Source organism: Eggerthella sp. 1_3_56FAA, assembly GCF_000185625.1.
In the GTDB taxonomy this organism is placed as follows: Bacteria; Actinomycetota; Coriobacteriia; order Coriobacteriales; family Eggerthellaceae; genus Eggerthella; species Eggerthella lenta.
On record NZ_GL622580.1, the window covers coordinates 777635 to 833881 of the forward strand.

Consider the following 56247-nt stretch of genomic DNA (forward strand, 5'->3'; position numbering starts at 1 on the left):
TCATGGACATGGGCACCATCGGCGCGCGCTGGCTGAAGGCGAAGGGTGTGCTGACCGGCCTCGATGAGTCCGAGGAGATCAACGCCTGCACCGTGAAGTGCAAGGTGGACGTGGACGGCGAGGAGCAGGACTGGCTGTACCTGTTCAAGAACGAGACGCACAACCATCCTACCGAAATCGAGCCGTTCGGCGGCGCGGCCACCTGCGTGGGCGGCGCCATCCGCGACCCCTTGTCGGGCCGCAGCTACGTGTACCAGGCCATGCGCGTGACGGGCGCGGCCGACCCGCTGGTTCCCGTGAGCGAGACGCTGCCGGGCAAGCTGCCGCAGCGCAAGCTGGTGACCACCGCGGCCGCGGGCTACTCTTCATACGGCAACCAGATCGGCTTGGCGACCGGCCAGGTGAACGAGCTGTACCATCCCGGTTACGCCGCGAAGCGCATGGAGATCGGCGCCGTGGTGGGCGCCACCCCGGCCGATCACGTGCGTCGCGAGACGCCCGCGCCGGGCGACGTGGTGGTGCTGCTGGGCGGCCGCACCGGCCGCGACGGCATCGGCGGCGCCACGGGTTCCTCGAAGGCGCACAAGCTGGAATCGCTCGAAAGCTGCGGCGCCGAGGTGCAGAAGGGCAACGCGCCCGTGGAGCGCAAGATCCAGCGCCTGTTCCGTCGGGGCGACGCTTGCAAGCTGATCAAGCGCTGCAACGACTTCGGCGCGGGCGGCGTGTCCGTGGCCATCGGCGAGTTGGCCGACGGCCTGTTCATCGACCTCAACAAGGTGCCGAAGAAGTACGACGGCCTTGACGGCACCGAGCTGGCCATCTCCGAGAGCCAGGAGCGCATGGCCGTTGCCCTGGCGGCCGAGGACGTGGACGAGTTCATCGGCTACGCGCACGAAGAGAACCTCGAGGCAACCCCTGTCGCCACGGTGACGGAGGAGGCGCGCGTGCGCATGGAGTGGAACGGCTCCACCATCGTGGACGTGAGCCGCGACTTCCTCAACAGCAACGGCGCGGCGAAGCACCAGGACGTGCGCGTGCTGCCGGGTGGGACGTACGAGCGCACCTGGACGGGCGACACGCTGGCCGAGCGCATGAACGCGCTGGTCACCGACTTGAACGTGTGCTCGAACAAGGGCCTGTCCGAGCGCTTCGACTCTACCATCGGCGCGGGCACGGTGCTCATGCCGTTCGGCGGGTCGCGTCAGCTGACGCCGGCCATGGCCATGGTGGCGAAGCTGCCCGTGTTCGGCGAGACCACCACGGTCAGCGGCATGGCCTGGGGCTTCAACCCCTACCTCACTGAGGCGAACCAGTTCACCGGCTCGTACATCGCCGTGGTGGAGAGCGTGGCGCGCCTCGTGGCCGCCGGCTTCTTCCACAAGGACATGTACCTGACGTTCCAGGAGTACTTCGAGAAGCTGCGCGACGAGCCCGAGCGCTGGGGCAAGCCCGCCGCCGCCGTGCTGGGCGCGCTGATGGCGCAGGTGGACCTGGGTATCGGCTCCATCGGCGGCAAGGATTCCATGTCGGGCAGCTTCGAGCAGCTGGATGTGCCGCCCACGCTGGTGTCGTTCGCCACGGCCATCGGCTCGGTGGATCGCGCGACGTCGCCCGAGTTCAAGCAGGCGGGCAGCCGCGTGGTGCGCATCGCGCCCGCGGTCTACGACGGCATCACGCCCAATGCCGCCGGCTTGGTGGAGGCGTTCGAGCTGGTGGAGCGCTTGATCGGCGACGGTGCGGCGCTGGCCGTGTCCACGCCGGGATACGGCGCGACGGCTGAGGCTCTGTTCAAGATGAGCGTGGGCAACGGCATCGGCGTGACGCTGGCCGATTCGGTGACGGCCGACGAGCTGTTCGCGCCGTCGTACGGCAGCTTCCTCGTGGAGCTGGCTCCGTGCGTGGAGCTGCCGCATGCGTCCGACGCCGTGCGCGTGGACGAGGTGGGCGAGACGACCGAGGCCTACGAGTTCGCCGCCTGCGGCGAGGTCATCGACCTGGTCGGGCTGCAGGAAGCGTGGGAGGGCCACCTCGAGTCGGTGTTCCCGTACCGCGCCGAGGGCGATGCCGTGGAAACGGTGTCCTTCGACGGCGTTGCGCCGCTCGTGTACAACGGCACCATCGCGCGCCCGCGCGTCATCATCCCCGTGTTCCCGGGCAACAACTGCGAGTACGATTCGGCGCGCGCCTTCGAGCAGGCGGGAGCTGTGGCCGAGACGCTCATCATCAACAATCTGACCCCCGACAAGGTGGCCGAGAGCACCGAGGCGTTGGTGAAGGCCATCGAGAACAGCCAGATCATCATGATCCCCGGCGGGTTCTCCGGCGGCGACGAGCCCGACGGCTCGGCCAAGTTCATCACCGCGTTCTTCCGCGCTCCGGCCGTCACCGAAGCGGTGCGCGACCTGCTGCAGAACCGCGACGGCCTCATGCTGGGCATCTGTAACGGCTTCCAGGCGCTCGTGAAGTTGGGTCTCGTGCCGTTCGGCGACATCCGCCCCATGGACGAGGAGTGCCCCACGCTCACGTTCAACACCATCGGTCGTCATCAGAGCCGTCTGGTGCGCACGCGCGTGGCATCGAACCTGTCGCCGTGGCTGAGCCGCTGCGAGGTGGGCGACATCCATACGGTGCCCGTGAGCCACGGCGAGGGCCGCTTCGTCGCGTCGCCCGAGCTGGCGGCCCAGTTGGCTGCGAACGGCCAGATCGCCACGCAGTACGTGGACGAGCAGGGCGTGCCGTCGATGAGCCTTGACGTGAACCCGAACGGATCGGTACTGGCCATCGAGGGCATCACCAGCCCCGACGGCCGCATCCTCGGCAAGATGGGCCACAGCGAGCGCCGCGGCTACGGTCTGTACCAGAACGTCCCCGGCGACCGCTACCAGCAGCTGTTCGAGGGCGGCGTGGGTTACTTCACGGACTAGGGGCTTCTCGCATCAAGTTTTCTCGCGCGGCGCATCTTCGGGTGCGCCGCGCTTGCTATACTGGTTGAAAAAGGCCTCGCGGAAAGGCGGCTTCATGAAGATACTGGGTTTGGGTGTTCCGGAAATGCTCATCATGCTGATGTTGCTGGTGCCCGTCGCACTCGTGGTCGCGCTCATCGTGGTGTTGGCGAAGCGCGCCGGCAGCCAACAGCCTTTGCCCGATGAGCGCCAGCGCGCGAGCGCGCTTGCCTACCAGCGTCTTTCGCAGCTTGACGACCTGTATAAACGCGGCGCCATCACCGAAGAAGAGTACGCGTTGAAAAAGCAGGAGTGTATGCGCGATCTGTAAGCCTGATCGGAAAGGCGGCTCTCATGGGGTTCATGGATGGGTTCGAGCGCGGGTTGTCTGGCAATTACCGTTACGAGATCGCGGGGAAGGCGGTGGTCTGCTCGCATTGCGGCGGCGAGGAATTCGATGAGCGCTCGGGGCAATTGAACACAGCCGGCGCGTCGCTTCTCAACCTCGATTGGGCCAACGCGACCGCGCGTGTGCTTGTATGCCAAAGCTGCGGTCATTTGGAATGGTTTCTTTAGGAGGAGCATGGATCCCGAATTCGTCAACCTAACCCCCGAGAACCTTGCCGACGAGCATCTTTCCTGCATCATTCGCGTCAGGAAGCCCCATCCCGGCGTCGAGGCGAAGCGCCAATGGCTCGCCGATCGGCTGCGCGAAGGCCATGTGTTCCGAAAGCTGCAGGTGAAAGACCCGGTTTTCATCGAGTACGCGCCGCTTGAAACGGCGTGGGTTCCCGTGCTGGGCGACAACTACCTGTACGTGTACTGCCTCTGGGCGTACGGTGCCGGCAAGGGCAAAGGCTACGGGCGCGCGCTCATGGAGTACTGCCTGGCCGACGCGCGAGTGCAAGGCAAGTCGGGCGTGTGCCTGCTGGGGGCGAAGAAGCAGAAGGCGTGGCTGACCGATCAGGCGTTCGCGCGGAAGTTCGGCTTCGAAGTGGTCGACGCTACCGACGACGGCTACGAGTTGCTGGCTCTGTCGTTCGACGGGACGGTGCCGCGGTTCGCGCCGCACGCGAAAGCCCAGGCTATCGACAGCGACGAGCTGACGATCTACTACGATTTCCAGTGCCCTTACGTGCCCGAGCGCATCGAGGCGATCCGGCGGTATTGCGAGGCGAACGACGTGCCGCTGACGCTCATCCAAGTGGATTCGCTGCAAAAGGCGAAGGAGCTGCCCGGCGTCTTTAACAACTGGGGCGTGTTCTACAAAGGGAAGTTCGAGACGGTGAACGTTCTGGATACCACGTACCTCAAGAGGATCCTCAAGAAATAGGAGCGTTGCAGACGCGACAACTCACGGTGTCCTGCGCATCATCCAGTCCGTTCCCTCTCCGAAGGCCGAGCCTTTCAAGCTATGGCTCGCCCAGGTTGGCGCCGAGCGCATCGAGGAAACCGTCGATCCCGAACAGGGAATCGATCGCGCGTTCGAGCTGGTGCTCAACATGCTTGCCGATGCGCTGAGCGACGTCGAGGCCCTGGAGGCGGGGATGTCCAGCAGCACCGCCCTGAGCGATGTCAGCACCCAGGAGCTGCTCTCGCGCCTTCGCCGTCGGACATCCCCAGCCCATTGAGCACGTAGGAGTCGCTGGACGTCCAACAGCGGTTCGCATCCTCGCACTCTTCGCTGCAAGCTCCGGGCGCGAATCGCCGGCGAGCGGCATCGCCCGTGTGCGCTCGTCGGCTCTGCGCAGCGCGGGTTCGCCGTATGTTGGCGGCTTCGTTCGGGCGCGATCGGGCTTGCCGCTCGCGTGCTTCTTCGCCGCCGCTTGCGGGTCGCTTTCGTTCTCTGCTGCTCGCTGACCGAGCGAGGCGCTACGCCCGCCATCGGTCGGCTTCGGCGGCATCGGTTCCGTGATTGAATGGCGCATCTTTTAACCGAAAACGCTCGAAGGCCTGGCGGCCCCAGAGCGGAGAAGGGAGTATGCGCATGCGGCAGCACACGACGAACCAAACAGGCGGTGAACGGCGTTCGCGCCGATTGCATCCGGCATGGCTCATCCTCATCGCCTGTTGCTTCCTGCAAGCGGGAGGCATGGGCACCATCAACAACGCGGCGGGCATCATGGTTCCCGCCGTGCTGGGCGATCTGCAGTTCTCGCAGGGCAGCTTCATGCTGTACTTCACGATCCAGGGTTTGTGCATGACGGCGGCGCTTCCCGTGGCGGGGAAGCTGTTGCCGAAGGTGAGCATGCGCGTGCTGGTGAGCGTCGGCATGGTGGCGGCCGCGCTGGCGTTCGCGTCCATGGGGCAGTTCAACGCGGTGTGGCAGTGGTACGTGGCGGGGGCGGTGCTGGGCGTGGCGGCCGCGTTCGCGTTCCTGCTGCCGGCACCCGTCATGATAGGCAACTGGTTCAAGAAGAAGGCGGGCCTTGCGATGGGCGTCGCCATGGCCTGCTCGGGCATCGGCGGGGCGGTGATGAACCCGTTGGGCGGCGCGCTCATCCAATCGTTGGGATGGCGGCCCACCTATGCGGTGCTCGCCCTGATCGCAGCCGTGCTGGTGCTGCCGTTCTCGCTGCTGGTGATGAAGTTCAAGCCGGCCGACCCGCGCGATGCCTATGGAGCCGACGAGGTGGAAGACACCCCGGCGAGCAGCGGAGCCGAAACGGCGTCCGGCGTCTCGGCGGCTCGCGCCGTGCGTTCGCTGGCGTTCGCGTGCGTGTTCCTGGTTGCGGGATTCCTGTCGCTCGAGAGCGCGTTTTTGCAGCTGATGCCCACGTACGCCGGCACCGTCGGGCTCGCCGCCGTCGCAGCGTTCCTTCCTTCCATCGCCATGATCAGCAACATCGTGGGCAAGCTGGTGCTGGGGTGGCTGGCCGACGCCGTGGGGCCGCGCAACGCGACGCTGTGCGGCTTCGGCGTGGGCGTGACCGCGTTCGCGCTGTTCCTAGCCTCGAACGGCAACGTGGGGATGGTCATGGTGGCGGCCGCCTTGTTCGGCGTGCTTACGGCGATGGTGACGGTGAACGTGCCGCTGCTGGTGCGCAGCGCGTTCGGATCGAAGGATTACGGCACGCTGTTCTCGTACGTGAGCATCGGCACATCGCTGGTAGGCTCGCTGGGCATTTCGGTGTATGGGTTCCTGTTCGACCGCTTCGGCTCGTACGATCCCGGCCTGATGCTGGGCATTGGCACGGGCGTTGCGAGCGCCGCGCTGCTGCTGGTGGGTATGGCTGCGGCAAAGCGCCTGATGGGCGCCGCGCACGTGCGAAGCGGCGCGGTGCAGGCGGAGGAGCCCGCGTTCTAAGAGCGCGCTTTTTTCTTCGGGACGATGCGTTCGACGATGCCCTGGGTGACGCGGTGGCCTGCCAGCTCGGCAAGCGAGCCGAGGGCGCCGACCAGGGTTTCGCGAGCGGTCCCGTCGATGTTCTTGGCCGCCTCGCTCAGCAGGGCCACCGTTTTCGCCCCGCCGAAGAAGACCTCGGTGGCGTTCTGGGCGCCCGAGGCCTCGACGGCTTTGAACAGCGCGTCGACGATGGCCGCCGCTTCCTCGTCGGAGTAGCGCGCCAGCCATTCGGTGAGCAGCGCGTCGGTGAACCGGGCGTTTTCGGTGAGGTTGTCGAGGTAGACGAAATCGTCGCCGTCGACCTCCCACGAGAACGGGCTGTGCTGCAAAAGGCCGCGCTCGGTGCTGTGCACCACGAGCGGCGGGGTGTGCGACTCCATGAGCATACCGATGACGGAGTCCTGCGGGACGGTGCGGTGGATGCGGCCGTCCAGCTTTCTCCAATCATCGGGCGAGAACGCGCCCGCTTTGAAACCGGGGCCGTCGTGCGTGTACACGCGCTCGATGCGGTCCTGCACAGCGGCGGACGCGTTCAGCGCGACGTACAGCGCGAGGTTGGCGCCCTTCGAGTGGCCGCCCACGAACAGCCGGCGAGGCAGGTGCGGCGCTACGGCCTCCAGGTAGCGCGCGGCTTGCTCCTGGGCGGGCACGGGCGCGGTGTAGCACATGTTGAAGTTCTCGCGCCAGCCGGTGATGGACGTGTCGGTTCCGCGGAAGCCCACGTAGGCGAATTCCTTCTTGTAGACGAACGTCATGGCGGCGAACTGCGTCTGCCGCTCGGTATCGAACAGGCTGAGGTAATCGCGGATGACCATGTCGCGAAACCGCGGGCTGGCGGCGAGTGCCAGCATATTTTCCTTCACGCGGCCAGGGATGAGGCCCGAGAACATATGCTCATAGTGTTCGGCACGCAATGTATCGAGGAAGTGGGCGGGGCGTCCCGAAGGGGATAGCAGGTTCTTCACGATGGTGCCGAGCCTGCCGAACGCCTTGCGCTCGCGCAGCGGCGGCACGATCCCTTCGGCGCGCACCATGCAGAACTGGGAAAGCGCCGCCGAATCGACCGGGTTGAACGGCTTTTCCTCGAATGAGGCGAACTCCGTGCCGAGATAGTCGAGAATGTTCATGCAGCAGCGCTCCTAGCATCCGATACCGCCTGCGTCGCCTCTCATCATACCGCGTCTCGGGCGCTGCCGGCCTTCAATCTGCCGACCTTCAACCTCTCGGCGTTTCGTCGTCGATCATGGCGAGTAGCTCCTCGCGCGAGTTGATGGCGAGCTTCGCGTAGATGTGGCGCACGTGGGTGCGCACGGTGTTCTCGGAGATGTAGAGCTTCTCGGCCACATAGCCGTGATTGTAGCCTCGTCCCAGGTAGTACAGCACCTCGCGCTCGCGCGGCGACAGCCCCCGTTCGGCTGCCAGCGTGTCGCAGCGGCGGTGGATGTACGTGCGCGAGTCGTCCGCGCCGTGAGGCTCGGTGCGCCGGCCTTCGCGCTGCCGCGAGCCTTGCGCGAACGATATGGCGATGAGCGCCAGGTACACGGTGAGCATGATGAGACAGATCGTGCGGCCGTCGGTGCCGATGACGGCGATGCCGCACAGGCCGGCCACGAACGCGAGCGCTAGCAGCGCGAGACAGGCCGGGAATACGAACGTGGCGGCAAAGGGCACGCTGCGGACGGCGCTGGCCATGCTGCACCAGATGGCCAGCGCGATCACCGCGAAGCTGGCCTGGGTGAGCACGTCGATGATACCCGCTGCGACATCGCTGTCGGAGCTGATGACGGGCAGCGCGAGCAGAAGCGCCACGGCGATGGGATACACGGCCTGGTTGAGCAATCTGAGCGGCGACGAGTTTGCCTTGCGCAGCACGAACAGCGCGACGACGATGGCCAGCAGCGACGGCCCGATGAGCGATTTCCACGCTCCCAGCGGATCGGGCAGGCGCATCTGCTCGCTCGAGATGACGGGATCCCAGGTGAGCCCGAAGATGAAGCAGGTGATGCACGCCCCTACGAGGGGCATCCACAATATGGCGGCTGCCTTGCGCAGCCGGATGCGATGGTCATCCTCGCTTGCGCTTTCGGCGCCGGCGGGGTGCGGTGCCGCAGTCTCGTCGTTGAACGTGCGGGCGACGAACAGCAGCGCCACCGATGTGACAAGCGAGCATGCGATCAGCGCCAACCCGATGGGAGAGGGGGAAAGCGGCTCGGCCGCGAAATGGACGACTGCTGCCGCCACGATGCCCCATGCGCTGTTGAACAGCAAATTCTCCGGTTCGAGCCGCGCGAACACCGAGCCCCACGCCGTGGCGAGCATGGCAAGTCCCGCTCCGAACGCCAGGCCGAACATGGCGGGCTCGGCGAACGGCAGCGTCAGCTGCGTGTACAGCGGCAGCATGAACTGCACTCCGATGGCGACCAGGCAGGCGCCTGTCACCAGAGGCGCCGTGCGGGTGAGGTCGGGCGTGCGTCGATCTGCGCGCTTGGCCAACATGGCCAGCGCGGCGAGCACGATGCCCGCGCCCGTCAGCCCCCAGCCGGCGTACACCGCGAAGGGGTGCAGCGAGGGCGTCGCGCCCGTTCCGTGCTCAGAAAAGAAGCGGATCGCATTGAGGAAGACGGAGAACAGCAGTCCCGCGCCCAGCAGCGCGGGCTTGAACGAGACGGGCGCCGGAGACGCCTGCTTCGAGTCGTGTTGTTGCGCGCTTTCCATGCCCTCCCTGCAACGCCTCGGCGTTTTCCCTCGTAGATAGCGCAAATCACCAAATTCAGCTATAGGGTGGGCGCGTGCGGCGCACCCTGCGGATTCCGAAATCATCGCTTTCAGTGATGGCGAAACCCCGGCCTGCACCGTAGTGTAGCCGAACGTCCGGCGCCGCACAACAGAAGCGGGCGACGCCGGGATCGGAACATGGGCACATGATTGAAGGGAGCGGGAACATGGGAACCACCTCGAAGCACAGCTGGTCGCGTCGCGACTTCTTGAAGGGGGCGGCCGCCGGCACGATGAGCGTCGCCGCGCTGGGAGCGCTGGGCGGATGCTCGCCGCAGCAGTCGGCCTCCACCGCCTCGGCGGCGGCCGCCGATTCCGGCGAAGCGGGCACGTACGACGTGATGCAGGAGCTGTCGACGTTCAACCGCGGCCAGAATGCCAGCGCGAAGGCGCCTACCACGCCCGAAGAGTACATCGCCCTCAAGGGCGACGGCGTGCTGTCCGCGGGCGGCGGCTGCGAGCAGCTGGGCATCAAGCCGGCCGACTTCATGCTGAACAAGCCGGCGTGGTTGGGCGACGCGCCCGTGGTCAGCGACATCGCCGATACCGAGGACTGCGACGTGCTGGTCATCGGCGCGGGCAACGCGGGCACCGTGGCGGCGCTGCGCTGCCAGGAGGAAGGCGCGAACGTCTTCTTGGCCGATATGCAGACCTACGACGAGTACGACGAATACGCCTGCGACATGGCCTGCTACAACTCGAAGCTGTTCCTGGACAAAGGCACGCCCGAGATCGACACCACCGAGGTGTTCAACGAGTACATGCGCCTCTCGCGCGGCCATGCGCACCAGAAGATCGTGCGCGACTACGCCATGCGCTCGGGCGAGATGCTCGACTGGATGGTGGGGCACATTCCCGCCGAGTACGTGGAGAAGTATGCGAAGACCTCGAACTACAAGGGCAACGACAACTTCAACGGCGAGTGCTGCGGGCAGAGGTCGTGGCCGGCCATGACTCAGTGGCGCGACGAGGAATCCAACATCAACATGTGGCCGTTCGTCATCCGCTCGGTGCACGCGGCGTTCGAGGAAGCCGGCGGCACCATCAAGTGGGGTTACCAGGGCGTGGTGCTGGTGCAGGACGGCGACGCGGTGACCGGGGCCGTCTTCCAGGATGTCGACGGCGCGTACCACCAGATCAACGCGAAGGCCGTGGTCGTGGCGGCGGGCGACTTCGGCGGCAACCCCGACATGCGCCTCGACCTGTCCGACCAGATGCGCAACCTGGCCTGGTCGTACGGCAACGACCGCACCGACGCCACCAGCATCGGGGGCATGGGCCGCGACGGCTCGGGCATCCGCATGTGCATGTGGGCCGGCGGCACGATGGAGGGCGGCCCCCGCGCCGGCCAGGCCGCGGGCATCAACGGTGTGCCGGGCTTCGCGTTCGGCGGCGCATGGCCGTGCTTCGGCAACGACGGCAAGCGCTTCATGAACGAGACCATGGTGAAGCACGGCTCCAACGGCTACCTGGACATGCTTCCCGAGGGCCAGCTGCTGGTGAACGTGACCGACGCGAACTGGGAAGAGTACCTGTCGCACCAAGGGTACGGCCACGAGACGATGGACCGCAGCTCGGACTACATGGTGGAAGAAGTGCGCGAGAACATGGCGAACTACAAAACCGGCAAGGACGGCTTCGACGTGCGCGCCTTCTCCCGCTTCGGCAAAGAGTACTCCACGGTGTACGCTGCCGACACGCTTGAGGAGCTGGCCGAGATCGTGGGCTACACCGGCGAGGCCAAGACGAACTTTCTGGCCGAGGTGGAGCGCTACAACGAGCTGTGCGCGAAGGGCCACGACGACGACTGGGGCTGCGACCCGCAGAACCTGCTGCCCATCAAGGACGCTCCCTTCTTCGCCTCGTTCGGCACCACGGGCGGCAATCCTTCCGGCGGCCTGTGCCAGCATGCGGCCATCTGCACCGACGGCCGCTACCAGGTGCTCACCGGCGAGAAGCAGCCCATTGCGGGCCTGTACGCCGCCGGCAACACCTGTGGCCAGCGCTACGGCATCCAGTACGCCACGCCCACGGCTGGCAATAGCTGCGGTTCGGCGCTGACCTCCGGCTACTGCGCTGCCGAAAGCGTCATCGAGGACCTGAAGGCGTAAAGCGGCCCGCAACCGATTCGGGGCCGGTTGGCGTATCCCTCCTCTCCCTCCCCGATGCCAGTCGGCCCATAGCGCGCGGCGGCTGCTTTCAAGTGGCCGCCGCTCCGCGCGAGCAGAAGAAGGAGCAACGATCATGACAGAGAAACGCGATGCGATCGTTCAGGTGTCCGTCCCGTTTTGCGTGGACGATCGCGCGCTTCGCCGCGAGGGCATGATCCTCGGGTGGGATAGCGCGCGCATGGCGCGCTACGCCGACGCGCTGGTGGCCGAGATCGAGGCGAACGCGGGGCAGTTCGACGATTGCCTGGTGCGCGCCGTGCAGCTGGGCGGCGGCGTGGCATCGAACGCGGGCGCGGACATCGCGCGCATCGTGCGCGCCGTGCGGCAGGTTTGCGACGTGGCCGAGGACGCGCCCGTCGCCATGCGTTCGTCCATTGCGAACGTGAGCGGGGCGACCATGCCGTTTTTCCGACGCGCCGGGGTGACGCGCTTCGACTTCGAGATGCTGTCGCTCAACCCCGTCGACTTCGTGCGGCTCAATCGGGTGGACAACCTGAACGATCTGCCCATTATCTGCGACCATTTCCTGCATTCGTACGCGAACGACACGTTGGGGCTGGTGCTGGCGTTCGGCCATGATGCTTCCGAGGGCGGGGACGGTGCGCTCAACGTGCGGCGCACGGCGCTGGCGGCCGCGCGCTCGCATGCGACCCACGCGGAGCTTGTGCGGGTGGCCGATGAGCTGGCGGCGGGTTGCGACGAGGTCGCGCGCCAGCTGGACGAGATGCGCGGCGCGTTGACCGAGCATGGCTTCATGGAGTACCTGCCTCTTCGCTTTGCGCGCGCAGGCAAGGAGGACCGTTTCGCGCAGATGGCGGCCGCTGGCGTGCCGCAGATCGGTTTCGGCTTGGGTGCGATTACGCGTATCGACGGAGCCGAGAGCGTGAACACGCGCGACTTGGCGCGCTACTGCGCCGCGGAAGGCGACTTCGCGAAGATCACCGAAGAAGTGCGGAAAACGCGTTAGGCACCGTTGCGGAGGAGCGGTTGCTTCCTTATAATAGCAGGCGAGCCGCAGGGAGCGGCTAACTCCCCACGGCTCTCGAACTCGCTACGGCGGTTCGGATGTTATTGTGCGCCCGGTTCGTCCCTCTGGGACGACCGGGGTTCGTCTTTCGACCACGCTTGAAGCGCGAGCGAGGCCGCCCCGACCGCCAAGCTGCCGAAAGCAGCTACGAGGCCGAGAACCTGCAAGATAACTCCGGTAAGGCTGAGTACAATACCATCCATGGAGGACACCCCCTTCCGTATATCTAGAATTCGGAAATGGATGTAAAGAGGGTGTGTCATCCTCCCCGCCTGGCGGGTTCGTGCTTCTTAGTATAACAACCCCATCTCACGTTTTCATGGCGCACATCCAGCGCAGATCTTCCTCGATCTTACTGAAATCCCACGCGTTTACAGTGCGGATTCCACGTTTCTTGCCGCTGTTTCTCGCGCGGATTGCACGCGCTTTGCCCTTCGTTCCCGCGTGGATCTTGTCGAAGCCGTCGCGGCGTTGCTCGGCTTCGAATATTTCACGTGAAACATTCGCTCTGGCTGTCCGTTTGACGCGCAAGCTCCGGCCGCGCGGCGTGTCGCCTAGGCGCCGCGTCTCTCAAAGCGCCGTGCCTCGTGCATCCGGCGAGGCCACCGATGGCGAAAAAGCATTGAATTCGGAAATTGCGTAGCGAACCGCAGACGTGCTGGTAATCCCAATCTATCATAGTCCCAGGTCATGAGATCGCTTGCTTCCGGCGCTGCTCGGCGGACCCATCCCGGATGACGCGATCGCTTCCGAATTCGATGTCTTTTTGCCATTCGCTGCCCTATCGGCTGCTAAACCAGGATCGACATGCACCGCCGCGCGCCGCTTCCCCTGTCGGGCGGCTGGCGATCGGGCGGGACGGGCTCCTGGCCGATGGCCGAAGAGGGCTTCCGAGCCGCCGGCGAGCTTTCGCGGGGCGGGCCGACCCGGGCTATGTCAATTCTGGTTTGACAGCGGAGGGCAGGTGGGCTGACCGAAATGGCCCGCAGAAGGGCACGCACGCCGCGCGCTGCGCGGGGAGCGGGATGTCGGACGCGGTAGGATGTCGGATAGGGGAAGCGAAAGGGTCAGGATGATATTTGAGGGCAGGCGAGCAATCCGGCCCCGCTCGTTAAAAAGCCCGCCGCGCGGGAGGCGCGACGGGCTTGCAACACGGGGTGCGGAGCGCGGACGGGACGGCTCCGCAACACGACGCTGAGGGCGAACCCGGTCTAGTTGGCCGAGTCGTCCTGCTGCCCGTCGTCGCTGTTGGACCCGTTTTTCTGGGCGTACTCTTCCGGAGTCATGACGTCCACCACGTTCACGGTCATCTCGACCACGTTGAGGCCGGTCATGTCCTTGAGGTCGCCGCCGACAACCTTTTTGATGTCGTCGAAGATCTCAGGGGCGGACTTGCCGTACTCCATGATCACGTCGAGGTTGATCTTCGCGTTCGTGTCGTCGACGATATCGGCGTCCACGCCCTTTGTCTTGTCTGCGCCGCCCAGGCCTTCCTGGATGCGGGAGAGAACGTTGCCCTTCATGTCGATGATGCCGTCGATCTTCTGAGCGGCCATGGAGGAGATCTTCTCCACGACGTTCTCGTCGATGACCAGTTTGTACACCGGCTCGGCGGAGACGGAGTCGGCCGTGGCGGCATCGCTCTTTTTCTTATCGGCGTCCATATCGGAGTAGGGGTTGTAGGTGGAAGAGGTTGCTGGCTTGGTCATAGTGCTCTGGGTCATGGTAGTTCCTTTCTGTAGCATGATGGATCGGGGGGGCGAACGCCTCGTGCTGCGCGAATCTCGCAGGGGGATGGGCGCGGCACGCGAGGCGTTTCGCTAGTTGAAACGTTCGAGGACCTGTTTCATCTGCTGGCGCGTCTTGCGGTCGCCGTCGCGGTACTTGCCGATGACCACGCCGATGGCGGCGAACACGGCCAGCAGCACGGTGGGCCAGAATCCCACGATGAGGATGAGGGCTGCCGCGACGAAGCCGATGATGCCGTACAGCACCGCATGGCTGTGGTTCTCCACGTACGGCGAGAACGCGCGCTTCATGCTGGCGTACACGCCCTTGTCGCGCTTCGTCTCGGCCGCTGCATTCGCCAGCACGTCGGACGGTGTGTCGGCCGTACGCTGCGGAGCCTTCTGCTCGTCGTGCTTCTGGTTCGAAGACGCGTAAGCGTTCGTCGTTTTCGGCTTCTGCTTCGCCGCCTGCGACTGCTTGGGCGCCGACTTCGGAGCCGGGGTGGCCGCAGGGTGGATGCGCATGGTGGACTGAGTCATCGTCGCATCACCTACTCGACCACGTGGGCGGGCACCGGTTTGGTCTGGTGCTGACGGCGCGTGTCGTCGGTATACTTCGTGGCCTGCTGCGTGAACGCGGGTGTAACCACGTCGGCGTCGCCTGCGAACGTGATGCGCACGGAGTCGACGGGGTAGCCGGTGAAGGCTTCAAGCGTCGCGGCGATCTCGTCCTGCAGCTTCGCGCCCAGCTGTCCCAGCTCGGCGTTTCGACCCGGATCGATCTTCGCGTGGATGCTCATGCGCGGGTCGTGCTTGTTCGTGATGTGAACCTTGACGTTGTCCGTGGACAGGCCGTGATGGCTCTCGACGACGTGCTTGACCGTGGACTGGATGGCGTTCTGCGTGATGGCGATGCTGCCGTTGTCGCGCTCAAGCTCCAGCTGCGAGTTCTTGCCCGGAGCAGTGATGGCGCGAATCAACACGACCAGCAGGCCCAGCGCCGTGATGCCTAGCAGAACGGCCTCGACGACGAAGAACCACGGCATGCTCATGAGCCAGGCGATTGCCGGGAACAGCGGTTCCCAGGCGAACCAAAGGGCTGCGAGCACGCCGATGCCCAGCACGGCAGCAACGACGAACACGATCATGCAAAAGCGTTTGAACTTTCCCATAGATGCCGCCTTTCTTCTAGAATGCGCACGCCCGATGGCGGTGCGCTGCCGGATAGAGTGGGACTACTCTAGAAGAAAGCCGCAACGGGCGCGCCTGGCCGCGCAAAAGTGCCGCCAGCCGTTTGCCGTGTTGTTGAGCACCCGTACCCCTTTGCATGTCCGACGGCTCGGTAAAGGGGTTCGGGTCAGTCTATTTGCGTGAACCTGAACAGCTGCGGACGGGCTATGGGCTCGGTCGGGCCGGGGTTCGCCTCCTCTTCCGCGGCTTGCGCGCGCAGGGCTTCGCCGTAGGCGCGCAGCGTTTCCTCGAGGTTGTCGACCGGGGTTATGACGTAGGTTTTCGTTTCGGTCGTTCCATCGTCGTACGTGGCCGTCACCTTGAGACGCGCCTGCGCGATCATGTCGGCGTATTTGCGGATGAGCAGCGCATTGAGGTTTTCGTGCATATTGACGTCCCATTTTCGACGATCGCCGTAGAACTCTCCCGTCGTGGCATCGTACAGCTCCGCCACCTCTCCCTCCAACGGGAACGAAACGCGCAGGGCGTGCCATATCTCGGTCTTGTTCGCGTTCTGCTCGTCGTAGTTCACGGTGAAGCTCGTGGTGCGATCTTCCGTATAGGGGTCGTCGCCCTCCTGGTAGGAGAATTCGGGCATGCGGGCGTTCGTGTAGAACAGCACGCGGTCGCCTTCCACCGTGTAGGTGAGCGAAGCGACGTTCGTTCCCGTGCAGGAGAGGTCGAACAGATGGGCCACTGAGAGGTAGCGCTGCCCCGAGTCGGGCGCGTTGTCGGCGTTGTTCGGATCTATCTCCGGGTCGCTGCGCCACACTTTCGTGAAGCCGCCGTATCCGAAGTCGTCTGTGCCCGCATCGAGGGCGAAGGAGTTTTTCGCCGTCGCATTGTCGAGTTGCTGCGAGATGGCGAACGCGACGCCGCTCGCAAGGGCAAGCACGCAAGCGGCTGCGATGACGGCCGTGACGAAGCGGCGCGTACGATAGCCGCTTTGGTTGCAGGTGCGCGGTCGGCGGGTAGGCTTCGCGTGCACCGCCTCCGCTGTGCGCAGGCGGTGCGCCTCGCGCATCACGCGATCGTGCACGCGGCCTGGCATCTCTATGTCGTCCATCAGCGCGCGGTACTGGTCCTGCTCGGGTGATTGTCCTGTCCGTTTCAAAGGATGCCCCCTTTCCCCAGCATCTTCCCGAGTTGCGTTCGAGCCCGGCTCAGGCGCGAGCGAACCGTAGCGGGCGCGCAGTGCACGAGGCGGGCGATTTCCTCGGTCGAGAATCCCTCGTAGTAGTGCAGATGCACGATCAGGCGCATCTTGTCGGGCAGGCGTCCTAGCGCTCGTCCGAGCTCGCTGTCCTGCAGGGCGCGTGCCGCATCGTCGCTGCGAGGATCTTCGCGGCCCGCATCGGGAACCGCGTCGGTGAGTTCGGCGCGTCGTTTCCAGGCCGAACGGTGCAGGTCGCGGCAGCGGTTGATGGCGACGCAGAGCAACCATGCCTTGAGATGCTCGTCGTCTTTGAAAGCGGTTGCGTCTTTCAGCAGGCGCAGGAACACGTCTTGGCAGATGTCTTCCGCGTCGTGCGGGGACTGCGTTTGGTTGAGGGCCAGGCGGTAGACGGTGCTTCCCCAGGTGCGCATGGCGCGCTCCATGAAGTCGTCCTGCCTGAGCGTTGGTTGCATACGGGGTATCGCCTCCTTGCCACCAACACGAAACCGGCTTCGGAAATGTGCCCGGAATGAGAAAAAAGCGGCGAAGCGGGATTTCTCGCCGCTTCGCCGCCTGTGAGCGCCGCCGAAGGGCGGCCTTATGTCGCGGGATCGCCTTTTCTGGCGGTTCCGCGCGACGAGACCTTTTCGCCGAGCTGCCCTGTTGCGTCCGCCGCCTTCGCTTTACGCGTAGATCTCTTTCTCCTCCACGAGGTCGTTCTTGATCTTGCCCACCAGCTTCTGCAGCGCGTCGATGCAGTTCGGTCGGATGTCGGCGCCGATGAGCACGTACATGATGGAGTCGCCCACGTTGAGCACGCCCTCGTTCAGCCACGTGCGCACGTAGTATACGCCCGGCCAGGTGAGGGCCTCTTGCACCGCTGCCTCCACGCCGGCCGCGTCGTAGGAGAATTCCACCTGGGCGACCTCGCCCAGGCCCTCGACGCCTTCGCGCACCTGCTTCTTCGGCGTGATGCGCACGATGCCGTTGTGGGTGAGGTACATGCCGCACTGCGCGGCGTTCGGATCCTGCTTCGCTTCCGCGAGCCATTGATCGATGGACGGTTCCTGCTGAGCCATGCCGCTCCCTTCCTCGAGGATGATCGCCCCATTATACGCCATTGAGAATCGTGGGAGACGTTGCCATGAAGGGGCCTTGCCGCCGTCGGCCATCGCGTACGGCTCGTGCGGGCTCGCTTCGTCATCGACCTGACGGCGGATTGGGAAGCGAGGCGGCAGAGATCGCGCGCTATGCACGATTATCGGGGCTCGTCTTCGAAGGCGAAGAAGGAAAGCCCAGGTCGGAAGAAACGACGATGGCGGAGAATCGTACATAGCGCGCGATCTCTGCCATGCGGAGACGATCCATCGCGGGACCCTGCCGGCACGGGCACCATCCTGCATCCCGCTTCGACGCGCACAGATGTTTCACGTGAAACATCTGTGCGCGGGCGGGAGCGAAGGGACGCGCGGGCGGGAGCGAAGGGACGCGCGGGCGGGAGCGGGACGCGAGGCGCGGGGAGCATAGACGCGCACATGGGGCGCGAAACGCGGGGAGCGGGCGGATCCGAAGATGTTTCACGTGAAACATCTGTGCGCGTTGGTTAGAAAGCAACCGTCGACCTTCCATAACGTTCCCCCTGCATGGAGCGGCGCTTCGGCCGGCTTCCAAAAGCCGTTTAGCGCCTGCCGCAGGGTGGATGATTGCGACATTTTCGATCAGGGTGTCGCCGTGCGCGAGCGGGGATGATAGACTAGGCGAATCCCCAGGACGCACGAAAGGAATCGCATGTCTCTTCCCGCAGCCGACTTGAGCAAACAACCGGACAACCGCACCACCATGGAGCTGGGCGCGGTGCTTCCCTTGACCGCCGAGGTGAAGGACGACCACCTGTATGTGGGCGGCGTCGATATGGTGGAGCTGGCGCGCGAGCAGGGCACGGCGCTGTACGTCATGGACGAGGCGGACATGCGCACGCGCATGGAAACCTACCTCGCGGCGTTCCGCAGCCGCTATCAGAACTCCGATGTCGTGTACGCCAGCAAGGCGTTCCTCAACAAGGAGGCCGCGCGCATCGTAGCCGACGAGGGGCTGTGCCTCGACGTGTCAGGCGGCGGCGAGCTGGCCATCGCGTTGGCCGCGGGCTTCCCGACCGAGCGCATCTTCATGCACGGCAACAATAAAACGCCGCGCGAGCTGCGCGAAGCCATCCAGGCGGGCGTTGGCCGCATCATCATCGACAGCCGCATCGAGCTCAAGCGCATCTCCGAGATCGCGGGCGAGCTGGGCGTCGTGCAGCCTATTTACATGCGCATCACGCCGGGTGTCGAGGCCGACACCCATCAGTACATCCGCACGGGTTGCGAGGACTCGAAGTTCGGCTTCACCATGCGCGACGACTTCGCCTACGGGTGCGTGAAGGACGTGCTGGCGGCCCCGAACGTGAGGCTGGCGGGTCTGCACTGCCACATCGGCTCGCAGATATTCGCGCTGCATTCCTACCCTGAGGCCGTCGAGGTCATGGTGGAGCTTATGGCGCGCATCGAGGAAGGGTACGGCTATCGTATAGAGGAGCTGGACGTGGGCGGCGGCCTGGGCATCGCCTACACGGCCGACGACAAGCCGGCTTCCATCGACGAGTTCGCCGAAACGGTCACGTCGGCGGTGCACGCGGCGTGCGAGAAGTTCGGCGTGCCCGAGCCGCGCCTGCTCACCGAGCCGGGCCGCAGCCTGGTGGCCACGGCGGGCGTGACGCTGTACACGGTGGGCATTCTGAAAACGCTGCCGGGCATCCGCAAGTACGTGGCGGTGGACGGCGGCATGTCCGACAACATCCGCACGGCGCTGTACCACGCCGATTACGAGCCGGTCATCGCGAACAAGGCGGGTCAGCCGCGCACCGAGATCGTCACCATCGCGGGCAAGCACTGCGAAAGCGGCGACGCCGTGGTCATCGACATGCCGATGCAGCACCCCGACCTGGGCGACATCGTCGCCGTCTTCGGCACGGGCGCGTACTGCTACACTATGGCCAGCAACTACAACGGCCAGCCGCGGCCGGCCATCGTGTTCGTGAAGGACGGCCAGGCCCGCGTGACCACGCGACGCGAAACGTACGAAGACCTGATGAGCCGAGACATTTAGGAAAAGGGAGCGCAGCATGACGGTAAAACTGGGACTGGTGGGCACGGGCACGGTCGGCGGCGGGTGCATCGACATCCTGAAGAACCACCGCGAGGATTTCAAGCGCCACTACGGCATCGACGTGGAGCTCGTGCGCGTGTGCTCGCGCAACCCCGAGCAGGCTATCGCGCACGGCGTGGAGGACATCTTCACGCAGGATTACCAGGACATCCTGAACGATCCGGACATCGACATCGTGGTGGAGCTGATCGGCGGCACCACCGTGGCGCGCGACATCGTGGTGGGCGCTCTCAAGGCGGGCAAGAACGTGGTCACGGCCAACAAGGCGCTCATGGCAACGTACGGCGAAGAGGTCATGGGCGCGGCCGACGAGGCCGGCAAGGAGATCGCGTTCGAAGCCAGCGTGGGCGGCGGCATCCCCATCATCGACCCGATGAAGCACTCGCTCATCGCCAACGAGATCAGCTCGGTCATGGGTATCGTGAACGGCACGACGAACTACATGCTCACGCGTATGGTGGAGGACGGGCTCAGCTACGACGCCGCGCTCAAGGAGGCACAGGAGAAGGGCTTCGCGGAGGCCGACCCCACCGCCGACGTGGACGGGTTCGACGCCGCCGCGAAAATCGCCATCCTCGCGTCCATCGCGTTCAACTCGCGCGTGACCATCGACGACGTGCACACCGAGGGCATCCGCAACGTCACCACGATGGACTTGGACGCAGCGCGCGACATGGGCTACTGCGTGAAGCTGCTGGCGCTGGCGCACCGCACCGACGAGGGCGTGGACGTGCGCGTGCATCCCACGATGCTGCCGCTGTCGCACCAGCTGGCCACCGTTGACGGCGTGTACAACGCCATCTACGTCACAGGCGACGCCGTGGGCGAGACGATGTTCTTCGGCGAGGGCGCGGGCGCGGGCCCGGCCGCCAGCGCCGTGATGGGCGACGTGGTGGAAGTGGCGCGCCATGTCACGCTGGGCGTGGGGCCGCTGGTGGGCTGCACCTGCACCGACGAGCTTCCCATCGTGCCGATGGACGACCTCAAGACGAAGTACTACATCCGCTTCAAGGTGGCCGACCGCTCAGGCGTGCTGGCCGCGATGGCCGGCGTGTTCGCCAAGCACAACGTCAGCGTGTACTCGGTGGTGCAGCGCGGCAAGAAGGAAAGCGGCCAGGTGGATCTCGTGTACGTCACCCACACCGCGCGCGAGAAGAGCGTGCGCGACGTGCTGGCCGAGATCGCCGAGCTCGACGACGTGCTGCGCGATGAGCCCAGCGTCATCCGCGTGGAGGAGTGATCCTGCGCGCACATCGACGCCCCTCGAACGGCCTCGCCTCGTGCGGGGCCGTTCGTTTTACACTACCCCCTTAGCAGCGACCTGGGCTTCCTCTATAATCATGCCTTATCAGAGGGCATATTGGCACATCGGGGACAGAGAGGGGCGCTCGTGCAATTCGCAGTAGATTCGCTCCTCGACGGACTGTCCGAGCTCGTGTACATCAGCGACCCCGACACCTATCAGCTGCTGTTCGTCAACAAGGCCGGCAAAGAGGCTTACGGCCAGGACATCGCCGACGGAACGCACCTGTGCTACGCCGCGCTGCAGAACCGCACGTCCCCCTGCCCGTTCTGCACGAACAACCGCCCGAGCGGCGGCGCGTTCCTCGAATGGGAGCACACGAGCCCCATCACGAAGCATCACTACCTGTTGCGCGACAAGCTGATCGACTGGAACGGCAAGCAAGCGCGCCTCGAGATCGCGTTCGACATAACCGATCACGACCGCGAGAAGGAATCGTTCAAGTTCCTCGCAAGCGCGAACGGTTTGAACGTCGAATGCATCCGGGTTCTGGAGAACGACGATCTCGATGCGGCGCTCAACGCGGTGTTGGGCATGGTGGGCGAGTTCTTGCAGGCCGATCGCACCTACATCTTCAACATCGTGAGCCATCGCATGTGGAACGCCTACGAGTGGTGCGCGCAGGGCGTGTCTCCCGAGATCCAGAACCTGTCCGATTTGCCGTTGTCGCTGATCGATCACTGGATCGAGCGGTTCACCCGCGGGGAAGCGGTCATCATCAACTCGGTGGACGACCTGCAGGACGGCGAGCGCGCCGACGAGTACGAGGCGCTGTCCGTCCAGGGCATCCAGTCGCTCGTGGTCGTTCCGCTCGAAGTGGACGGCAGGCTCGTAGGCTATATGGGAGCAGACGATCCGAAGAAAGGCCGCCTGGAAATCATTGAGAAGCCGCTGGTCAGCCTGGCGTCGTTCATCTCCGCCAGCATGAAGCGCGCGATGGCGGAGCGCCAGGTTGACGAGCTGACCTGGAAAGACGGATTGACCGGTGCGTACTCGCGCAGCGCGTTCCATCGCGATTACGACTGCGGGACGTTCGAGAGCATCGGGTTCGTGCTGGTGGATGCCGACCGTCTTGCGGTGGTGAACCGGGAGCGCAGCCGCGACGAGGGCGACGAGGTCCTGCGGCGCATCTGCTCTTCCATGCGCGAGGTGTTCGGCGAGGGCGTGTACCGCATCGGCGACGACGAGTTCTGCGCGGTGGCCCTGCCGCTTGAATACGAGGAGTTCGACCGCATGACGCGCAGCCTGACGGCCCGCTTCGCCGAGGCCGGGCTGCCCGCTTCGGTGGGGCTTGCCTGGAGCGAGCGCTGCGAAGACGCGACCGTGCTGCTGAACACGGCGGGCGACCGCATGCGCCGCGTCAAGATCGGGCGGCATCGGGCAACCGATCTGGGCATCGACTTGGCGCAGGACGGAGCGGTGAACGACCTCATCCGCCCCGGCGGCGCGCGGGACGCGGTGGAGGCCGGGCTGCTCGACATCTTCCTCATGCCTCAGGTGGCAACGCAAACCGGTGCGCTGGTAGGGGCCGAAGCGCTCATCCGCTACCTCGACCCCGAGCGGGGGATCGAGGTGCAGCCGGCATCCTTCGTTCCCGCGTTGGAGGACATGGGCGAGATCGCCGATGTGGACTTCTTCGCCCTGACGCGCGCGTGCGAGACGGTTGCGCGCTGGCAGCGCGAAGGCCGTGCGGCAGTGCCCATCGCGGTGAACTTCTCGCGCATGACGGTGGGGGAAGAGGGATTTGTCGATCGGGTGGCGGAAACGGTCGCGCGCTTCGGCGTGGACCCGTCGCTCATCGAGATCGAAGTGACCGAGTCGGCGCGCGGGCGCGGAGGCGACCTGCTGCGCTGCGTGGCGGACGATCTGCGGGGCCGCGGTTTCAGCGTGGCCGTCGACGACTTCGGGGTGGACAACGCGAACGTGTCGCTGTTCGTGCAGCTGGAATTCGACGTGCTGAAGATGGACCGGTCGTTGATCTGGGGCATCGATGCCACGGATCGCACCATGCGCGTGGTGAGCGGCCTCGCGTCTTTGTGCGACGACCTGAGCATCGAGTCGGTGGCCGAAGGCATCGAGACCGAGCAGCAACTGGAGGCGCTGAAGACGACGGGATGCACGAGGGCGCAGGGGTATCTCATCGGGAGGCCGTCCGCTATCGACGAGTTCGAGCGGCGGTTCATGGCGTAAGGACGCGATGCGCCGCGAATGCGGAGCGCCTTTTCCTGTGGGCGCTTTATGGCAGCAACATGTCAGTTCGATGACATCGGCTCGTCTTGGTCGAAAAATAATCTTACTTTAATACTATATTTCTTCAGAGATCGAAAGCGGCCGTGCGACGGTCGGCGTCGTGCGCGGAAGCGCGTTTGCGCTGCGTGCGGCCAGGCAGGCATGAAGGAGAAGAGGTTCGCGTGAAGGGTTTTCTGGAGCGGTTGCAGTGGAAGCTGTCGGGCATGATGCAGGGGCGCCGCGGCGCCGACACATTCTCCAACTTCTTGGTGGTTGCGGGTATCGTGCTACTGTTCGCCTCGCTGATTCCTGGGCTTGACCTGCTGTCTTGGGTGGCGCTGATCGTGCTGGCGTATTCGCTGTTCCGCAGCTACTCGAAGAACATCGCCGCCCGCGACCGCGAGAACGCGACGTTCGAGCGCATCGTGGAGAAGCCGCGCAAGCAGCTGTCGCTGATGCGCAAGAAGTGGACGAACCGCAAGACCACGCGCTACTTCAAGTGCAAGGGTTGCGGCCAGGTGCTGTCGGTGCCGCGCGGCAAGGGCACGCTGCGCGTGGTGTGCCCGAAGTGCAAGACCGAGACGAAGCAGAAGTCGTAAAGGTCCGCCGTGGATATCGCAGCTTTCAAGCGCGAGCTGTTCGCCATCACCTACGACTTGCAGAAGATACTGCACGATACGATGACGCCGATCTGCCAGGAGCACGGCCTGACGTTGCAGCAGATGCACGTGCTGGTGGAGCTGATGCGCACGCCGGGTTTGACCGCGGGCCAGCTGAGCGACCGCGCCGGCATCCTGCGCACGAACTTCTCGCCCGTGTGCCGCAAGCTGGAGAATCGAGGGCTCATCGAGCGCCAGCGCAGCCAGACCGACCGCCGGTCGCTGCGGCTGCATGTCACCGACGAAGGCCGCGCGCTGTTGGCCAGCGTCGACGGCGAGGTGCAGCGTCGTTACGGCAGGGCGTTCTCGGCCGAGCCGCAAGAGACGTTCGATGCGATCCTCGAAGGTTTCCAGGCGCTCAGCGCCTTTTCGGGAAAGCTGGTGCGCTGAGGATGTTCGGATACGTGGTGCCCCGTTTGGAGGGCTTGGACGAAGCCGAGCGCGAACGCTACCATCGAGCGTACTGCGGGTTGTGTCGCGCGATCGGCGAGCGATGCGGGCAGCACTGTCGCTTGGCGCTGACGTACGACCTGGTGTTTTTGGCGCTGTTGCTGGGCTCGCTGTACGAGCCGGAGGAGCGCGAGGGCGAGGGACGCTGCGCGCCCCATCCGGTGAAGGCGCACGGGTTCGTGCGTTCGGCATGTATCGACTATGCGGCCGACGTGACGGTGGCGCTTGCGTACTACAAGGGCCTCGACGACTGGAACGACGATCGCAGCGTGCGGGCTCGGGCGTTTGCGGGCATGCTGGCCGGATCCTACCGTGCCATCCGCGAAAGGAACCCTCGCATCTGCGAGGCCGTCGAGACGGGCATGGCCGACATCGGAGCCATCGAGGCCGCTGCGCGCGAAGCGGGCGCCGCTCCGGGCGGCGAGGTGCCCGCTCCCGATGCGGCGGCCAACCGCTTCGGCGTGCTGATGGGCGAGCTGTTCGTGTACCGTCCCGACGATTACTGGGCGGACGACCTGCGGACGGTGGGCGCCCGTCTGGGCAAGTTCGTGTACGTGATGGACGCCGTGATGGACTACGAGGACGACCGGGCATCGGGCAGCTATAACCCGCTGGTTGCTATGGATATGAGCGCGGAGGATATGCGCGAGGATCTGCACCTGCTGGCGGCGGGCGTGGCCGAGGCGTTCGAGCGCTTGCCGCTGGAGCGCGACCTGCGCCTGCTGCGCAGCGTGGTGTACGCGGGCGTGTGGCAGAAGTACTACGCGTTGGAAAACGATAAGGAGAAGCGCCGTGGTTGAGAATCCCTACGACGTGCTGGGCGTGAGCCGTGATGCGTCCGCCGACGAGGTGAAGAAGGCGTACCGCAAGAAGGCTCGCGAGAACCATCCCGATCTGAACCCGAACGATCCTGCGGCGGCGGATCGCATGAACAAGATCAACGAGGCGTACGACCGCATCGTCAACCCCGAGAAGTACGCGGCGCGCGACCGTCGCGCCGGGGCGGCATCCGGGCCGCAGGGTAGCGCGGGCTACGGAGGCGGCGCGGGATACGGCGGAGCAGGCGGCGGAGCAGGCCAGGGGCAGGGCGCGGGCGGTTCGGGTTACGGGACCGAGGGGCCGTACGGCTGGTCGGGCGGCTTCGGGTTCGACTTCGACGACCTGTTCGGCTTTGGCGGCGCAGGTTACGGCAGCCGCGAGCCCATCCATCCCGAGGCGGCCGCGGGCGACAACGTACAGATGCGCAACGCCATCGACGCCATCAACGCCGGGCGCGGTCAGCAGGCGGTGGACATCCTGAACACGGTGACCAGCGACGGCCGCTCGGCCCGCTGGTACTACCTCAGCGCGCTGGCCAACGACGCGGCGGGCAACACGCTGATGGCGCTCGAGCAGATCAGGCGCGCGGTGCGCATGGATCCGAACAACCCGGACTACCAGCGCGCGCAGCGGCAGTTCCAGCAGACTGGCCAAACCTACCAGCAGGAAAGCCAATCGCAAGGCTTCAGCATGGGCATCGACCCCAGCATCCTCTGCTGCGGCATCTGGTGCCTGGGCCCCTCGTTGTGCCGGCTGTGCGGGATGCCGTTTTAGGTTCCGGCGGCCTGCCGGCCGTCGGAACCGCTCGACGCTGCGGCTTCCCATGGTGCCCGATCTCGCGGCGAGTCCGAGGGCTTGCGTACCGAAGTACGCCACGCCCTCGCCCTCCCCACGATCTCGGGCACCACGGAAACCCTCGCTGACGCTACGAACTACCGGTGATTCGAGTTTTCGCACTTGCACCTATGCAATCTCAACCCGAAAGGACGCACTCATGGCAACGATCGGCATCGACTTAGGAACGACGAACAGCTGCGCGGCTACGGTGGAGGGCGGCCGGCCCGTTATCGTGCCGAACGCGGAAGGGGAGCGCACCACGCCCAGCGTGATCGCGTTTTCGAAGGAAGGCGAGCGCCTGGTGGGAACCATCGCGTGCCGCCAGGCGGCGGTGAACCCCGACCGCACCATCGAGTCGGTCAAGCGCCGCATGGGCAGCGATTGGCGCGCCAACATCGACGGCAAGCCCTACTCGCCGCAGGAGCTGTCGGCCATGATCCTGCGCAAACTGCGCCGCGATGCCGAGGCGTTTCTTGGCCAGGATGTCACGCAGGCGGTTATCACGGTGCCCGCGTACTTCGACGATGCGCAGCGCCAGGCCACGAAGGACGCCGGGCGCATTGCAGGCCTCGACGTGCTGCGCATCATCAACGAGCCCACGGCTGCAGCTCTCGCCTACGGCTTGGACAACGGCACGCCGCAGAAGGTGATGGTGTACGACCTGGGCGGCGGCACGTTCGACGTGTCGGTCATCGAGATCGGCGACGACGTCATTGAGGTGCTGGCCACGTCGGGCGACAACCATCTGGGCGGCGACGACTTCGACGAGCGCGTGGCTGCGCACCTGCTGGACGCCTTCAAGCGCGAGCATGGGGTTGACCTGCGGGGCAACCAGGCGGCCATGCAGCGCGTCACCGAGGCGGCCCGCGAGTCGAAGAAGGAGCTTTCGTCGCTCGATACCGCGCATGTCAACCTCCCGTTCTTGGCGCAGGGCCCGTCGGGCCCGCTGCACCTCGAGGCCACGCTCACGCGCGCCGCGTTCAACGACATGACGCGCGATCTGGTGGAGCGCACGTCGGGTCCCGTGCAGACCGCGCTCAACGACGCCGGCATCGCCGCGTCCGAGCTGGGCTGCGTGCTGCTGGTGGGCGGCTCCACGCGCATTCCGGCCGTTCAGGACCATGTGCGCAAGCTCACGGGCAAGGAGCCGTCCGCGTCCATCAACCCCGACGAGTGCGTAGCCATGGGCGCCGCTATCCAGGGTGCCACGCTGTCCGGCACGTCGACGGGCCTGGTGAAGGCCGATAACAGCATCCTGCTTTTAGACGTGACGCCGCTCAGCCTGTCCATCGAGACGGTGGGCGGCGTGGCGACGCGCCTCGTGGAGCGCAACACCACGCTGCCGGTGCACTACTCGCAGGTGTTCAGCACCGCCGCCGCGTTCCAGACCAGCGTGGAGATCCACGTGCTGCAGGGCGAGCGCCCCATGGCGAAGGACAACAAGTCCATCGGCATGTTCAAGCTGAAGGGCATCAAGCGCGCGCCGGCCGGCGTGCCGCAGATCGAGGTGACGTTCGACATCGACGCGAACGGCATCCTCACCGTGTCGGCGAAGGATCTGGACACGGGCAAGGCGCAGTCCATCACCATCGACGACTCCGGCCGCATGTCCGACGACGACATCGAGCGCGCCATTCGCGATGCCGAGCAGTACGCCGCGCAGGACAGCGAGCGACGCGAGGCCATGCTGGCGCGCGAGGAGGCGCAGGGTCTGCTGAACGAGGTGGACCGGGCGCTCGGCCAGGTTGGAAAGCAGTTGGAGAAAGACGAGAAGAAGCAGGTCAAGGCCGACGCCGAAACGCTGCGCAAGGCGCTGTCGAAGCGCCCCGCCGGTTTCGGCAAGAAGGCGCGCGAGGCCGAGGCGGCGTCGGTTGACAACGTGTCCGACATCAAGGCGGCCGCCGAGCGCTTGAGGACATCGAGCGCCCATGTGCGCGAGCTGCTGGGGAAGCAAGGGTAGGGGGCGCGGGATCTGACATGTCGACGGCGGCGGGCGAGATGCTCGCCGCCTTGGGCGCAAAACGGCGCCCATGACAATGTTTCCCATGGAGAACTCGGAGTCAGGGCGCCTCGAGAAGCTTGCGAGCTGGGCATATGCCGATCCGCTTCTCGACGATCCGGCGCAAGGGGGCTGAAAGGCCGCCCAAAATTGTCATGGGTTGCATTTTGCGCCCACGTCCCGGCGGTCGGCGCTTTCTAGTATCATGGTTCGCAGCGGGCGCGCGGCTGCGCGGTGAAAGAGAAGGAAGGGACCCCTCATGGAGCAGTACAAGCAAGAGTTCATCGAGTTCATGGTTGAAAGCGAAGTGCTCAAGTTCGGCGAGTTCACGCTGAAAAGCGGCAGGAAGTCCCCCTTCTTCATGAATGCGGGCGCCTACGTGACGGGCGAGCAGCTGCACCGCTTGGGCTTGTATTACGCGCGCGCCATCCATGATACTTTTGGGCTGGACTTCGACGTGGTGTTCGGGCCGGCGTACAAGGGCATTCCGCTGTCGGTGATCACGGTCATCGGCTTGCAGGAGCTGTACGGCAAGGAAGCGCGCTACTGCTCCAACCGCAAGGAAGTCAAAGACCACGGCGCCGATGCGGGCAACCTGCTGGGAAGCGAGCTGCACGACGGCGACCGCGTGATCATGGTGGAGGACGTCACCACGTCCGGCAAGTCCATAGATGAGACGTATCCCGTGCTCAAGGGCGCGGCCGATGTGGACGTCAAGGGCCTCATTGTGTCGCTCAACCGCATGGAAGTGGGCAAAGGCGGCGTAGTGACTGCGCAGCAGGAAGTGCAGGAGAAGTACGGTTTCCCCGTCGCGTCCATCGTGAGCATGGCCGAGGTGACCGAATGCCTGTACAACCGCGAAGTGCAGGGGCGCGTGGTCATTGACGACGACGTGAAGGCGGCGCTGGATGCCTACTACGAGCAGTACGGCGTGAAGTAAGGCTGAGCCGACCCCCTGGTTTCTTCAGCTGTTCCCGTCCAAGCGAATGCGAAGGCCCGATCGACGCCATCATGCGCGTCGATCGGGCCTTTCAGGAGGGGAGGGGATTTTGGGGGTCGGCTACTTCGCCAGGTTCTTCGCGATCATGCGGCCGAACGTGACGGTGCGGCCGCAGGCGTTGCCGGTCGAGAGGTTCGGATACGTCATGGAGTAGTATCCGCCCGAGTCGTTGCCGGTCACGTACAGACCCTCGATCACGCTGCCGTCTGCGCGCAGCGCCTGGCCTTGGGTGTTGATGTTGATCCCGTCCATGGTGCACAACAGCATGCCGGTGTTGCGGATGCCGTAGAACGGCGGGTTTCGCACGGGTGAGAGACGGAACGGCTCTTTCCCGAAATCGGGGTCGACCTGATTATCGTAGTTCTCGTTATTGCGCTCCACCGTGGCGATGAGCGCGTCGGCGGGCAACCCGAGCTTCCCGGCCAGCTCTTCCAAGGTGTCGGCTTTTTGGATGTAGCCCTTGGCCGCCAGCTCTTCGTTCATGCCCATAACCGCCTGGATGGGGATGTTCGGCGCGGCGCCGTTGTCGAAGGGGAAGAGGCGCGAGCATCCGTGCATGTCGAATTGCTCGGCGTAGGTGGCGAAATCGGCATCCCAGAGCGTGACGTGGATGGAACCCGGCTGCTGGGCGTCGGAGTGCAGCACGAAGTCGTACGTGCCGGATTCGTTGCAGAAGCGCTCGCCGTTCAGGTTCACCTTGAGCCAGGGCTGGCTTCCCATCCAGAAGAGCGTGCCTACGCCGCAATCGGCTCCGCCAAGCGAGTCGGCCGGCAGGCCGCCGCGATCGAACAGCATGCTGGAATGCGTATCGTCCATCTTCGCACCCGCCCACAGGCAGGCCTTGATGCCGTCGCCTTCGCAACCCGGCTGCGCGGAGTTGAACCCATACAGGCTGGTGGTATGCGGCTGCAGCGCCTTCTGCATGTCGACGTTGATGCCGTAGCCGCCGGTGGATACCAGCACGCCCTTGCTGGCGTTGACCTGGATGTATCCGTTCTCGCCTTTGCCGATGGCGCCGACCACCTTGTCGCCTTCCACAACCAACTTGACCATGGGCGTGTTGTAGCGGAACGTCACATGGCCGGTCTTCTCGGCGTAATCGGACAGCACGGTGAATCCGTTAAGCGAGCCATCTTCCGGCCAGGCGGGCGAATGACCGGTTGCCCAGTGCTTGTAGTTCGTCTCGTGCTTTTCTTCGGCGGCTTCATGCCAGAGCTTCACGCCGTACTGGTCGAGCACGGTCTCGTACCAGTCGATGGTTTCGCCCGATTTTTCGTACCACGTCTTATGAAGGTTGAGATTGCATTGGCCTGCGGCGTAGTGGTTCATGTCGAGCAGGTACTCCTGCAGATCCATCGTGTATCCGCTTTCCTGCTGAAGGCGAGAGTTCACGCCTCCGACGTCGTCGCGCACGACGCCGCCGTTGTACTTCTCCAGAACGAACGTCTCGATGCCCTCTTCTCCGGCTGCGCATGCGGCGAACAGGCCGCCTGTGCCAGCGCCGACGATCAGGAATTCGGTGTCGATGGTTTCGACGATGTCGCTTTCCTGAACGGTCGGCTCCGAGCCCAGCCAATCGGACGATGTGCTGCCCGTTTCAGCGTTCGCTTCTTCGGCGCCCTTGTTCTCCTTCGGCGCGCATCCGGCCAGTCCCAAAACGGCTCCGGTGCTTGCCAAGGCTGTTCCTGCGAGGAAGCTTCGACGAGATATGCCCTGTGCATGTTTGGTGCTCATAGGTCCCTCCCTTGTTCGCGAGTTGTGCAGGCGGTGCTCCGCGCTGCGGCGGTTCGAGGGTGCATCCTAGGGTCGCCGTGGGCAAACTTCATCACCCTCAGTGGGTAATTTTTGGGTAACCCCAGGTAGAAAGCTTCTTACGCCGGTTAACCAGATGGAGTGTTTCGGCTACAATACGGGCATGTTGAGATCACGGGAGCAGAACGGCGAGGGGGTCGCGCCGCCGAAGGCGGGCTTGTTCTCGTTTGCGCAGGGCCTTGCGTTGGCGTTGCTGACGTTGAGCAGTTGGTCGCTGAACGTGCATCTGTTTCCTCTGTACGACACGCAGCTTTCCTTCATTCGAGAGCTGTGTACGTTAGCGAACGGCGCCGCGCTGGTGGCTGTCGCCGTCGTGTCGGTGCGTCGTCCGCGTGCGTTGCGCAGGCAGGTGCTCATGGGCATTGCGATCTTCGGAGCTGCGGGAGGGTCGCTGCTCGTGTGGGCGGGTGATCGGCTGGGATCGATGGGCGTCATGCTGGCAGGCGCCTGCCTGGTATCCGTTGCCGAGGGTGCGTGCGCGATCCTGGTGGGCATAGCCCTGTGCTCTGTTCCGACGAAGCTCGCGTCCATCTGCATCGTGACGGGATTGCTGGCATGCGCCGGCGCGAAACAGGCGATTGCGGTGGGCTATTCGGAGTTTGCGCTTGCCGTCCATGCAGCCCTCTTGCTAGGAGCTGCGTTGTTGGCGAATCCGACTGCTTCGGAAACAATGGCACGGCTTTCTCGCGACGAATCGCCGCACGATATGGCCATCACGCAGCCTTCGTCGTTCTTGCCGTTCGGCCATCAACTATTCGTCTGCCTCCTTCTGTTCAGCGCGGTCCAGGGCTTCATGCTCACGTTCGGAGAAACCGGGGGCATTCCTGCCACGTCGATCTGGAGCCTCGCGATTTTGGCGGTGGTCCTTGTTGTCGCATGCCTTGCTCCCCGCCGGTTGACGACCGATGCGCTTTTGAAGCTGGCCGCGCTGCTTGCGATCGCGGGGCTTCTGCTCGTTCCCGCTTCGGACTTGATTCGGTTCTCCATCTCGAACGGTTTGATCAGCTGCGGGATCGCTGCGTTCGACGTGTTCCAGTGGATCGTGCTCACGGCGTTGGCCCGGCGCAACATGCATGGTGCCGTTTCGGTTTTCGCTTGGGGCTCCGCGATGCATGCCATTGGCGTCATCCTAGGAGCCAATGCCGGCCGTTTCGTGAACCACTATTGGACGAGCGATGTGCAGGTGGTGGTTCTGGCGGTGGCTGGTATCGTGTTTTGCCTTGTCGTTGCCATGTCGGTTTTTCTGCAGCACTTCAGTTTCGAGAAAACCATCAACGGCGTGCGCGAGAGCGTTCCGCCTGTTTTGGTCGACAGCGCAGATGAAGACGATGCTTCCGAGGAGAGGGCTCTGACCGTTGACGAGCGGTGCGAGGTCCTCTCGCAGCAGAAGGGGCTCACGAAGCGAGAGACCGAGGTGCTGCACTTGCTGGCGCGCGGTAGGACGGGCGTGTTCATCCAGCACGAGCTATGCGTGTCGTACAACACCATCAAAGCGCACGTGAAGCATATCTACCAGAAGCTGGACGTCCATACCCATCAGGAGCTGATCGATCTGGTGGAGGATCTTGGGTAGCTGTCTCGCACTCGGATGCGTTAACTCTGGGCAAAATCAAGACCCTGGTCAAACTCGGATGCGAAGTTTCTGATACTCTTTCGTGGAACAAGAAGACGATTCGCCGGGCGCCGGTTTAGCGGCGTTCGGCATGCCTTGAGGGGGTATCGTATGGACGCATTCCGCATCGGCGTGATCTTCGATTGCGACGGGACGCTGATCGACTCGATGATGGTGTGGCGCGAGACGGAAGCCGGTTTGGCGCGGCGTGCGAACGTGACGTTGACGGCGGCCGAAATCGATGCGCTCACCGCGATGACCATTCCCGAGTGCGGCGCGTTCTTCCACGAGCGCTTCGGCTTGGGTTCGTCGGGTGACGAGGTGGTCGCCATGATGGACGAGCTCATGTTGGAGTTCTACCGCGAGCGCGCTCTGGCGCGGCCGGGAGCGCTCGAGTTCGTGCAGGCGTTGGCCGAGCGCGGGGTGCGCATGAGTGTGGCGTCGTCCAGCCCGCAGCCGTACTTGCAGGCCGGGCTTGAGCGCTGCGGGTTCGCGCCGTACCTCGACGCCATCGTGTCGGTTGACGACGTGGGCGCCTCGAAGCGCGAGCCCGCTGTGTACGATCACGCTCGCGAGGCGATGGGCACGCCGCTTGCCGCCACCTGGGGCGTCGAGGACTCGGTGTACGCCGTGCGCACGCTGAAAGCCGCGAACTACCGCACGCTCGGCATCTACGACTGCGATATCTCGGGCACGTGCGAGCAGCTGGCAGCCGAGGCCGAGCGGTTCATCACGACCTTCGAGGATTTGGACGTCGACACGTTCCTCGGTTGGAACTAAAAGAGGCGAGGGGTGCTTCGACTTGAAGCGCCCCCCGTTTTGTTCCCGCTAGATCTGCTTCTCGATCCAGGCGACAAGCTCGTCGTAACTCATAGTACCGTTCGCGACGGCGATGACGGTGTCGAAGAAGTCCTGCGTACGAGGCTTGAACTTTACTCCGTTACCGTGTAGGAAGGCGATGATGAGAGCCGTTCCCGTTCGCTTGTTTCCGTCGTCGAAGGGGTGGTTCTTGATGACCCCGTAGCCGTATCGAGCCGCTTTCTCATGCACGGAAGGATAAAGATCTTGTCCTCCGAAAGAGGCGAAAGGCTGAGCTAGAGCCGAATCAAGAAGCCCTTCGTCGCGAACTCCTGGCATTCCTCCGTTACGTTTCAGTTGGTCTTCATGAATGGCGAGCACGATATGCTTGGGTATGGGAGAAGGATCGCGCCCGCTCATTTCGACAGAGCCTCAAACAAATCGCGGTACTCGTCCGCAGCTTCCAAGTATGCATCTAAATACATGGTTCCATTCTCGCCGTCCGAGGCATTGTCGTCGATGGGAACGATTTTTACATAGGGTTTGCTTCCCTTGATGACCGTTACCTCGATATTGTCCTCATACACGCGCTTTGCAATGGTCGGAAATTGCGCGCGGGCTTCCGATGCCTTGACTGTGAGGGGCATGGCGATTCCTCCTTTCGGTTTTCTCCGGTTGCTATCTATGCCGATATTATAGCATAAAAAACAGCTGAAAAAAGAGCATAATCGAGGATCAAATGAAAGAGGAAGTTCTCTTATCGCCAAGGGTCTTCCTGGAAGGTCGGCTCGGGGGTTGGCGGGCGGTCGCTGAACGGGTCGTAGCCGTCGTCGTCTTCCTGGGCGGGGCGCAGGAACGGGTCGGATGACGCTTCGGACTTCGAAGCCGCGCTCTTAGTCGGCTGCGCGCCTGCGACCGGCGTCACCACCGGTCGCAGGATGTAGCGCGGTTTGCGCTGGGAGTCACTCATGGACGCTGTCCTCTTCGGTGCCTACTTTCGCCAAATCGTAGGGCGTGGTCTGGTACACATAATAGTTCAACCAGTTCGTATACAACAGCTGCGCGTGCGCGCGCCAGGTGACGCGAGGGGCTTGCGTCGGATCGTCGTTCGGGAAGTAGTGGCGAGGCAGCGGCATGTCCAGGCCTTTCGCGATATCGCGCTCGTACTCGGCCATGAGCGTGTCGGCGTCGTACTCGGGGTGGCCGAACACGAAGAAATGCCGGCTGTCGGTGCTCTTCGCGATGTAGACGCCGGCCTCGTCGGAGACGGCGATCAGCTCGAGGTCGGGGTGCGCCTCGATGTCGGCAGCGTGCACCTCGGTGTAACGCGAGTGCGGCGCTCGGAACGAGTCGTTGAACCCGCGCACCAGCGGCGACGACGGCTTCACCACTTCGTGGTCGAACACGCCGAACAGCTTGTTCTCCAGCTCGTACTTGGGGATGCCGTAATGGTGGTAGACGCCGGCCTGCGCGCCCCAGCAGATGTGGAAGGTGGAGTGCACGTTCGTGGCGGACCAGTCCATGATGCGCGCGAGCTCGTCCCAATAATCCACGTCCTCAAAGTCGAGCAGCTCAACCGGCGCTCCGGTGATGATCATGCCGTCGAAGCGCTGGTCCTTGATCTCGTCGAAGGTGGTGTAGAACGTGTCGAGGTGCTGCTCGGACACGTTCTTCGCCTCGTGGCTGGCCGTTTGCAGCAGGCTCACCTCGATTTGCAGCGGGGTGTTCGACAGTTTGCGCATGATCTGCGTCTCGGTGACGATCTTCGTGGGCATGAGGTTGAGCAGCAGCACCTTCAGCGGGCGAATGTCCTGGTGCATGGCGCGGTACTCGGTCATCACGAAGATATTCTCGCCCTCGAGCACCTCGGTCGCGGGCAGGGAGTCGGGGATTCTGATGGGCATGGGAAACCTCGCATTTCGTAGATCGTCGCGGTATCGCGCGGGCACGCTGGTGCCGGTCGTAACGGTCTGTATCATGATACCTTCTAATCAGATGACCGGTTTATCTGAATTATCGATAACATGCTATCGGAAGATAGAACTACCGTCGCGTAAACCATGATGGCATAATGAGCCGGATCGCAAGAGCGCAATCCGCAATCCCGCAACAAGGAGCATCCATGAGCGAATCCATCAGCACCACCTGCGTACAGGGCGGCTACCGTCCCGGCGACGGCGAGCCGCGCCAGATTCCCATCTACCAGTCCACCACCTGGAAGTACGACACGAGCGAGCACATGGGCCGCCTGTTCGACCTCGAGGAGGCCGGGTACTTCTACACGCGTCTGGCGAACCCCACGAACGACTTCGTGGCGGCCAAAATCGCCGAGCTCGAGGGCGGCACGGCGGCCATGCTCACGTCGTCGGGCCAGGCTGCGAACTTCTTCGCCGTGTTCAACATCGCCGGCGCGGGCGATCATGTCGTAGCCAGCTCGGCCATCTACGGCGGCACGTACAACCTGCTGGCCGTGACCATGAAGCGCATGGGCCTGGAATGCACGTTCGTTTCGCCCGACTGCACCGACGAGGAGCTGGAGGCCGCGTTCCGGCCGAACACGAAGGCCGTGTTCGGCGAGGCCATCGCGAATCCGGCGCTGGCGGTGCTCGACATCGAGCGCTTCGCCGCCGCCGCGCACGCGCACGGGGTGCCGCTGATCGTGGACAACACGTTCCCCACGCCGGTGAACTGCCGTCCCATCGAGTGGGGCGCCGACATCGTGACGCACTCCACCACGAAGTACATGGACGGCCATGGCGCCAGCGTGGGCGGGGCCATCGTGGACTCCGGGAAGTTCGATTGGACGGCGCATGCCGACAAGTTCCCCGGCCTGTGCGAGCCCGACGAGAGCTACCACGGAGTGACGTACACCGAGCGCTTCGGCTTGGGCGGCGCGTTCATCACGAAGGCGACGGCCCAGCTCATGCGCGACTTCGGCGCCATCCAGTCGCCGCAGAACGCCTACCTCGTCAACCTGGGGCTGGAAAGCCTGCACCTGCGCATGGCGCAGCACAGCAAGAACGGCCTGGCGTTGGCGCAGCATCTGGCCGCGCATCCGAAGATCGCCTGGGTGCGCTACCCCGGCTTGCCGGGCGACGACCAATACGAGCTGGCGCAGAAGTACCTGCCGAACGGCGCCAGCGGCGTGGTGAGCTTCGGCGTGGCCGGCGGGCGCGCCGCGGCCGAGACGTTCATGGCGAACCTCAAGCTGGCGCAGATAGCCACGCACGTGGCCGATGCGCGCACCTGCGTGCTGCATCCGGCCAACGCGACGCATCGCCAGATGAACGACGAGGAGCTGGCGGCTGCCGGCATCACGCCGGATCTCATCCGCCTGTCGTGCGGCATCGAAGCCACCGAGGACCTCATCGCCGACATAGACCAGGCGCTGGCGGCCGTGTAGCGAAGCATGGTAAACTGACCCGCAGAGAAGCCCCAGCGGAAAAGCCGGTTTGGAATTCGGTCGCGGAGGTGCCCCATGGAACGCAAGAAGCTTTTCGTGCGCGTTGGCATAGGCGTGGCGGGAGCGTTGCTGCTGGTCGGCATCTTCGCGGTTGCGAATGCCGTGGGCGATTCAAACGCCATGCGACGAGGCATCGACGAAGGGTTCGAGCTGAGAGGCACCTATCAGGGGGATCCCGGCCGGGACGGCATCGGCACCATCGCATTTCAGACGCTCGACGGCGAGCCCTCGTGGGAAGCGTCGAAGGCTCCGGGCGCGCATGTCAAAGGCGCGTTCAAGGAAACCGTCGATCCGAACATCTACGTGCTGGAAGACGAGAGCGGCAACGGGGTCGGCTGGGTCCATCTTGCGTACTCCGATGCCCAGGGGGCGGGAGCGCTGTACGTCCGCTACGGCGCGGGCGACCTGGTGGAGATGCGCAAGGTGGATAGGGTGCCCGGTTATATGCGCTACGATAACGAACGAAATACCTGACCAAATGCGGTTCGCTCTCGCGGCCGCGGACATTCGAGCCCGCTCGCTTCCCAGCGCGCGGGCTTTTCGCTTTTCCACGAAACGCAAGCCCTTTCACGTCCGGTGGTAAATAGTTTCTAGTCGCGTCTCGATGCCTTGAAGTGCATGCGCCGCATCTGCGAACATGCACGTGAGGGCCGGGAGGGGTGCTCATGATGAAGAAGCTCATAATGGACGATTTCTCGCTGTTGGGCAACGCTTTGGCGCTGGCTGCGAAGAAGGCGCCGACGCTCGAGTCGTTGGCGGCCGAGCTCAACGTGCGTCAGGAGGACCTGTCGCTGTGTTGGTTCGCGCTCAACAACCTGCGCCGATGCCAAGGCCGCGTGCTGCCCGTCCCCTTCGAGGCGGTTGCGGAGGGGCCGGCCGACGTTCGATCCGTTTCGGGCAACTGGTACGCCCCCACTTGGCGTTTGAACAAGCTGCTTGAAGAGTTCCAAGTTAACGAGGGATTGGCCGTGCATTACGGGAGCATTTTGAGCCATCCCGAGGGTGGTCACTTCGAGTTGAACCTTGCGGCCGACGAAGTGGTGCGCGCGGTTCGTCTGGAGAACGCCGAGCTCGACGCGGTGAGGCTCAGGCGCGTGTGCGTGCAGGCGCGCGAGCCCGCCAACGGCATCGAGCTGCTGGTATCGAATGCCGGCAAGATACTGATAAGCATCGAGGACTACCGGGAGGGGCCGTTCACCGTAGCGTTCATCGAGCGTCTGCACGAACGGCTCGTCGAAGGCATTTCCATCAAGGAGGTGCGCGAGATCGAGGGCTGTGGCGAGAGCGCGGCGGATGAGCTGCGCGCGAAGGCGCTGGAGTCGTTCTGCGCTCACGTGTGCGCGCCCGACGGTGGCCATACTTTAGTGGATGCTTTGATAGCGCTTTGCTATTTCAAGGCGTTCCACCTGTTCTCTGCCGGGAACGATGTTCTTGCCTATTTGCTGTACTTCATCGTGCTGCATCGTGCCGGCTATCATTTCTCGGCGCATGTTCCCGTCGTCAAGCTATTGTTCCCGCTTGATGACGACGATCGCGTCTGCGATTCGCCCCTTGTGCCCGAAGAGCTGGTGGTGCCGTGCGATGGCTTCTGCGATTGGACGCTCTTCTTCGAGCGGGCGGTGCAGATGCTCGTCGAGGGGCAGCGATGGTTCATGACCAAACTGGACGGCATGGCGCGCCGTCGAGAACGTTTTCGCATCATCATCGATTCCGACGAGAGCATGAACTTCCGTCAGAAGGAGGTGCTGCTGGAGGCCGTGTTACACAGCAATGCGGAATTCACCTACGGCATCCACGCGCAGCGTTACGACGTGTCGTATCCGTGTGCGCGCAGCGATTTCGCCCGTCTGCTCGATCAGGGTTTCCTTCGCCAGCACGATGACGGGATCCGCCATTTCTTCGTGGCCTCGGACGAGTTCGAGGATGTGTTCGCAACCTATGTGAGGGAGCGCTGCGCCGAAGCCCTTCACCGATACTACCGTGAGGACGGGGCGCTGCGCGACGAATGCAAAAGCCCGGACGACATTGCTGCTGAGTATAACCGGGGCGTGGGATTCTATGAAAAGTCCCTGCTGGACAAGACCTATATCGAGCATTACGACTTCCGGCGCACGCCTATCGCCGACTGTGACGGTCCGCGGAGGCGTCGCCGCTCGAACGACGAGTGACGGAGGGCGAAGGGGAAGGAGGATTTCGGAAGGGCACGGCCGATTCCATTGTCAAAGGAGGGTCAATGAAACGCATCATGAGCGGGCAATCGTGCTCGCACGGTCCAAGCAAGACGAAAGTACTGGTTGTGCTGCTGGCGATTGCGCTAGTGGCTTCGTTCGCAGCATGGGGCTGCAGCCCGAAGGCCGCGAACGACGACGCGAAAGCGCCTGAGAAAAAGGCGGAAAGCGCCGCAAGCGAGAAGGCCGGCGACGGCGTGGACGAGTTGGCGGCGTACAGCGGGTTCCCCACGGAAGGCCGCTTCATCGACAACGTGGCCGCGCTCCCCGGCTTCTACAAGAACACCGAGAAGAACGAGGCCAACGCGAAGGCGAAGGCGCCGCGTCGCTATACCGACCGCAACGGCAACCTCGTGCAACCGGTCCCTGCCGATGAGCTGGGATGGAACAATACGTACCTCGATGCCGACAAACGCGGGTGCACATCGTGCCACACGTTGGAGAACGCGCTGATGAGCCTGCCTACGTACCATCGCCTGATCTTCTTCGGGTATCCCACCGAGCAGGGCTATCAGAACTGCATCGCGTGCCACTCCGACTCGTATTCGGGGCATAAGCTGGCCGATGCCATTCACACGCTGCATATGAACAGCACGATGTTCCTGAACGACGACGACGGCAACTGCCAGTCGTGCCACTACATCAACCCCGACACCGGCGTGTTCGATCGCTGGGACGAGGTCAAGTACGACCTGTACAAGGGCATCACCGACGTGAAGGCCGACGAGCTGAAGGCTTCGGTCTCCTACGATCAGACCACGGTCACGCCGGCTGAAAACCGCATCTTCAAGACCGTGAAAGACGAGCCCAGCCAGTGGTTGACCGACGATTCCAAGCAGGATAAGTCCATCTACGAGAACTGGGTCATCTCCATCGACGGCGATTGCGAGAACCCCGTCGAGATGACGCTTCCCGAGATGGAGCAGCAGTTCGGCACCGTGAAGCAGGTCATGAAGATGGACTGCACCATCAACGGCGTGGGCCAGGCTGTTGTCGGGCGTGTCCACCACGGTCCACGTCTCGCCGTGATCGAAGGAGAATTCCATCTTCTTGATGGGCTCGTCCCATGCGTCGGCGAAACCCTCCAGATGCACGGTCTTCGCCTCCTCGCCGGACAGCACGATGCCGGTGGGATAGTTCAGCACGCCGCTGTTGGGCTTGGAGTAGATCTCGCCCGTGCGGTCGTCGGTGAACTGGCCCACGTACAGCTCGGCGTCGATCTTGTCGTCGGGCACCGTCATGAACGTGAGGTTGGAGATGCGCTTCGTGAAGTTGCCGCCGGACGTCTTGTTCACCCAGATCATGCAGGGATAGCCCTGCGAGTTGGGCAGCAGCTCGCCGTCCATCTTCGTGACGATGACCGCGTCGCGTGGTGAGCCCCATCGGCAGCGACGGGTACGCGACTACGCGAAGATGGGCATCGACTGGCTGCTTGAGAACGGCCGACAACTGGACGTACTGGCGCATGGACTTCACGCCGCCCGCGGCCGGCGCCTACCTGTTGGACATCCGCACGACCAGCATCACGCCCGACGGCGCCGATCGCGTCTGCCAGTACGACACCCAGTTCATGTTCACGGTAGAGTAGGGGGTACGATAATGAAAACAACGACGCAACGCGGTCGTGCCACGATCTCTGCCCTCGCGGGGTTCACCATGGTCGCCTCCATGGCGGCCGCGCCGGCGGTGGCGCTGGCCGGCGAACCCGCTACCGACGAGCCCGTGGCCGCCGGCGGCACCGAGGCCGCGACGAACGGCACGGCTGTCGAGAGCGCACAGGTCACGCCCGCCCAGGTGGAGGGCGAGTTCTCGTTCGACCAGACCACCATCACGTCCAACGAGGTGATCAAGACCTTCTTCCAGCGCGTGTCGCAGGCCATCTGCGGCGCGACGGTGCCCCTCGTGGCGGACAACCCGCTGGGCTGGAAGCTGTCCGTGTCGGGCGACGTGGAAACGGCGTTCACCGCTTCGGTGGGCGACCTCGCCAACGAGGAGTCGACCAGCAACGTGATGACCTGCACCTGCGGCGGCAACCCCGCCGGCGGGCGCGCCATCGTCACCGCGGACGTGACGGGCATCCCGGTGGAGCATCTGCTGGCGAAGGCCGGCGCGGCTCCGGGTGCGAACGCCGTGACGTTCGTGTCGGCCGACGGCACGCAGCAGACGTTCCCGCTGGGCTACGTGGTGGGGCGCCATGCGGTGCTGTCCTACGAGATCAACGACGAGGACCTGTCGGCCTCCGTGGGCGGCAGCAACCAGCTGTGGATGACGAAGACGCCGGCGAACTACTTCGTGCGCGACGTCGTGGAAATCGTGGTGTCCACCGAGGACGTCGCGCCCGCGACTCCGGGTGCGGCCGACGAGCATCCCAACAGCCCCAACGCGGGCGTGCTCGCGGGAACGCAGGGCTAGGGGGCGCACGATGATCGCTCCGATGCAGGTATCCGTGGGCAAGCCGGTGACGTTCAGCGGGTACGCCGAGGACTACGGCAAGCAGATCGTGTCGGTGCAGTTCTCGCTCGACAACGGCGCGAACTGGACCACGTACGACGTGTCGGATTCCACCGACGATCTGTGGGTGCACTGGACGTTCTCGTACACGCCCGAGCGGCCCGGGTTCTACCGGCTGCTCGTGCGCTCGGTGAACGACGCCGGCGCGGCCAGCCCGCTCGCGGACGTGGCCGAGTTCACGGCCGCCTAAGGTGGGGGAGGGGCCGGGTGCAGAGCGCCCCGGCTCCTCCTCAGCGCCGTTCCGTCCGATACTCGCGGGGAGTGGCGTTGTAGCGCCGTTTGAACGCGGCGCTGAATTTACTGGGGTTCGCGTAGCCCACCCGTGCGGCGATGGTGGCGACGCTTTCGTCGGTGACCTCGAGCAGCTTCGCGGCCTCCTGCAAGCGCCTTTCGCGCAGGTACGTGGGAACGGGCACGCCGTACACTCCCTGAAAGTAGTTGTTGAGGCTGGTCACGCTGATGCCGAACGAGTCGGCGATGTCGCGCAGCCGGTAGTCGCACCCCAGATCGGCGCACAGCCGATCATGCGTCGTCCGCGCGATGCGCATGTGCGATTTCGTGTAATACGAATGTCGGCGCCCCGTCGGCAACCCCCGCGCCTTGACGTGCAGCAGCACCTCCATGAACCGCAGCTTGCTGCGCGGCGCATCGAACGGGTCCACCAGCGCCTCGAACGACGCCATGAGCGCGTTCAGCTGGTCGTCTCCCTCGAACAGCACCGCAGGGTCGAGCTGTTCGATCCAGGAGCCGAAAGAGAAACCCGCCTCGCGCATCACTCCGTACGCCGGCTCGTTCGTCACCCCGTCGCTGAAGCACAGTTTGATGCCGCGGTATCGGCCGAGCGGGTACCGGTATTCGCTCGGCAGGCGCCGCGACGCGCTCAGGCAGCAGTCGCCCGGTTTCACGATGATCGCGCTTTCGCCCGGCATGGCCACCTCGCACCGTCCCTCCTGGCAGTAGTCCAGGGTGATCCAGCACCCGCGAACCTCTTGGGCGTTCACGAGGATGGGGCATATCTCCAAGTTGAAATCGACCGTTGCGATGAAGAGACGCGGCGAGGCGAAGAGCGTTGTCATGTGGCCGCGCCCCTGCTCGTTCTCGACGAGCAGCGTGTGGGCGCCGCCGGGCTCGACAACCACGCGCATGCCGCGGTCGAGCTGCAAGGTGCCGAATGGTTCGAGTACGTTCGTGGTGGCCTCCTGTCGGTCGGTCCTTCGTTCCTATTGTATCCCGCCGGTAGTTAGAAATGGCTAACTCGTTTGCGTTTGGAGCAGAAGAAGACGCATGGAGTTGAGTGGAGCGATCGCAAACCCTTACCCTTGTCGCGCGACCTCTAGGTACGACAAGGAGAAATCATGAGCAAATTGAGCGATGCGGCCACGGGAGACGTGGCTGTGATATCCGGAGTGGAAGGGGATGCGCGGTTCGTCGGACGCGTCACGTCCATCGGGCTGACCGTGGGCTGCGAAGTGCAGGTGCTGCAGAACGTGCGCAAGCGACCGGTGCTGGTGTACGGGCGCGACAGCGTGATAGCCGTCGATGCCGAAGACTGCGCCCGCATCGACGTGCAGGTGCGCTCGTGAGCGCGCGGGAGGCGGTGCTCGAAGAGCTGGACGCCGCGGTGTCCGCGCCATCGGGCGCAGCGGTGGTCTCCGGGGCGCCCACCTGCTCCGTCGCCTTGCTCGGTCAGCCCAACTCGGGCAAATCAACCCTGTTCAACGCGCTGACCGGTTCGCGGCAGCGCGTGGGGAACTGGCCGGGCAAGACGGTGGAGAAGAAGGAGGGCGGTTTTTCGCGCGGCGGCGTCGATTACGCGGTGTGCGATCTTCCCGGCACCTACAGCCTCTCGGCGAATTCGGAGGAGGAAGTGGTCACGCGCGACTACATCGCCTCGGGCAGGGCCGACGTCGTATGCGTGCTCGCGGACGCCTCGCAGCTGGAACGAAGCCTGTACATGCTCGCCGACTTCGCGGGCGTCGATTGCGCCTGCATGCTCGTGCTGAACCTCATGGACGTCGCCGAGGCCCAGGGCAAGCGCATCGACGCGAAGGTGCTGGAGCGCAGGCTCGGGATACCGGTCGTGCCGTTCGTCGCGGCCGATCGCGCGCACTGCGACCTGTTCTATCAGGCGCTCGATCGTGCCATCGCCGACCCTCATGCGCTTGATGCGACCGCGCTGGCCGAGGCGTGCCGCGTCGAGTTCGGAGCCGTCTACGACGACGTGCGCGCCCTCGTGCCGGAGCGGAGCGTCGGCGCGCTGACGCCGGCTTGGCTGACGGGCAAGCTGCTCGAGGGCGACGTTCCGGTCCGCGCGCTGGTCGACGAAGCGCTCGACGAACGCGATCGAGCGCGCTTGGCGGCCGCGCTCGAGCCGATCGAGCACGGCGTGCAGCGTGGAGGGACGTGCAAGTTCTCATGGATCGACGGGGTGCTCGACGGCGCCGTTCGGGGTTCCCGCACCCGCTCGACGCTCTCGAGATTCGACCGCATCGCCACGGGATCGCGCTGGGGCAAGCCCCTCGCCATCGGCATCATCCTGGTGGGGCTCCTGGCGACGTTCGTCCCCGCCATGCCCATCATGGCGGTGGGCGGCCTGTTCTCGCTCATCGGCGAGTACGCGGCCGCAGGGCTCGTCGCCCTGGGAGCGCCCGCTGTGCTGGGCAGCTTCGTGAGCGGCGTCCTGTTCGACAGCCTGCGATTCGCCACGATGATGGTGGGCTTCGTGTTCGGCATCAACCTCGTGTTCGGCGCGCTCGAGGAAGTGGGCTACATGGCCCGTATCTCGTACGTGTTCGACTCCACGATGGCGCGCTTCGGCCTGCAAGGCAAGTCCATCATGCCGTTCGTCGTGTGCCTGGGGTGCACCATCGGCGGCGCGTCGGGCACCCGCGTCATCGACTCATGGGGTCAGCGCGTGCTGACCGTCGCCATGGCATGGGCGGTGCCCTGCGCTTCCACCTGGGGCGTCGTGCCGGTGCTGGCGGTGGCGTTCTTCGGGCCGTGGTCGCCTGTCGTTGTGGTGGCCATCTTCCTGACCTCGTTGCTGCTCATGTACCTCGTGGGAAAGCTGTTCGGGCCGCACCTCGTGAGCGGCGACGAGCGCGCCGGTTTGGTCATGGAGCTGCCCCCGTACCATGCACCGCGCTGGAAGAACGTGTTCTCGACGGCGATCGCCCGCTCGAAGCACGTGTTCAAGCGAGCGGTGCGCGTGGTGTTCATCGTGACCGCGGTGGTGTGGCTGCTCGTCTACAGCCCGGACGGCAACCCGCAGAACACGGCCCTGTACGCGATCGGCGAGGCTATCGAGCCGGTGACCAGCTTCTTCGGCCTGGGGTGGCAGACGTTCATGGCGTACCTATGCGCGATGGCCATCAAGGAGTCGGCGTTGGGCGTGCTGTCGGGGCTGTTTCTGGGCACGGGGACGCTCACCACGGCCGTTGGCGGCATGGGGCCGGTGGCCGCCGACATCGGCCAGGTGATGGCGTCGGCCATCTCGCAGCCCGAGGCGCTCGCGTTCATGTTCGCGTTCACCTTCAATGTGCCATGCATGGCCTCGGTGGCGGCTACCTACGGCGAGACGCATTCGGGGAAGTGGACGGCGCTCATGATCGCGTTCTACTTCTGCGCATCGCTCGCGCTCGCGTTCGTCGTGTTCCACGTATCGTCGCTGTTCCTGGGGTAACGTCCTCCCGCGCCTCCCCGGAGCGCCTAGCGCATGGCGGCGCGGTAGGCGCTGGGGGTGGTGTGGTGGGTGCGGGCGAACAGCTCGGCCAGGCGCTCGGGGCGGTAGCCGACGGCTGCGGCAACCTGCGCCACGGGCGCGTCGCCGGCGGCCAGCAGCTCGGCGGCCTTCGCGCAGCGCAAGCGCTGGCGGTACTCCACGATGGTGCAGCCGCACGCCTGCTTGAAGGTGCGCCGCAGCTTGGTCTGGCCCATGCAGGCGATGCGGGCCAGCTCGTCGGCGTCCACGGGCGCGGCCAGCTGCTGCTCCAGGCGCCGCCGCACGCGCTCGATGGCGTGCATGTCCTCGCTGGCCAGTTCGCTGGCGCGCTCGCCGGCCATCGCGCGCGACTTGTCCACGACGAGCGCCACCGCTTCCTCAACCTTGCTGCGGTAGAACAGCCGCGCCGACGCGCCGCGTCCGCGGTAGGCTTCCACCTGCTTGAGCAGCACCACCATCTCGGGGAAGTCGGAAAGCCCGTCGATGCTGGCGAACGCCTCCTCGGCGCTGAAGGCCTCATCCCGGTACACCTCGCGCAAATACTGCTCGTAAAACGGCGGGGCGAGCATGATCTCGACGTTGCGGATGGGCGTGCCGGCCCGGCACAGGCAGTCCCAATGCGGCGTGTCCAGAACGTGCCCCTCCAGGTAAGGTGCCTCCACCGTGCGGTTCGTGACGCTCTCGACGCAGCTTCCCGACAGGTAGTAGCGCACCGAGACGAAGCGCGGATGCCGGCATTGCTCGCGGAAGTCGCGGGGGAACAGCATGTCGGTCGCCGAGATGGCGAAATCGCGCTCGGCGTACAGCCAGAAGTATCCCGAGGCCACGTCGCGCGGCATGCGGAACATGCGCCCCTCGCGTTCGGGCGCGCCCACGTCCGCCGCGCACGTTTCCTCCATCTGCATGTCGGCGAGGCAGGGGAGGAACACCTCGCGCATGATGTCGTAGTCGGCGCATGCGGCAGCCGTGCCGTCCCGATTTCCGTCTGCGCGAATCAACGCGCCCTCCTTCCGTTCCAACGCGTTTGCGCGCCCGCCCTTGCGCCCGGACGCGCTCGTCTCTAAGTTAGACCAGGATAACATGATAGAGCGATAGGAGCATATATGGCATCATCAGAAAACAAACGCGAGCTCATACTCACCCGATCGCCCGGCAGGCTCATGGTGTCGTTGAGCCTGCCGGCTATCGTGGGCATGGTGGTCATCGGCCTGTACACGTTCGTCGACGCGATCTACGCAGGTCAGCTGATCGGCGTTGACGCGATGGGTGCGGTGTCCATCGCATACCCGTTCACGTTCATCAACTCGGGGCTGGCGGCCATGATCGGCATGGGCTCGGCCTCCGTGCTGTCGCGGGCCATCGGCGCGCGCGATCAGAAGAGCATCGACCAGGTGATGGGCAACCTCGTCGTCATGAACCTCGTGCTGTCCCTCGCCGTGACGGTGGTGGGCGTCGCGTTCGCCCGCCCGCTGCTCGCGCTCACGGGCGCGGAAGGCGCCATGCTCGACCTGGGGGAGTGCTACCTGCGCATCATATTCCTCGGCAGCCTGTTCGTGAACTTCGCCCAAAGCTCGAACATGATCATGCGCGGCGAGGGGGAGCTGGCCCGCGCCATGGGCATCATGGCCGGCGGCGCCATCCTCAACATGGTCCTCGCGCCGGTGTTCATCCTCGCGCTGCGCGATCAGGGGCTGGGCCTGGAAGGAGCCGCGTGCGCCACCGTGCTGTCGCAGGCTGTGCTGGCGGGCGTGATGCTATGGTGGTTCGTCAAGCGCGAGAAGACGGCGCGCATCGTGCGCGTGGCGGCGTCGCGCGCGGTGCTGGCCGAGGTGGCGAAGGTGGGCGTGTCGGCCATGCTCATGCAGGTGCTCACGCTCGTCCAGCAGGCGATCATCTACCGCGCGGCGGCCGAGTGGGGCGGCGCGGAGTGGCAGGTGCTGTTCGGCGCGGCGCTGCGCATCCAGTCGTTCGCGTTCATCCCGCTGTGGGGCATGAGCAACGGCTTCCAGCCCGCGGCGGGCACGAACTACGGCGCCGGGCTGTACGACCGCGTGAGAAGGTGCACCGTGGCGTTCTCGCTGGGGGCGACGGGGCTTGCGCTGCTGTTCTGGATACCCGCCATGCTGTTCCCCGAGGCCGCGTTGTCGCTGTTCATCACCGATCCGGCGCTCGTGGCGCAAGGCGTTGACGACTTCCGCGTGTTCTTCGTCGCCTATCTGGCGATGGGCGTCATGGTGATGGGCATCACGCTGTTCCAGTCGTTGGGGAAGGGCGGTTTGGCGGCGCTGCTCGCGCTTGCGCGGCCGTTGCTGCTGTTCGTGCCGCTCGTGCTGATCGTGCCGAACCTGGGCGGTCTCGGCATCCACGGCGTGTGGCTGGCCTGCGCGATCACCGACGGCTTGCTGGCGCTGATCGCCGTCGCCCTCATGGTGCGCACGTGCCGCGGGATGGGGAAGGGCCGCGCGCGGACGGCCGCGATCGAGGAGGGGGAAGCCGCGCGGGCGTAACGCGCAGGCGGCCCGGGTCGCGCGGCAGGCGCGCGTCCCGGGCCGTTCGCGTGTCTGCTAGCCGGCCAGCAGGTTTCCGACGCGCAGGCATTCGGCGCTGGCCTCGTCGTCGGGGTAGTCGTAGGCGATCACGGAATCGGCCACGTCGACGCCGGCTTCTTCGGCGCGCTTCTCCCACAGCTCCATCCACTCGCCGTCGTTCCACTCGTACGAGCCGAACAGCACCACCTTGTGACCGGCTAAATGGGGCTCTACCTGGTCGTACATCGGGAGGAACTCCATATCCTCCAGCTCTTCGTCGCCCATGGCGGGGCAGCCGAAGGCGAGGGCGTCGTAGTCCTCCACGCGCTCGGCGGTGAAGTCCGCGGCATGCACGAGGTCGGCCGTGCCGCCGGCCGCGCGCACGCCTTGCGCGATGAGGTCGGCCATGGCCTCGGTGTTGCCCGTGCCGCTCCAGTAGACGATTGCAACCTTGCTCATAGGGTATCTCCTTCGTGTCGAGGGATGTCGCATGCGCTCTCTGTTGAGCGAGGTGCGCGACGAAGCCGCGCCGCGCACCTCGCTCAACAGAGCCGCATCCCGCGTCTCACGTGCCGTCCGCTCGCGCGCTAGCCGGCCGCGCGGAACGCCTCGGCGGCGGGGAAGTCCTCGTCCACCGCGGCGAGGCATTCGATGGAAACGCCCTCGTCGAACAGCTGCTGGTACATGGTGGTGCAGTTTTTGTAGCAGCAGAAGCACGTTTGGGCGTCGCGCTCTTTCGCGTATACCTTCCAGCATCCGCTGCACAGGAAGTTCTCGCCTTCGTTGTCGATGAAGCCGATGACGTCCTCGTAGGGATAGCCCAGGAAGAAGCCGATCTCGTGCGGGAACGAGCAGCGTCCCGTCATCTGGCTTTGCAGGTCGGTGCCGCAGATGCGCTTGTGCAGCTTCTCGATGCAGGCCGACAGCGACGAGGGGTCGTAGCCCTCGGCGGTCAGGAACGCGGCCACCTGCTCCTGCTGGATGGCGCGCGTGAGCAGCCGGGGCCGGTACACGTACACGAGCGCCCCGCTCGTGCGGCGGGCCAGCACCTCGATGCGCACGCCGTGCGGCGCCAGCTTGGCGCGGCAGGCGCGCAGCGCGTCGGACAGCTGGTCGTCGCGCAGGGCCGCCGCGGTCGGGCGCCGTCCGTGCTGGACGGCCGTGGGGGAGAGGGTGCTGCGGCAGGTGAACAGGTTCGCGGGTTTGAGCGCCGCGAGCGTGGGGGTGCAGTGGTGCACCAGCTTGCGTTCGAACGCTTCGCAAGGCGATAATTCCTGCTCGATTGCTTCCATGCGGCCTCCCTCGGGCAGCGCCTCCGCGGGTGTCGGATGCGCCTATAAGTTAGCTTTGGATAACATATACCCGAGTGTCGGAGGTTCGTCAAGCACGGATCCGAAAAAGCGCCAGACGCGCAACGTATGCGGCAGCGCAGGACCCGCGGACGTTGCGCTCCTCGCCTTGCGTCGTTCTCCCCGAGCTGCGCAAGGGGTCGGCATCCGGGCGTCCGAATGTTTCACGTGAAACATTCGTTCTGGTTTCATTCGAGGCGCGACCCTCGACGATCCCTCGATCGCCTCCGCTCAGGCGCTGCGGCGGCGGTAGGCGCTGGGGGGCACGCCGGTGCGGCGGCGGAAGGCTTCGGCGAACGCGCCGGGCTTGCGGTAGCCCACGGCGCGCGCGATGTGGGCGATGGGCTCGTCGGTGGAGTTGAGCAGCTCGATGGCGCGCTCGATGCGCGCGTCCGCGACGAACGCCGCGGGCGAGGTGCCGTACGCCGCCTTGAACGCGGCCTTCAGCTTCGTCCGCCCCATGCAGGCGCGGCGCGCGAGCTCCTCGCAGGACAGGGCGCCCGCAAGATTTCCGCTGATGTAGGCGCTCAGGTCGTCGAGGGCTGCACGGTCCTCCTTTGAAAGCGTCAACACGCTGCCCTCGGCGCGCTCCGCCTCGATGATCGCCGCGCGCTCGATGACCAGCGCAAGCGCCTCGGCCACCGCCCCTTCGTAGAACAGGGTGGCCGCCATGCCCGTGCCCTGGTAGGCGCGCACCTGCTTGAACAGGGCTACCAGCTCGGGGAAGTCGGTGCGCCCGTCTACCAGCGCGAAGGCGCGGCGCACGTCGGGGATGTTCCCGAAGCGGGCCTGCAGATAGTCGCGATAGTAGTCGGGCGAGATGGTGATGGAGGTCGCTCGGGTGGCCGATCCTGGCTGGTAGAGCGCCACGTACTCGGCGCCCTCCTCGGCGAGGTAGGTGGATATGGCCCCGGCGCGCAGCGTGCTGCCGCCGCTCTGCACGATGAGGTCGGCGGCTTCGTAGTATCCGATGGACAGGTGCTCGGCGTGGCGGTAGCGCATGACGCCGGCGTGCTCGAACGTCATGTCGAAGGCGTTGACGGCGAAGAGGTTGTCGTGGAAGTAGGCCCAGTATTCGCCGTGCCCGCAGCCGTTCGCGAACCGGTAGACGCTGCCCGCCGAACCGTATCCCGGCACCGTGCCGGCGGGCACCATGTCCCAGAGGCGGAACGCCTCGTCGTACATGTCGTCTTTGATGCTGCGCATTCGCTTCCTCCTCCGTCTGCCCCCGGGCTGCCGATCGCGTGCGTTCCGCACTGCCCGAAACGGTCGTTTCGCTGCCGTGAATCGTCGCGCGCGCCCGTCGTCGCTGCTGCCGTCCGGCTGATTCGCTCATTATACCAAAAAGTTACCGAGGGTTAACAACGCGCTGCCGGTTGGCGGCGTTCGACGGGAAAGGAGCGTGCGCAATGGCATCGAACGTGGCAAACACGCAGGGGGAGAGGGCGGCTTCCGCGACGGCGAACCGGTGGACGACGCGGGATGTGCTCACGTTCGTCATCTTCAACATCGTCATCATCGTGGCGACGATGGTCGTGAAGCTGGCGGAGGACGCGGTGCTCTCGCCGCAGAACACCTTCTTCGTGGGATCGTGGCTGTTCCCGCTGGTATCCACTCCGTTCTACCTGGTCATGGCCGATCGCATCGGCAAACGCGGCGTGCTGGGCGGCTCCATCCTGCTGTTCGGCGTCCTGTACACGTTCATGGGCGGCCTGTACTGCGCGCCCGTGGCCGTGGTGGGCGCCGTGATCGGCGAGCTGGTGATGTGGGGGAAGGGGTCGTACCGCAGCATCGTGCGTTCGGCCGTGGGCTTCTTCGTGTACTGGGCGACGTTCGCCTGTTACGGCATTATCCCGTATCTCCTGTTCAAGGATGCGTACATGGAGCAGCTGGGCGCGTATTACAGCGCGAGCGACGTGGCCGCCATGGTGTCGCAGTACACGGAGCTGCCGTGGATCCTGCTCATGCTGGCGATGTTCGCCGCCGGTACGGCGCTCGGCGCGGTCATCGGCGCGAAGTTCCTGAAGAAGCACGTCCGCAAAGCGAAGATCGCGTAAGCGCCCGATGGAGACGAGCTCGCAAGCGCGCCCCTTCGCGCGCCCCGACCTGCGCGCGGGCCTGTTCGGCCTCGACCCGCGCACGCATCTGCTGGCCGTCGTGGCGTTCGGCGTTGCGTCCATCGTGCTCACCGGCTTGCTGGAGACGGCGTTGTTGCAGGTGGCTGCCGCGTTGTACCTGGCGGGCAACGGGCGCGCTCGCTTGGCGCTGCGCTCGTGCGCAAGCTTCGCCGTCGTCGCGGGCCTCAGCTTCCTGCCGCTGCCGGGGCTGTACGGGGTGCTGTTCGTGAGCCTGCTGCACATGGTGCCGCCGTTCACGGCGGGCTGCGCGTTGTTCTCGCTGTCTCCTTCGGCTATCATGTGCGCGCTCGCGCGGTGGCGCGTGCCGCAGCGCGTGCTCGTGGGCGTGTGCATGCTGTTCCGCTTCGCGTCGGTGCTCTCGTTCGAGGCGCGCTCCATCGTGCGCGGCATCCGGCTGCGCGGGGTGTTCCCGCGCGCGATCGACGTGGCGCTGCATCCCGCCCTCGCCTACGAGTGCTGCTACACGCCGCTTGTCATGCGCTGTTTGCGCCTGTCGGCCGAGCTGGCCGCGTCGGCGGAGCTGCGGGGCATCGAGGCCGACGGCGTGCGCACGTCGGTGCATCATGTGGGATTCGAGGCGCGCGACGCCCTTGCCGCCGTGGCGGTGCTGGCCGTGTGCGCGGGGCTGTGCGTGTGGGGGAAGGTGGCGTGATGGCGCAAGCGCAGGACAGCGAGCGGGCGGCGGCCGTGCTGCTCGACCGGGCTTCGTTTCGCTACGTGGACGAATCCGAGCGGGGGTTGGAAGCGGAAGCGGGTTCTGCCGCGCCCGCATCGGGCAGCCGCGTGGACGACGTGTCGCTGTCGGTGGCTCCCGGCCGCTGCCTCGTGCTGTGCGGGCGCTCGGGCGACGGCAAGTCCACCGTGTTGCGCCTGGTGGACGGGTTGGCGGGCACGTTCTTTCCCGGCGATCTGACGGGCGTCGTGGAGGTGTGCGGCGCCGACGTGCGCCGGCTCGCACCGCGGGAGCGCACCGAGCGCCTCGGCGTGGTGATGCAGGACCCGCGCAGCCAGTTCTTCATGGGGACGGTGGGTGACGAGATCGCGTTTTCGGCCGAGAACCTGGGGGTGGACCCCGCCGAAACCGTGCGCCGCGTGCATGCCGCCGCCGAGACGTGCGGCGTGGAAGGGCTTCTGGGCGAGAAGCTGTCCGAGCTGTCGAGCGGCCAGAAGCAGCGGGTGGCCCTCGCCGCCGCCATCGCGTGCGGTCCGGCCGTGCTCGTGCTGGACGAACCCACGTCCAACCTGGACGCGCAGGGCTCCGAGGCGCTCGTGCGCATCCTGGCCGAGCTCAAGCGCCGCGGCACCGCGGTGGTGGTATCCGAGCATCGGCTCCACCAGCTGCTGCCGGTGGCCGACGCCTACGTGTGCCTGCGCGCCGGCCGCGTCGTTGAGCGGTGGAGCGCCGACGCGTTCGCACGGCTCGGGCTGGAGGACGCGGCGGCATACGGCTTGCGGCATCCGGACATGGCCGCGCCCGCGCCGGGCGTCGGCGGCGTTGCGCCTGCAGCGAGCGGTTGGCGGGTCGAGGGGCTGACGTACCGCTACCCGTCCACGAAGCGGGGCATCCGCGACTTCGATGCCGCGTTCGCCTGCGGGGCGGTGACGGTGATCGAGGGCCCGAACGGGGCGGGCAAGACCACGCTCGCGAAGGTGCTGTGCGGCGCGACGCGCGAGCAGGCGGGGCGCGTGACGTTCGACGGCCGCCCCGTGCCGCGCCGCGAGCGACGGCGGCGCAGCTACTTCGTCATGCAGGACGCCGACTACCAGCTGTACGCCGGCAGCGTGGCCGACGAGGTGGTGCTGGGGCGGCGCGTGGACGAGGCGCTGAAGGCGCGCGCATGGGAGGCGCTCGAGGCGTTCGACCTGGTCGATCTGGCCGATCGACATCCTGCGAGCCTGTCGGGCGGTCAGAAGCAGCGCGTGACGCTGGCGGCGGCGTACTGCTCGGACGCCGACCTCATCGTGCTGGACGAGCCCACGAGCGGCCTCGACGGCCGCGGCGTGCGCGAGGTGTCCGCGTGGTGCCGCACCCTGGCCGCCGGCGGCAAGGCCGTGGCGATCATCACCCACGACAACCTGCTGGCCGCTCTCGCCGGCGATGCCGTCGTGGAGCTGAAAGGCTAGGCACCCGACGGGGAAGGCGGGCGAGCCGATTGCCCGTGCGCTGTCGATCGCGAACCGCGCCGCAAGTTCGGGCTTGCAATCCGCCCGGAGCGCCTCTATACTGATAATCACATTATCGATAATGAAATTATCAGTAGAGGGAAAGGCGGTTGGAAGCTTGTCGAAATCCGACGCGAGCATCGACCCTCGCATCCTCGACAGCGCACGGCGGGAGTTCCTCGCCCGCGGCTTCGAGGGAGCGTCCTTGCAGAGCATCTGCGCGGACGCCGGCGTGACGACGGGTGCGCTCTACAAACGCTACAAGGGGAAGGCCGATCTGTTCGAAGCCGTGGTAGCTCCCACGCTCGCCGACATCCGCGCGCTTGAGGAAGAGGCGAAGCGCCGCGATTACGCGCTCATGGACGATAAGAACCTTCGCGAGCTGTGGGCTCTGTCCGAAGATATCCATCGCCAGTGGATGATCTACTTCTACGAGCGCTACGAAGGGATGCGGCTCCTGTTGTGCTGTGCAGAGGGCACGGCCTATGCGAACTTCCTTCACGACTTCGTGGCGCGCAACACGGCGTTGTGCATGGAGTTCGTGAACGAGGCGCGTCGGCGCGATTTGCCGGTGAGCGACATCGACGCCGACGAGTTGCACATCCTGCTCACGGCGTACTGGTCCACCGTGTTCGAGCCCCTCGTCCACGGGTTCCCCCTGGAAAAGGCGCTCGGATACTGCAAGCGCATCGCCGGGTTCTTCAATTGGCAGGTGGTGTTCGGCTTCTAACATGCGGTGAGGAAACGGAAGACGAGGCGGACGGGATCCGCCTTTTCTCGAACCAAAGGTTACCCTAATCTAACATTTGAAAGGAAACGCCATGCAACAGAACGCAGGGCAGGCGCAAGCCATGCCCGAAACCGAGGCCGTGCCCGCGGGAAAGCGGCCGGGAGCGCGCAACGAGCGCCTGAACGTGCGCGACTTCGTGACCATCGCGGTGCTCACCGTGCTGGAACTGGTGGTGTATTTCAGCATCGGCATGATTGCGGGCTCGACGCCCATCGGCTGGTGTTTCACGCTGGGCATCCAGGCCATCCCGTTGGGCATCATCTTCATGCTGATGTACGCGAAGGTGAACAAGCGCGGCGTCGTGCTCATCTCGGGCGTGCTCGTGGGGCTGCTCGTGGGTATGAGTTTTTGGCTTACCGGCCTCGTCATCGCATTGGGCGCGCTGGCTGGCGAGGTTATCTGGAACGTCGCCAACCGCAAGCGCTTCGCCACCATGGCCGCCAGCTTCACGTCCATCATGGTGGGCTGGTATCTGGGCGCGTTCGCCCCGCTCGTGCTCATGAAGGACTTCTTTTTGAACTCGGTGCCCACGATGGCTGAGTTCTACGGCAGCGTGTTCGATATCGTGGCGGGCCCTCTGTTCTTCGTCTGCCTGGGCGTTACCGCGCTTGGCGGCGTTCTGGGCTCGCTGCTGGGACGCGCTGTGCTGAAGAAGCACTTCGAACGCGCGGGGATCGCCTGATATGGAGGCCGCGCGCATGCAGAACGCGACCGCCGTGCCTCGCGACGGGGGATCGGGCGTGCCGGCGGTGAGAAACCTCGACCCGCGGATGAAGCTGCTTATCGTCCTCGTGGTGGGGTCGGCCGCGCTGTTCAGCCCGCATCGTGCCCTGTTGCTGTGGTGCTATGCGATTATCGCGGCGCTGTGGCTGCTGTCGGGCGAGGCGCGTCGCGCGCTGGGATTCGTGGCCGTGCTCGCGGCGGTGGCGCTTGCCGAGTGGGGCGCGGGGTTCATCCCCAACGCCACGGTGGCGGGCATGGTGGGTTTTCTCTTCTTCATTTTCGCGCGCTCGCTGTCTACGTTTGCGCTGATCATGTGGATGTCGGTGGGGTTGCGCATCGATGATCTCATCGCGTCGCTGCAGCGCTTGCGCCTGCCGCGCGGCCTCGTCATCACCATCGCCGTGGTGTTTCGCTACCTTCCCACGGCTGCCGACGAGTTCCGGAAGATCAGCGCCACCATGCGGCTGCGCGGTGTGGAGCTCTCGGCGCGCAACCTGGTGCTGCATCCCGGCCGCTCGCTCGAGTACGTGCTGGTGCCGCTCATCATCCGCACCATCAAAATCGCCGACGATCTGGCCGCTTCCGCCATGACGCGCGGCCTCGACCTCGTGGGTGCGCGCACGACGTACCGCGACGTGCGCATCGGAGCGTCGGGGGCGCTCGTGACGGCGGCGGTGCTCGTCTGTACGGCGGCCGGTTATGTCGCGTGGGCGGTGAACGTGCTATGACGGCCAACGAGGTGGTGGTGGCAGGTGCGACGGTTCGTTACGCCCACGATGGCCAGCCTGCGCTGCGCGGCCTCGACCTGCGCGCGGGCGGCGGGAAGCTCGTGCTGCTGCTGGGCGCGAGCGGGTGCGGTAAAACCACTGCGACGCGCCTGCTGAACGGGCTGGTCCCCCATTTCTTCGAGGGAGGCGCGCTCGACGGCTCGGTGGACGTGTGCGGCATGGAGCCGGCTTCCGTCAGCGTGCAGCGGCTGGCCGGCGCGGTGGGGTCGGTGTTCCAGGATCCGCGCAGCCAGTTCTTCGCCACCGACGTGTCGTCCGAAATCGCGTTCTCGTGCGAGAACCTCGGCGTTCCCGCGCTCGAGATGCGCCGACGCGTGGCCGAAGCGGCCGGAGCGTGCGGCGTCGCGCACCTGATGGACCGCAGCATCTTCGACCTGTCGAGCGGCGAGAAGCAAGCGGTGGCGGTTGCGTCGGTGCTGGCGATGCGCCCGCGCGTGGTGGTGATGGACGAGCCGTCGGCGAACCTCGACGAGGTGGCCACCGCTCGGCTGCGCACCATCGTCGAGACGCTGCTGCACCGCGGCGTGACCGTGGTGGTGTCCGAGCATCGGGTTCACTATCTGGCCGACCTTGCCGACGAGGCGCTGCTGCTGCGTGCAGGGCGCGTGGAGCGGCGTTTCGCCGCGGGAGAATTGGCGCGTCTTACGCCCGAGGCATCGCACGAGCTGGGCTTGCGCGCGTCGAGCCTCGACGAGGTGCGCGCCGTGCCGCGCGCGGAGGCCCGGGGGCCTGCGGTCCTTGAAGTGCGC

Annotated in this window: 55 protein-coding genes (2 of these 55 only partly in view); 35 read left to right on the forward strand and 20 right to left on the reverse strand. The window is 65.2% G+C overall.

Annotated features, from left to right (window positions below):
• From HMPREF1023_RS08605 to HMPREF1023_RS08620, 4 genes are all read left to right on the forward strand, one after another.
• Positions 1–2924, forward strand: partial view of a phosphoribosylformylglycinamidine synthase gene (locus HMPREF1023_RS08605; protein ID WP_009305834.1) — the 3' portion only. 793 nt of this gene lie to the left of the window's left edge; the window shows 2924 of its 3717 coding nt (coding positions 794–3717); its start codon lies off the left edge, out of view; it ends in the stop codon at positions 2922–2924.
• A gap of 94 nt (positions 2925–3018) precedes the next feature.
• Positions 3019–3273, forward strand: coding sequence for an SHOCT domain-containing protein (locus HMPREF1023_RS08610; RefSeq protein ID WP_009305835.1), 255 nt, complete (start codon positions 3019–3021; stop codon positions 3271–3273).
• Between the two features lie 23 nt (positions 3274–3296).
• Complete coding sequence (locus tag HMPREF1023_RS08615; protein WP_009305836.1) at positions 3297–3518, forward strand: hypothetical protein; 222 nt, start codon at positions 3297–3299, stop codon at positions 3516–3518.
• A gap of 7 nt (positions 3519–3525) precedes the next feature.
• Positions 3526–4275 (forward strand): YoaP domain-containing protein, encoded by a 750-nt coding sequence (locus HMPREF1023_RS08620; protein ID WP_009305837.1) that lies wholly within the window; start codon positions 3526–3528, stop codon positions 4273–4275.
• Between the two features lie 79 nt (positions 4276–4354).
• Here HMPREF1023_RS08620 and HMPREF1023_RS08625 read toward each other — a convergent pair whose 3' ends face one another.
• Positions 4355–4846 carry a hypothetical protein gene (locus HMPREF1023_RS08625; RefSeq protein WP_035576727.1) on the reverse strand — a complete coding sequence of 164 codons (492 nt, stop codon included), beginning with the start codon at positions 4844–4846 and terminating at the stop codon, positions 4355–4357.
• 83 nt (positions 4847–4929) lie between these two features.
• Between HMPREF1023_RS08625 and HMPREF1023_RS08630 the strand changes: the two genes are divergently transcribed.
• Positions 4930–6249, forward strand: a complete 1320-nt coding sequence (locus HMPREF1023_RS08630) for an MFS transporter (RefSeq protein ID WP_232228705.1) — start codon at positions 4930–4932, stop codon at positions 6247–6249.
• Here HMPREF1023_RS08630 and HMPREF1023_RS08635 read toward each other — a convergent pair.
• Complete coding sequence (locus HMPREF1023_RS08635; RefSeq protein WP_009305847.1) at positions 6246–7415, reverse strand: Mbeg1-like protein; 1170 nt, start codon at positions 7413–7415, stop codon at positions 6246–6248. The two genes, HMPREF1023_RS08630 and HMPREF1023_RS08635, sit on opposite strands and share 4 nt — an antisense overlap.
• An 88-nt stretch (positions 7416–7503) precedes the next feature.
• Entirely contained in the window at positions 7504–9003 is a 1500-nt protein-coding gene (locus HMPREF1023_RS08640; RefSeq protein ID WP_009305849.1) for a helix-turn-helix transcriptional regulator, read from the reverse strand.
• A 227-nt stretch (positions 9004–9230) separates the two neighbouring features.
• Between HMPREF1023_RS08640 and HMPREF1023_RS08645 the strand changes: the two genes are divergently transcribed.
• Both HMPREF1023_RS08645 and HMPREF1023_RS08650 read left to right on the forward strand, forming a co-directional pair.
• Positions 9231–11174, forward strand: a complete 1944-nt coding sequence (locus HMPREF1023_RS08645) for an FAD-binding protein (RefSeq protein WP_009305851.1) — start codon at positions 9231–9233, stop codon at positions 11172–11174.
• 133 nt (positions 11175–11307) lie between these two features.
• Positions 11308–12201 (forward strand): hypothetical protein, encoded by an 894-nt coding sequence (locus HMPREF1023_RS08650; RefSeq protein ID WP_009305853.1) that lies wholly within the window; start codon positions 11308–11310, stop codon positions 12199–12201.
• A 369-nt stretch (positions 12202–12570) separates the two neighbouring features.
• Here HMPREF1023_RS08650 and HMPREF1023_RS15985 read toward each other — a convergent pair whose 3' ends face one another.
• The 7 genes from HMPREF1023_RS15985 to HMPREF1023_RS08680 form a co-directional block, all read right to left on the reverse strand.
• Positions 12571–12792 carry a hypothetical protein gene (locus HMPREF1023_RS15985; protein WP_009305855.1) on the reverse strand — a complete coding sequence of 74 codons (222 nt, stop codon included), beginning with the start codon at positions 12790–12792 and terminating at the stop codon, positions 12571–12573.
• Between the two features lie 680 nt (positions 12793–13472).
• Entirely contained in the window at positions 13473–13985 is a 513-nt protein-coding gene (locus tag HMPREF1023_RS08655; protein ID WP_009608111.1) for an Asp23/Gls24 family envelope stress response protein, read from the reverse strand.
• 96 nt (positions 13986–14081) lie between these two features.
• Positions 14082–14528, reverse strand: coding sequence for a DUF2273 domain-containing protein (locus HMPREF1023_RS08660; RefSeq protein WP_009305857.1), 447 nt, complete (start codon positions 14526–14528; stop codon positions 14082–14084).
• Between the two features lie 11 nt (positions 14529–14539).
• Positions 14540–15160 carry an alkaline shock response membrane anchor protein AmaP gene (gene amaP, locus HMPREF1023_RS08665; RefSeq protein ID WP_009305858.1) on the reverse strand — a complete coding sequence of 207 codons (621 nt, stop codon included), beginning with the start codon at positions 15158–15160 and terminating at the stop codon, positions 14540–14542.
• A gap of 185 nt (positions 15161–15345) precedes the next feature.
• On the reverse strand, positions 15346–16332 hold the full coding sequence (locus tag HMPREF1023_RS08670; RefSeq protein WP_009305859.1) for a hypothetical protein: 987 nt from the start codon (positions 16330–16332) through the stop codon (positions 15346–15348).
• Positions 16329–16847 carry an RNA polymerase sigma factor gene (locus HMPREF1023_RS08675; protein ID WP_009305860.1) on the reverse strand — a complete coding sequence of 173 codons (519 nt, stop codon included), beginning with the start codon at positions 16845–16847 and terminating at the stop codon, positions 16329–16331. The genes HMPREF1023_RS08670 and HMPREF1023_RS08675 overlap by 4 nt, the downstream gene beginning before the upstream one ends.
• Before the next feature lie 210 nt (positions 16848–17057).
• Positions 17058–17453 (reverse strand): molybdenum cofactor biosynthesis protein MoaE, encoded by a 396-nt coding sequence (locus tag HMPREF1023_RS08680; RefSeq protein WP_009305861.1) that lies wholly within the window; start codon positions 17451–17453, stop codon positions 17058–17060.
• Positions 17454–18162: 709 nt separating this feature from the next.
• Here HMPREF1023_RS08680 and lysA point away from each other — a divergent pair.
• From lysA to pyrE, 9 genes are all read left to right on the forward strand, one after another.
• Positions 18163–19518, forward strand: coding sequence for a diaminopimelate decarboxylase (lysA, locus tag HMPREF1023_RS08685; protein ID WP_009305862.1), 1356 nt, complete (start codon positions 18163–18165; stop codon positions 19516–19518).
• Between the two features lie 16 nt (positions 19519–19534).
• The gene (locus HMPREF1023_RS08690) at positions 19535–20818 is read left to right on the forward strand and encodes a homoserine dehydrogenase (protein ID WP_009305863.1); all 1284 of its coding nucleotides are present in this window, start codon (positions 19535–19537) and stop codon (positions 20816–20818) included.
• A gap of 150 nt (positions 20819–20968) precedes the next feature.
• Positions 20969–23071, forward strand: coding sequence for a sensor domain-containing phosphodiesterase (locus tag HMPREF1023_RS08695; protein WP_009305864.1), 2103 nt, complete (start codon positions 20969–20971; stop codon positions 23069–23071).
• A 221-nt stretch (positions 23072–23292) separates the two neighbouring features.
• On the forward strand, positions 23293–23709 hold the full coding sequence (locus tag HMPREF1023_RS08700; RefSeq protein WP_009305865.1) for a hypothetical protein: 417 nt from the start codon (positions 23293–23295) through the stop codon (positions 23707–23709).
• A gap of 9 nt (positions 23710–23718) precedes the next feature.
• Positions 23719–24159 carry a MarR family winged helix-turn-helix transcriptional regulator gene (locus HMPREF1023_RS08705; protein ID WP_009305866.1) on the forward strand — a complete coding sequence of 147 codons (441 nt, stop codon included), beginning with the start codon at positions 23719–23721 and terminating at the stop codon, positions 24157–24159.
• 14 nt (positions 24160–24173) lie between these two features.
• A complete protein-coding gene (locus tag HMPREF1023_RS08710) occupies positions 24174–25019 on the forward strand; it encodes a DUF5685 family protein (RefSeq protein ID WP_231566061.1) in 846 nt (281 codons plus the stop codon).
• The gene (locus HMPREF1023_RS08715) at positions 25012–25812 is read left to right on the forward strand and encodes a J domain-containing protein (RefSeq protein WP_009305868.1); all 801 of its coding nucleotides are present in this window, start codon (positions 25012–25014) and stop codon (positions 25810–25812) included. Before HMPREF1023_RS08710 ends, HMPREF1023_RS08715 begins: the two co-directional genes overlap by 8 nt.
• Positions 25813–26032: 220 nt before the next feature.
• Positions 26033–27835: a molecular chaperone DnaK gene (gene dnaK, locus HMPREF1023_RS08720; protein WP_009305869.1), complete on the forward strand. Its 1803-nt coding sequence runs from the start codon at positions 26033–26035 to the stop codon at positions 27833–27835.
• A 298-nt stretch (positions 27836–28133) separates the two neighbouring features.
• A complete protein-coding gene (gene pyrE / locus HMPREF1023_RS08725) occupies positions 28134–28814 on the forward strand; it encodes an orotate phosphoribosyltransferase (protein ID WP_009305870.1) in 681 nt (226 codons plus the stop codon).
• A 120-nt stretch (positions 28815–28934) separates the two neighbouring features.
• On the opposite strand, the gene HMPREF1023_RS08730 is transcribed toward pyrE, so the two are convergent.
• Positions 28935–30608, reverse strand: a complete 1674-nt coding sequence (locus HMPREF1023_RS08730; protein ID WP_009305871.1) for an FAD-binding protein — start codon at positions 30606–30608, stop codon at positions 28935–28937.
• Positions 30609–30789: 181 nt separating this feature from the next.
• Between HMPREF1023_RS08730 and HMPREF1023_RS08735 the strand changes: the two genes are divergently transcribed.
• Together HMPREF1023_RS08735 and HMPREF1023_RS08740 are read left to right on the forward strand one after the other, a co-directional pair.
• A complete protein-coding gene (locus HMPREF1023_RS08735; protein WP_226844248.1) occupies positions 30790–32259 on the forward strand; it encodes a helix-turn-helix transcriptional regulator in 1470 nt (489 codons plus the stop codon).
• Positions 32260–32409: 150 nt separating this feature from the next.
• Positions 32410–33078 carry an HAD family phosphatase gene (locus HMPREF1023_RS08740; protein WP_009305873.1) on the forward strand — a complete coding sequence of 223 codons (669 nt, stop codon included), beginning with the start codon at positions 32410–32412 and terminating at the stop codon, positions 33076–33078.
• A gap of 48 nt (positions 33079–33126) precedes the next feature.
• On the opposite strand, the gene HMPREF1023_RS08745 is transcribed toward HMPREF1023_RS08740, so the two are convergent.
• The 4 genes from HMPREF1023_RS08745 to metA all read right to left on the reverse strand — a co-directional run bounded on the left by HMPREF1023_RS08745 (position 33127) and on the right by metA (position 35000).
• The gene (locus HMPREF1023_RS08745) at positions 33127–33516 is read right to left on the reverse strand and encodes a type II toxin-antitoxin system death-on-curing family toxin (protein ID WP_009305874.1); all 390 of its coding nucleotides are present in this window, start codon (positions 33514–33516) and stop codon (positions 33127–33129) included.
• Complete coding sequence (locus HMPREF1023_RS08750; RefSeq protein ID WP_009305875.1) at positions 33513–33743, reverse strand: prevent-host-death protein; 231 nt, start codon at positions 33741–33743, stop codon at positions 33513–33515. The genes HMPREF1023_RS08745 and HMPREF1023_RS08750 overlap by 4 nt, the downstream gene beginning before the upstream one ends.
• A gap of 110 nt (positions 33744–33853) precedes the next feature.
• On the reverse strand, positions 33854–34066 hold the full coding sequence (locus HMPREF1023_RS08755; protein WP_009305876.1) for a hypothetical protein: 213 nt from the start codon (positions 34064–34066) through the stop codon (positions 33854–33856).
• Complete coding sequence (gene metA / locus HMPREF1023_RS08760; protein WP_009305877.1) at positions 34059–35000, reverse strand: homoserine O-succinyltransferase; 942 nt, start codon at positions 34998–35000, stop codon at positions 34059–34061. Before metA ends, HMPREF1023_RS08755 begins: the two co-directional genes overlap by 8 nt.
• A gap of 218 nt (positions 35001–35218) precedes the next feature.
• Here metA and HMPREF1023_RS08765 point away from each other — a divergent pair, with 218 nt between their 5' ends.
• The 7 genes from HMPREF1023_RS08765 to HMPREF1023_RS08790 all read left to right on the forward strand — a co-directional run bounded on the left by HMPREF1023_RS08765 (position 35219) and on the right by HMPREF1023_RS08790 (position 41488).
• Positions 35219–36499 carry an O-acetylhomoserine aminocarboxypropyltransferase/cysteine synthase family protein gene (locus HMPREF1023_RS08765; protein WP_009305878.1) on the forward strand — a complete coding sequence of 427 codons (1281 nt, stop codon included), beginning with the start codon at positions 35219–35221 and terminating at the stop codon, positions 36497–36499.
• Positions 36500–36574: 75 nt separating this feature from the next.
• On the forward strand, positions 36575–37033 hold the full coding sequence (locus HMPREF1023_RS08770; RefSeq protein WP_009305879.1) for a hypothetical protein: 459 nt from the start codon (positions 36575–36577) through the stop codon (positions 37031–37033).
• Positions 37034–37224: 191 nt separating this feature from the next.
• The gene (locus tag HMPREF1023_RS08775) at positions 37225–38727 is read left to right on the forward strand and encodes a Fic family protein (protein ID WP_009608074.1); all 1503 of its coding nucleotides are present in this window, start codon (positions 37225–37227) and stop codon (positions 38725–38727) included.
• 65 nt (positions 38728–38792) lie between these two features.
• Positions 38793–40163, forward strand: a complete 1371-nt coding sequence (locus HMPREF1023_RS08780) for a hypothetical protein (RefSeq protein WP_009305881.1) — start codon at positions 38793–38795, stop codon at positions 40161–40163.
• A 56-nt stretch (positions 40164–40219) separates the two neighbouring features.
• The gene (locus tag HMPREF1023_RS15480; protein ID WP_156788368.1) at positions 40220–40375 is read left to right on the forward strand and encodes a hypothetical protein; all 156 of its coding nucleotides are present in this window, start codon (positions 40220–40222) and stop codon (positions 40373–40375) included.
• 11 nt (positions 40376–40386) lie between these two features.
• Positions 40387–41199 carry a molybdopterin-dependent oxidoreductase gene (locus HMPREF1023_RS08785; protein WP_009305882.1) on the forward strand — a complete coding sequence of 271 codons (813 nt, stop codon included), beginning with the start codon at positions 40387–40389 and terminating at the stop codon, positions 41197–41199.
• Positions 41200–41209: 10 nt separating this feature from the next.
• Positions 41210–41488 (forward strand): molybdopterin-binding oxidoreductase, encoded by a 279-nt coding sequence (locus HMPREF1023_RS08790; protein ID WP_009305883.1) that lies wholly within the window; start codon positions 41210–41212, stop codon positions 41486–41488.
• Positions 41489–41528: 40 nt separating this feature from the next.
• Here HMPREF1023_RS08790 and HMPREF1023_RS08795 read toward each other — a convergent pair whose 3' ends face one another.
• Positions 41529–42443: an AraC family transcriptional regulator gene (locus HMPREF1023_RS08795; RefSeq protein WP_229061872.1), complete on the reverse strand. Its 915-nt coding sequence runs from the start codon at positions 42441–42443 to the stop codon at positions 41529–41531.
• Positions 42444–42653: 210 nt separating this feature from the next.
• On the opposite strand from HMPREF1023_RS08795, the gene HMPREF1023_RS08800 reads away from it, so the two are divergent.
• Together HMPREF1023_RS08800 and feoB are read left to right on the forward strand one after the other, a co-directional pair.
• Entirely contained in the window at positions 42654–42881 is a 228-nt protein-coding gene (locus HMPREF1023_RS08800; RefSeq protein WP_009305885.1) for a FeoA family protein, read from the forward strand.
• Positions 42878–44980 (forward strand): ferrous iron transport protein B, encoded by a 2103-nt coding sequence (gene feoB / locus HMPREF1023_RS08805; protein ID WP_009608168.1) that lies wholly within the window; start codon positions 42878–42880, stop codon positions 44978–44980. Before HMPREF1023_RS08800 ends, feoB begins: the two co-directional genes overlap by 4 nt.
• Before the next feature lie 26 nt (positions 44981–45006).
• Here feoB and HMPREF1023_RS08810 read toward each other — a convergent pair whose 3' ends face one another.
• On the reverse strand, positions 45007–46017 hold the full coding sequence (locus HMPREF1023_RS08810; protein WP_009305887.1) for a helix-turn-helix domain-containing protein: 1011 nt from the start codon (positions 46015–46017) through the stop codon (positions 45007–45009).
• A gap of 105 nt (positions 46018–46122) precedes the next feature.
• On the opposite strand from HMPREF1023_RS08810, the gene HMPREF1023_RS08815 reads away from it, so the two are divergent.
• Positions 46123–47526, forward strand: a complete 1404-nt coding sequence (locus HMPREF1023_RS08815; protein ID WP_009305888.1) for an MATE family efflux transporter — start codon at positions 46123–46125, stop codon at positions 47524–47526.
• A 57-nt stretch (positions 47527–47583) separates the two neighbouring features.
• On the opposite strand, the gene HMPREF1023_RS08820 is transcribed toward HMPREF1023_RS08815, so the two are convergent.
• From HMPREF1023_RS08820 to HMPREF1023_RS08830, 3 genes are all read right to left on the reverse strand, one after another.
• Positions 47584–48006, reverse strand: coding sequence for a flavodoxin (locus tag HMPREF1023_RS08820; protein ID WP_009305889.1), 423 nt, complete (start codon positions 48004–48006; stop codon positions 47584–47586).
• Between the two features lie 128 nt (positions 48007–48134).
• The gene (locus tag HMPREF1023_RS08825; RefSeq protein WP_009305890.1) at positions 48135–48839 is read right to left on the reverse strand and encodes a DUF3793 family protein; all 705 of its coding nucleotides are present in this window, start codon (positions 48837–48839) and stop codon (positions 48135–48137) included.
• Positions 48840–49127: 288 nt separating this feature from the next.
• A complete protein-coding gene (locus tag HMPREF1023_RS08830) occupies positions 49128–50102 on the reverse strand; it encodes a helix-turn-helix domain-containing protein (protein ID WP_009305891.1) in 975 nt (324 codons plus the stop codon).
• 203 nt (positions 50103–50305) lie between these two features.
• Here HMPREF1023_RS08830 and HMPREF1023_RS08835 point away from each other — a divergent pair, with 203 nt between their 5' ends.
• The 7 genes from HMPREF1023_RS08835 to HMPREF1023_RS08865 form a co-directional block, all read left to right on the forward strand.
• Entirely contained in the window at positions 50306–50953 is a 648-nt protein-coding gene (locus HMPREF1023_RS08835; protein WP_009305892.1) for an MptD family putative ECF transporter S component, read from the forward strand.
• A 7-nt stretch (positions 50954–50960) separates the two neighbouring features.
• Positions 50961–51686 (forward strand): energy-coupling factor transporter transmembrane protein EcfT, encoded by a 726-nt coding sequence (locus HMPREF1023_RS08840; protein WP_009305893.1) that lies wholly within the window; start codon positions 50961–50963, stop codon positions 51684–51686.
• Positions 51686–53158, forward strand: a complete 1473-nt coding sequence (locus HMPREF1023_RS08845) for an ABC transporter ATP-binding protein (protein WP_009305894.1) — start codon at positions 51686–51688, stop codon at positions 53156–53158. The genes HMPREF1023_RS08840 and HMPREF1023_RS08845 overlap by 1 nt, the downstream gene beginning before the upstream one ends.
• A 157-nt stretch (positions 53159–53315) precedes the next feature.
• Positions 53316–53927 (forward strand): TetR/AcrR family transcriptional regulator, encoded by a 612-nt coding sequence (locus HMPREF1023_RS08850; RefSeq protein ID WP_009305895.1) that lies wholly within the window; start codon positions 53316–53318, stop codon positions 53925–53927.
• Positions 53928–54018: 91 nt separating this feature from the next.
• On the forward strand, positions 54019–54669 hold the full coding sequence (locus HMPREF1023_RS08855; protein ID WP_009305896.1) for an MptD family putative ECF transporter S component: 651 nt from the start codon (positions 54019–54021) through the stop codon (positions 54667–54669).
• 16 nt (positions 54670–54685) lie between these two features.
• The gene (locus tag HMPREF1023_RS08860; protein WP_015759913.1) at positions 54686–55438 is read left to right on the forward strand and encodes an energy-coupling factor transporter transmembrane component T; all 753 of its coding nucleotides are present in this window, start codon (positions 54686–54688) and stop codon (positions 55436–55438) included.
• On the forward strand, positions 55435–56247 hold the 5' portion of the coding sequence (locus HMPREF1023_RS08865; protein ID WP_035578755.1) for an ABC transporter ATP-binding protein. It continues 663 nt past the right edge of the window; 813 of the gene's 1476 nt are visible here — the first part of the coding sequence; it begins with the start codon at positions 55435–55437; its stop codon lies beyond the right edge, outside the window. Before HMPREF1023_RS08860 ends, HMPREF1023_RS08865 begins: the two co-directional genes overlap by 4 nt.

Coding starts and splice junctions, on each gene's coding strand:
- HMPREF1023_RS08770 (WP_009305879.1), top strand. CDS start 36,575: ATGGAACGCAAGAAGCTTTTCGTGCGCGTTGGCATAGGCGTGGCGGGA.
- HMPREF1023_RS08745 (WP_009305874.1), bottom strand. CDS start 33,516: ATGAGCGGGCGCGATCCTTCTCCCATACCCAAGCATATCGTGCTCGCC.
- pyrE (WP_009305870.1), top strand. CDS start 28,134: ATGGAGCAGTACAAGCAAGAGTTCATCGAGTTCATGGTTGAAAGCGAA.
- HMPREF1023_RS08825 (WP_009305890.1), bottom strand. CDS start 48,839: ATGGAAGCAATCGAGCAGGAATTATCGCCTTGCGAAGCGTTCGAACGC.
- HMPREF1023_RS08830 (WP_009305891.1), bottom strand. CDS start 50,102: ATGCGCAGCATCAAAGACGACATGTACGACGAGGCGTTCCGCCTCTGG.
- HMPREF1023_RS08845 (WP_009305894.1), top strand. CDS start 51,686: ATGGCGCAAGCGCAGGACAGCGAGCGGGCGGCGGCCGTGCTGCTCGAC.
- HMPREF1023_RS08635 (WP_009305847.1), bottom strand. CDS start 7,415: ATGAACATTCTCGACTATCTCGGCACGGAGTTCGCCTCATTCGAGGAA.
- HMPREF1023_RS08820 (WP_009305889.1), bottom strand. CDS start 48,006: ATGAGCAAGGTTGCAATCGTCTACTGGAGCGGCACGGGCAACACCGAG.
- HMPREF1023_RS08660 (WP_009305857.1), bottom strand. CDS start 14,528: ATGACTCAGTCCACCATGCGCATCCACCCTGCGGCCACCCCGGCTCCG.
- HMPREF1023_RS08840 (WP_009305893.1), top strand. CDS start 50,961: ATGGAGACGAGCTCGCAAGCGCGCCCCTTCGCGCGCCCCGACCTGCGC.
- HMPREF1023_RS08765 (WP_009305878.1), top strand. CDS start 35,219: ATGAGCGAATCCATCAGCACCACCTGCGTACAGGGCGGCTACCGTCCC.
- HMPREF1023_RS08750 (WP_009305875.1), bottom strand. CDS start 33,743: ATGCCCCTCACAGTCAAGGCATCGGAAGCCCGCGCGCAATTTCCGACC.
- HMPREF1023_RS08730 (WP_009305871.1), bottom strand. CDS start 30,608: ATGAGCACCAAACATGCACAGGGCATATCTCGTCGAAGCTTCCTCGCA.
- lysA (WP_009305862.1), top strand. CDS start 18,163: ATGTCTCTTCCCGCAGCCGACTTGAGCAAACAACCGGACAACCGCACC.
- HMPREF1023_RS08680 (WP_009305861.1), bottom strand. CDS start 17,453: ATGGCTCAGCAGGAACCGTCCATCGATCAATGGCTCGCGGAAGCGAAG.
- HMPREF1023_RS08795 (WP_229061872.1), bottom strand. CDS start 42,443: ATGCGCGTGGTTGTCGAGCCCGGCGGCGCCCACACGCTGCTCGTCGAG.
- HMPREF1023_RS08835 (WP_009305892.1), top strand. CDS start 50,306: ATGGCATCGAACGTGGCAAACACGCAGGGGGAGAGGGCGGCTTCCGCG.
- HMPREF1023_RS08855 (WP_009305896.1), top strand. CDS start 54,019: ATGCAACAGAACGCAGGGCAGGCGCAAGCCATGCCCGAAACCGAGGCC.
- HMPREF1023_RS08645 (WP_009305851.1), top strand. CDS start 9,231: ATGGGAACCACCTCGAAGCACAGCTGGTCGCGTCGCGACTTCTTGAAG.
- HMPREF1023_RS08780 (WP_009305881.1), top strand. CDS start 38,793: ATGAAACGCATCATGAGCGGGCAATCGTGCTCGCACGGTCCAAGCAAG.
- HMPREF1023_RS08775 (WP_009608074.1), top strand. CDS start 37,225: ATGATGAAGAAGCTCATAATGGACGATTTCTCGCTGTTGGGCAACGCT.
- metA (WP_009305877.1), bottom strand. CDS start 35,000: ATGCCCATCAGAATCCCCGACTCCCTGCCCGCGACCGAGGTGCTCGAG.
- HMPREF1023_RS08815 (WP_009305888.1), top strand. CDS start 46,123: ATGGCATCATCAGAAAACAAACGCGAGCTCATACTCACCCGATCGCCC.
- amaP (WP_009305858.1), bottom strand. CDS start 15,160: ATGGGAAAGTTCAAACGCTTTTGCATGATCGTGTTCGTCGTTGCTGCC.
- HMPREF1023_RS08800 (WP_009305885.1), top strand. CDS start 42,654: ATGAGCAAATTGAGCGATGCGGCCACGGGAGACGTGGCTGTGATATCC.
- HMPREF1023_RS08785 (WP_009305882.1), top strand. CDS start 40,387: ATGAAAACAACGACGCAACGCGGTCGTGCCACGATCTCTGCCCTCGCG.
- HMPREF1023_RS08625 (WP_035576727.1), bottom strand. CDS start 4,846: ATGCCGCCGAAGCCGACCGATGGCGGGCGTAGCGCCTCGCTCGGTCAG.
- HMPREF1023_RS08650 (WP_009305853.1), top strand. CDS start 11,308: ATGACAGAGAAACGCGATGCGATCGTTCAGGTGTCCGTCCCGTTTTGC.
- HMPREF1023_RS08790 (WP_009305883.1), top strand. CDS start 41,210: ATGATCGCTCCGATGCAGGTATCCGTGGGCAAGCCGGTGACGTTCAGC.
- HMPREF1023_RS08735 (WP_226844248.1), top strand. CDS start 30,790: ATGTTGAGATCACGGGAGCAGAACGGCGAGGGGGTCGCGCCGCCGAAG.
- HMPREF1023_RS08640 (WP_009305849.1), bottom strand. CDS start 9,003: ATGGAAAGCGCGCAACAACACGACTCGAAGCAGGCGTCTCCGGCGCCC.
- HMPREF1023_RS08655 (WP_009608111.1), bottom strand. CDS start 13,985: ATGACCCAGAGCACTATGACCAAGCCAGCAACCTCTTCCACCTACAAC.
- HMPREF1023_RS08755 (WP_009305876.1), bottom strand. CDS start 34,066: ATGAGTGACTCCCAGCGCAAACCGCGCTACATCCTGCGACCGGTGGTG.
- HMPREF1023_RS08740 (WP_009305873.1), top strand. CDS start 32,410: ATGGACGCATTCCGCATCGGCGTGATCTTCGATTGCGACGGGACGCTG.
- HMPREF1023_RS08860 (WP_015759913.1), top strand. CDS start 54,686: ATGCAGAACGCGACCGCCGTGCCTCGCGACGGGGGATCGGGCGTGCCG.
- HMPREF1023_RS08620 (WP_009305837.1), top strand. CDS start 3,526: ATGGATCCCGAATTCGTCAACCTAACCCCCGAGAACCTTGCCGACGAG.
- HMPREF1023_RS08690 (WP_009305863.1), top strand. CDS start 19,535: ATGACGGTAAAACTGGGACTGGTGGGCACGGGCACGGTCGGCGGCGGG.
- HMPREF1023_RS08675 (WP_009305860.1), bottom strand. CDS start 16,847: ATGCAACCAACGCTCAGGCAGGACGACTTCATGGAGCGCGCCATGCGC.
- HMPREF1023_RS08610 (WP_009305835.1), top strand. CDS start 3,019: ATGAAGATACTGGGTTTGGGTGTTCCGGAAATGCTCATCATGCTGATG.
- HMPREF1023_RS08615 (WP_009305836.1), top strand. CDS start 3,297: ATGGGGTTCATGGATGGGTTCGAGCGCGGGTTGTCTGGCAATTACCGT.
- dnaK (WP_009305869.1), top strand. CDS start 26,033: ATGGCAACGATCGGCATCGACTTAGGAACGACGAACAGCTGCGCGGCT.
- HMPREF1023_RS08630 (WP_232228705.1), top strand. CDS start 4,930: ATGCGGCAGCACACGACGAACCAAACAGGCGGTGAACGGCGTTCGCGC.